Source organism: Rheinheimera pacifica, from assembly GCF_024809855.1.
In the GTDB taxonomy this organism is placed as follows: domain Bacteria; phylum Pseudomonadota; class Gammaproteobacteria; order Enterobacterales; family Alteromonadaceae; genus Alishewanella; species Alishewanella pacifica_A.
The window spans coordinates 115,344-170,371 of record NZ_JANUEM010000009.1; the positions used below are offsets into that span (position 1 = coordinate 115,344).

At 49.9% G+C, this 55,028-nt stretch carries 44 protein-coding genes and 1 pseudogene (1 of these 45 only partly in view); 27 read left to right on the forward strand and 18 right to left on the reverse strand.

Annotation, left to right across the window (positions count from 1 at the left end; all coding sequences use genetic code 11):
- Positions 1-806: the 3' portion of a DUF2955 domain-containing protein gene (locus M2404_RS12910; protein WP_259240161.1), read on the forward strand. The gene continues 247 nt to the left of window position 1, outside the view; 806 of the gene's 1,053 nt are visible here — the last part of the coding sequence; its start codon lies beyond the left edge, outside the window; the stop codon is at positions 804-806.
- Between the two features lie 66 nt (positions 807-872).
- Here the strand turns inward: M2404_RS12910 and M2404_RS12915 are convergent, their stop codons facing one another.
- Together M2404_RS12915 and M2404_RS12920 are read right to left on the reverse strand one after the other, a co-directional pair.
- Entirely contained in the window at positions 873-1,886 is a 1,014-nt protein-coding gene (locus tag M2404_RS12915) for an alpha/beta hydrolase (protein ID WP_259240162.1), read from the reverse strand.
- 79 nt (positions 1,887-1,965) lie between these two features.
- A complete protein-coding gene (locus M2404_RS12920; protein WP_259240164.1) occupies positions 1,966-2,757 on the reverse strand; it encodes an alpha/beta fold hydrolase in 792 nt (263 codons plus the stop codon).
- A 172-nt stretch (positions 2,758-2,929) separates the two neighbouring features.
- On the opposite strand from M2404_RS12920, the gene M2404_RS12925 reads away from it, so the two are divergent.
- Positions 2,930-3,745 carry an AraC family transcriptional regulator gene (locus M2404_RS12925; RefSeq protein WP_259240165.1) on the forward strand — a complete coding sequence of 272 codons (816 nt, stop codon included), beginning with the start codon at positions 2,930-2,932 and terminating at the stop codon, positions 3,743-3,745.
- Positions 3,746-3,758: 13 nt separating this feature from the next.
- Here the strand turns inward: M2404_RS12925 and M2404_RS12930 are convergent, their stop codons facing one another.
- Positions 3,759-4,217, reverse strand: coding sequence for an SRPBCC family protein (locus M2404_RS12930; RefSeq protein WP_259240166.1), 459 nt, complete (start codon positions 4,215-4,217; stop codon positions 3,759-3,761).
- A gap of 157 nt (positions 4,218-4,374) precedes the next feature.
- Between M2404_RS12930 and M2404_RS12935 the strand changes: the two genes are divergently transcribed.
- The 3 genes from M2404_RS12935 (at position 4,375) to M2404_RS12945 (ending at position 5,721) form a co-directional block, all read left to right on the forward strand.
- On the forward strand, positions 4,375-4,605 hold the full coding sequence (locus M2404_RS12935; RefSeq protein WP_259240167.1) for a ribbon-helix-helix domain-containing protein: 231 nt from the start codon (positions 4,375-4,377) through the stop codon (positions 4,603-4,605).
- Positions 4,602-5,000 (forward strand): type II toxin-antitoxin system VapC family toxin, encoded by a 399-nt coding sequence (locus tag M2404_RS12940; protein ID WP_259240168.1) that lies wholly within the window; start codon positions 4,602-4,604, stop codon positions 4,998-5,000. The genes M2404_RS12935 and M2404_RS12940 overlap by 4 nt, the downstream gene beginning before the upstream one ends.
- Before the next feature lie 97 nt (positions 5,001-5,097).
- On the forward strand, positions 5,098-5,721 hold the full coding sequence (locus tag M2404_RS12945; protein ID WP_259240169.1) for a LysE family translocator: 624 nt from the start codon (positions 5,098-5,100) through the stop codon (positions 5,719-5,721).
- A gap of 11 nt (positions 5,722-5,732) precedes the next feature.
- Here the strand turns inward: M2404_RS12945 and M2404_RS12950 are convergent, their stop codons facing one another.
- Together M2404_RS12950 and M2404_RS12955 are read right to left on the reverse strand one after the other, a co-directional pair.
- Positions 5,733-6,344: a DUF502 domain-containing protein gene (locus tag M2404_RS12950; protein ID WP_259240170.1), complete on the reverse strand. Its 612-nt coding sequence runs from the start codon at positions 6,342-6,344 to the stop codon at positions 5,733-5,735.
- An 85-nt stretch (positions 6,345-6,429) separates the two neighbouring features.
- Entirely contained in the window at positions 6,430-6,846 is a 417-nt protein-coding gene (locus M2404_RS12955) for an Rrf2 family transcriptional regulator (protein ID WP_259240171.1), read from the reverse strand.
- Between the two features lie 152 nt (positions 6,847-6,998).
- On the opposite strand from M2404_RS12955, the gene M2404_RS12960 reads away from it, so the two are divergent.
- Positions 6,999-7,898, forward strand: coding sequence for an NAD(P)/FAD-dependent oxidoreductase (locus M2404_RS12960; protein WP_259240172.1), 900 nt, complete (start codon positions 6,999-7,001; stop codon positions 7,896-7,898).
- A 25-nt stretch (positions 7,899-7,923) separates the two neighbouring features.
- Here M2404_RS12960 and M2404_RS12965 read toward each other — a convergent pair whose 3' ends face one another.
- Positions 7,924-10,521 (reverse strand): fatty acid cis/trans isomerase, encoded by a 2,598-nt coding sequence (locus M2404_RS12965; protein WP_259240173.1) that lies wholly within the window; start codon positions 10,519-10,521, stop codon positions 7,924-7,926.
- On the opposite strand from M2404_RS12965, the gene recC reads away from it, so the two are divergent.
- The 4 genes from recC (at position 10,492) to fic (ending at position 20,794) form a co-directional block, all read left to right on the forward strand.
- Complete coding sequence (gene recC, locus M2404_RS12970) at positions 10,492-13,884, forward strand: exodeoxyribonuclease V subunit gamma (protein ID WP_259240174.1); 3,393 nt, start codon at positions 10,492-10,494, stop codon at positions 13,882-13,884. The two genes, M2404_RS12965 and recC, sit on opposite strands and share 30 nt — an antisense overlap.
- A complete protein-coding gene (gene recB / locus M2404_RS12975; RefSeq protein WP_259240175.1) occupies positions 13,881-17,585 on the forward strand; it encodes an exodeoxyribonuclease V subunit beta in 3,705 nt (1,234 codons plus the stop codon). Before recC ends, recB begins: the two co-directional genes overlap by 4 nt.
- Positions 17,575-19,506 carry an exodeoxyribonuclease V subunit alpha gene (recD, locus tag M2404_RS12980; protein WP_259240176.1) on the forward strand — a complete coding sequence of 644 codons (1,932 nt, stop codon included), beginning with the start codon at positions 17,575-17,577 and terminating at the stop codon, positions 19,504-19,506. Before recB ends, recD begins: the two co-directional genes overlap by 11 nt.
- 157 nt (positions 19,507-19,663) lie before the next feature.
- Positions 19,664-20,794: a protein adenylyltransferase Fic gene (fic, locus tag M2404_RS12985; RefSeq protein ID WP_310503091.1), complete on the forward strand. Its 1,131-nt coding sequence runs from the start codon at positions 19,664-19,666 to the stop codon at positions 20,792-20,794.
- A 67-nt stretch (positions 20,795-20,861) separates the two neighbouring features.
- On the opposite strand, the gene M2404_RS12990 is transcribed toward fic, so the two are convergent.
- On the reverse strand, positions 20,862-21,809 hold the full coding sequence (locus tag M2404_RS12990; protein ID WP_259240177.1) for a PfkB family carbohydrate kinase: 948 nt from the start codon (positions 21,807-21,809) through the stop codon (positions 20,862-20,864).
- A 121-nt stretch (positions 21,810-21,930) separates the two neighbouring features.
- On the opposite strand from M2404_RS12990, the gene M2404_RS12995 reads away from it, so the two are divergent.
- Entirely contained in the window at positions 21,931-22,953 is a 1,023-nt protein-coding gene (locus tag M2404_RS12995; protein ID WP_259240178.1) for a LacI family DNA-binding transcriptional regulator, read from the forward strand.
- 14 nt (positions 22,954-22,967) lie between these two features.
- On the opposite strand, the gene gtfA is transcribed toward M2404_RS12995, so the two are convergent.
- On the reverse strand, positions 22,968-24,464 hold the full coding sequence (gene gtfA / locus M2404_RS13000) for a sucrose phosphorylase (RefSeq protein ID WP_259240179.1): 1,497 nt from the start codon (positions 24,462-24,464) through the stop codon (positions 22,968-22,970).
- Between the two features lie 189 nt (positions 24,465-24,653).
- Between gtfA and M2404_RS13005 the strand changes: the two genes are divergently transcribed.
- The 3 genes from M2404_RS13005 to M2404_RS13015 all read left to right on the forward strand — a co-directional run bounded on the left by M2404_RS13005 (position 24,654) and on the right by M2404_RS13015 (position 30,126).
- Positions 24,654-25,904, forward strand: coding sequence for an MFS transporter (locus tag M2404_RS13005; protein ID WP_259240180.1), 1,251 nt, complete (start codon positions 24,654-24,656; stop codon positions 25,902-25,904).
- Positions 25,905-26,123: 219 nt separating this feature from the next.
- Positions 26,124-28,556, forward strand: coding sequence for a TonB-dependent receptor domain-containing protein (locus tag M2404_RS13010; protein WP_259240181.1), 2,433 nt, complete (start codon positions 26,124-26,126; stop codon positions 28,554-28,556).
- A 109-nt stretch (positions 28,557-28,665) separates the two neighbouring features.
- Positions 28,666-30,126, forward strand: a complete 1,461-nt coding sequence (locus M2404_RS13015; RefSeq protein ID WP_259240182.1) for an NAD-dependent succinate-semialdehyde dehydrogenase — start codon at positions 28,666-28,668, stop codon at positions 30,124-30,126.
- 8 nt (positions 30,127-30,134) lie between these two features.
- Here M2404_RS13015 and M2404_RS13020 read toward each other — a convergent pair whose 3' ends face one another.
- The 3 genes from M2404_RS13020 to M2404_RS13030 all read right to left on the reverse strand — a co-directional run bounded on the left by M2404_RS13020 (position 30,135) and on the right by M2404_RS13030 (position 31,778).
- Complete coding sequence (locus M2404_RS13020) at positions 30,135-30,401, reverse strand: HipA N-terminal domain-containing protein (protein ID WP_259240183.1); 267 nt, start codon at positions 30,399-30,401, stop codon at positions 30,135-30,137.
- Positions 30,401-30,691: a helix-turn-helix domain-containing protein gene (locus tag M2404_RS13025; protein ID WP_259240184.1), complete on the reverse strand. Its 291-nt coding sequence runs from the start codon at positions 30,689-30,691 to the stop codon at positions 30,401-30,403. The genes M2404_RS13020 and M2404_RS13025 overlap by 1 nt, the downstream gene beginning before the upstream one ends.
- A gap of 226 nt (positions 30,692-30,917) precedes the next feature.
- Positions 30,918-31,778, reverse strand: coding sequence for a YicC/YloC family endoribonuclease (locus M2404_RS13030; protein ID WP_259240185.1), 861 nt, complete (start codon positions 31,776-31,778; stop codon positions 30,918-30,920).
- A 178-nt stretch (positions 31,779-31,956) separates the two neighbouring features.
- Here M2404_RS13030 and M2404_RS13035 point away from each other — a divergent pair, with 178 nt between their 5' ends.
- The 3 genes from M2404_RS13035 to pyrE all read left to right on the forward strand — a co-directional run bounded on the left by M2404_RS13035 (position 31,957) and on the right by pyrE (position 35,342).
- Complete coding sequence (locus tag M2404_RS13035) at positions 31,957-33,849, forward strand: GGDEF domain-containing protein (RefSeq protein ID WP_259240186.1); 1,893 nt, start codon at positions 31,957-31,959, stop codon at positions 33,847-33,849.
- Between the two features lie 81 nt (positions 33,850-33,930).
- Entirely contained in the window at positions 33,931-34,644 is a 714-nt protein-coding gene (gene rph, locus M2404_RS13040) for a ribonuclease PH (RefSeq protein ID WP_259240187.1), read from the forward strand.
- A 50-nt stretch (positions 34,645-34,694) separates the two neighbouring features.
- Positions 34,695-35,342: an orotate phosphoribosyltransferase gene (gene pyrE / locus M2404_RS13045; protein WP_259240188.1), complete on the forward strand. Its 648-nt coding sequence runs from the start codon at positions 34,695-34,697 to the stop codon at positions 35,340-35,342.
- Between the two features lie 71 nt (positions 35,343-35,413).
- Here the strand turns inward: pyrE and slmA are convergent, their stop codons facing one another.
- The 3 genes from slmA to coaBC form a co-directional block, all read right to left on the reverse strand.
- Positions 35,414-36,004 carry a nucleoid occlusion factor SlmA gene (gene slmA, locus M2404_RS13050; RefSeq protein WP_259240189.1) on the reverse strand — a complete coding sequence of 197 codons (591 nt, stop codon included), beginning with the start codon at positions 36,002-36,004 and terminating at the stop codon, positions 35,414-35,416.
- Positions 36,005-36,169: 165 nt separating this feature from the next.
- A complete protein-coding gene (dut, locus tag M2404_RS13055; protein WP_259240190.1) occupies positions 36,170-36,628 on the reverse strand; it encodes a dUTP diphosphatase in 459 nt (152 codons plus the stop codon).
- 47 nt (positions 36,629-36,675) lie between these two features.
- A complete protein-coding gene (coaBC, locus tag M2404_RS13060; protein WP_259240191.1) occupies positions 36,676-37,887 on the reverse strand; it encodes a bifunctional phosphopantothenoylcysteine decarboxylase/phosphopantothenate--cysteine ligase CoaBC in 1,212 nt (403 codons plus the stop codon).
- A gap of 82 nt (positions 37,888-37,969) precedes the next feature.
- On the opposite strand from coaBC, the gene radC reads away from it, so the two are divergent.
- The 5 genes from radC to mutM all read left to right on the forward strand — a co-directional run bounded on the left by radC (position 37,970) and on the right by mutM (position 40,598).
- Positions 37,970-38,644, forward strand: coding sequence for a RadC family protein (radC, locus tag M2404_RS13065; RefSeq protein WP_259240192.1), 675 nt, complete (start codon positions 37,970-37,972; stop codon positions 38,642-38,644).
- A 164-nt stretch (positions 38,645-38,808) separates the two neighbouring features.
- Complete coding sequence (gene rpmB, locus M2404_RS13070; protein ID WP_040551802.1) at positions 38,809-39,045, forward strand: 50S ribosomal protein L28; 237 nt, start codon at positions 38,809-38,811, stop codon at positions 39,043-39,045.
- A 10-nt stretch (positions 39,046-39,055) separates the two neighbouring features.
- Positions 39,056-39,211 carry a 50S ribosomal protein L33 gene (gene rpmG / locus M2404_RS13075; protein ID WP_008219722.1) on the forward strand — a complete coding sequence of 52 codons (156 nt, stop codon included), beginning with the start codon at positions 39,056-39,058 and terminating at the stop codon, positions 39,209-39,211.
- A gap of 92 nt (positions 39,212-39,303) precedes the next feature.
- Positions 39,304-39,786 carry a hypothetical protein gene (locus M2404_RS13080; protein WP_259240193.1) on the forward strand — a complete coding sequence of 161 codons (483 nt, stop codon included), beginning with the start codon at positions 39,304-39,306 and terminating at the stop codon, positions 39,784-39,786.
- A gap of 2 nt (positions 39,787-39,788) precedes the next feature.
- Positions 39,789-40,598, forward strand: coding sequence for a bifunctional DNA-formamidopyrimidine glycosylase/DNA-(apurinic or apyrimidinic site) lyase (gene mutM / locus M2404_RS13085; protein ID WP_259240194.1), 810 nt, complete (start codon positions 39,789-39,791; stop codon positions 40,596-40,598).
- Between the two features lie 215 nt (positions 40,599-40,813).
- Here the strand turns inward: mutM and M2404_RS13090 are convergent, their stop codons facing one another.
- The 3 genes from M2404_RS13090 to M2404_RS13100 form a co-directional block, all read right to left on the reverse strand.
- On the reverse strand, positions 40,814-42,433 hold the full coding sequence (locus M2404_RS13090; RefSeq protein WP_259240195.1) for a BamA/TamA family outer membrane protein: 1,620 nt from the start codon (positions 42,431-42,433) through the stop codon (positions 40,814-40,816).
- Between the two features lie 89 nt (positions 42,434-42,522).
- Positions 42,523-43,374: a mechanosensitive ion channel family protein gene (locus M2404_RS13095; protein WP_259240196.1), complete on the reverse strand. Its 852-nt coding sequence runs from the start codon at positions 43,372-43,374 to the stop codon at positions 42,523-42,525.
- Between the two features lie 12 nt (positions 43,375-43,386).
- Positions 43,387-44,190 carry a DUF432 domain-containing protein gene (locus M2404_RS13100; RefSeq protein ID WP_259240197.1) on the reverse strand — a complete coding sequence of 268 codons (804 nt, stop codon included), beginning with the start codon at positions 44,188-44,190 and terminating at the stop codon, positions 43,387-43,389.
- Positions 44,191-44,483: 293 nt separating this feature from the next.
- On the opposite strand from M2404_RS13100, the gene mgtE reads away from it, so the two are divergent.
- Positions 44,484-45,827 (forward strand): magnesium transporter, encoded by a 1,344-nt coding sequence (gene mgtE, locus M2404_RS13105; protein WP_259240198.1) that lies wholly within the window; start codon positions 44,484-44,486, stop codon positions 45,825-45,827.
- A 43-nt stretch (positions 45,828-45,870) separates the two neighbouring features.
- On the opposite strand, the gene M2404_RS13110 is transcribed toward mgtE, so the two are convergent.
- Complete coding sequence (locus M2404_RS13110; RefSeq protein ID WP_259240199.1) at positions 45,871-46,638, reverse strand: M15 family metallopeptidase; 768 nt, start codon at positions 46,636-46,638, stop codon at positions 45,871-45,873.
- A 234-nt stretch (positions 46,639-46,872) separates the two neighbouring features.
- Between M2404_RS13110 and M2404_RS13115 the strand changes: the two genes are divergently transcribed.
- The 4 genes and pseudogenes from M2404_RS13115 to M2404_RS13125 all read left to right on the forward strand — a co-directional run bounded on the left by M2404_RS13115 (position 46,873) and on the right by M2404_RS13125 (position 54,907).
- The gene (locus tag M2404_RS13115; RefSeq protein WP_259240200.1) at positions 46,873-47,229 is read left to right on the forward strand and encodes a hypothetical protein; all 357 of its coding nucleotides are present in this window, start codon (positions 46,873-46,875) and stop codon (positions 47,227-47,229) included.
- Between the two features lie 516 nt (positions 47,230-47,745).
- Positions 47,746-48,345 (forward strand): annotated as a pseudogene (locus M2404_RS20345) (SpvB/TcaC N-terminal domain-containing protein); the annotation flags it as partial.
- A 375-nt stretch (positions 48,346-48,720) separates the two neighbouring features.
- A complete protein-coding gene (locus tag M2404_RS13120; protein ID WP_259240201.1) occupies positions 48,721-54,243 on the forward strand; it encodes an RHS repeat-associated core domain-containing protein in 5,523 nt (1,840 codons plus the stop codon).
- Positions 54,233-54,907, forward strand: coding sequence for a hypothetical protein (locus tag M2404_RS13125; RefSeq protein ID WP_259240202.1), 675 nt, complete (start codon positions 54,233-54,235; stop codon positions 54,905-54,907). The genes M2404_RS13120 and M2404_RS13125 overlap by 11 nt, the downstream gene beginning before the upstream one ends.
- The last annotated feature ends 121 nt before the right edge of the window (positions 54,908-55,028 follow it).

Here is a 55,028-nt window from a genome sequence, read left to right on the forward strand (position 1 = left end):
TGCAAGGCCTGTTTGGTGATAAGCCACTGGCAATGACACTTTTGGTTATTTTGCAGTTTGGCTTTTTATTTCGCTGCATGGCACATGGCGTTAATTTTCTGTTTGGCGCCATGACCATTGTGGGCTTATCCATGCAACTGCACTTTGCCAGTTATCCGCCGCCGGTTACCCAGGTCAGCGATATTGTAATGTCTAATCTGGTGGCCGGTGCTGTTACGCTGTTTATTACTTTTTTAATGTATACCCTGTTTCCCGACACCACACCAAGGCAAGGGCGGCAACTGCCGGTTAAACCGCTAAGCAACCAGCGCCATGAGGTGATCCTGGCTACCACTGTGGCAACCTTATCGTTTTTGGTGTTTCAAAGCTTTGATCTGGTAGATTCGCTGTCAGCGCAGGTAGCATCGGTGCTGGTGTTGTTTCCGCTGAACTGGCACGGTGCCGGTAAAGCCGGCTGGAACCGGGCCATCGGTACTTTAGTGGGCTGTAACGCCGGTTTACTGATCCAACTGCTGTTGTATAACCATGCCGGTGTGCTGCTGTTTGTCGCGCTGGCGATGTGGCTTAGCATTATGCTGTTTGCCCGCCATCATATGTTTGAAGGCGGCCAGGCCGGTGCCGGTTTTGGTGCTATGACCACAATGGGTATTTTATTTGGCCAGTATCTTACGCCAGAAAAAGATCTGGTATACAGCGCGCTGTATCGCTTTAGCTCGGTGGCTATTTCGGTGATCTGTACCTTAATTGCCGTGTATCTTATGCACCAGCTACTAAACCGCTTTAGCGCTACGCGGCTGCAAACCTAGCGGTTTGTGGGTTGATGCTATAAAGCAAAAAGACCCCGGGTGGGGCCTTTTCTGCAAGCTGTTTACTTATTTCAGATGGTCTTTTAACTCGTGGCCGGCCTGGTCTAAGGCGTCCTGTACTGCCGGTACGTTACTTAATACATTCAGCAAGCCAAAGTCGTGGATCATACCGTTGTAGCGTACTGAGGTTACGCTAACACCGGCGGCATTCAGGTGGCGGCCATAAGCCTCGCCTTCATCACGCAGTACATCCATTTCTGCCGTTTGAATTAACGCCGGTGGCAAACCTTTTAACTGCGCAGTGGTAGCACGCAGTGGCGAGGCGTAAATCTCGTTGCGCTGCTCCTGGCTGGTAGTGTAGTTATCCCAAAACCATTGCATCATATTGCGGGTTAAAAAGTGCCCGTCGGCATAAGTTTGATACGACGCATTGTTAAAGCTGGCATCGGTTACCGGCCACAGCAACAACTGGAACTTCAGCGCCGGGGTGCCTTCAGCTTTGGCTTTTAACGCTACTACCGCGGCCATATTACCGCCAACGCTGTTACCTGCTACCGCTAAGCGGCTGCCATCCACACCAATCTCTTTACCATGTTGTGCTACCCATTTGGTTGCCGCATACGCCTGGTTAATTGCGGTGGGGTATTTCGCTTCGGGTGACGGCGTGTAATCTACATACACGGCTACGGCACCTGAACGCTGCACTAAATCACGTATTAAACGCTCATGCGTGGGAAAATCACCCAACACCCAGCCACCACCGTGGAAGAACATAAAAGCCGGTAACGTGCTTTTTACGCCCTTGGGTTTAACAATTACCAGTTTAATGCTCTGGCCATCAACGTTAATGGTTTTTTCGCTAACATCAGCCGCTGGTAAGGTAGCGCCTTGCTGTGCTCCCACCAGCACGGCGCGGGCATCGGCTACTGATAACTGCTCCAGCGGTTTCCCGCCGCCCTGGGCTAATGCATTTAAAAAGCCCTGGGTTTGGGTTTCTACACCCGGTGAACCCGCAGCAAAAACGTTGCCGATACTTAAGGCTAACAGGCTGGCGGCGACGATAGTGTTTAATGTTTTCATGGTAGTTTCCTTAATTTATTCAGTGAGTTTATGTTCGTTTAGTGGCCATATCGGTTCAGTGTGCCGTAGTTAGCGGCGGTTATTTCGTAGTAGCCGTAGCGGCTTCAACAATCAGCGCGGCGACTTTGTCCGGGTGAGATGTCATCACCACATGAGAAGCATCCGGTACTTCAACGATTTTTTTCGCCTTAGCCCGCTGTGCCATAAATTTCATTGCAGCCGCCGGGACATTCTTGTCAGCAGTACCATAAATGGCCCATGACGGTACTGTGTGCCAGGCTGGCTTGCCGGCGGGCTCTGTTAATGCCAATTCAGTAATAGGGCGCTGGGTAGCGGCCATCAGCACGGCGTCGGCCGCCGGTACATCGGCAGCAAACTGCTCGCCAAACTTATCTTGCTGAATGTATAAGTCTTTATTGCCGTCCTTTAGTATCACCGGCGCAGCCAGAGTCGGGCCTAAAGTGCTGCCTGGATAACGGCCAGACAATTCCAGTACCGTTTCGCCTTGCTCCGGCGCAAAGGCAGCAACATATACCAGGGCCGTAACATTAGTGTTGTCCTGCACTGCGTTGCTTATCACCGCACCACCGTAAGAGTGGCCAACCAGTACAACCGGGCCGCTGGTTTGTTTTACCAGGCTGGCAACATAATCGGCGTCGGCAGTTAAACTGCGCAGCGGGTTAGCAATGGCAACCACCGGGTAGCCTTGTTGCTGCAGGTTAGCAGCTACGCCGTTCCAACTGGACGATTCAGCAAAGGCGCCATGCACCAGCACCACAGTGGGTTTTTCTGCGGCAAAGGCGGCACTGCTTAATGCTAACGCTGTAGTAGCAACAGCAGCGGCGATGTGGCGAAATTTGAACTTAGTCATAATGTATTCCTGTTCGGTTAATAGTGTTTTCGTTGGTTAACGTCATGCCTAAAGTGGCGTACTGCTTAGCTTCAATTCAGTTGCAAGCGTTGGGAGTATATTAGGCGGTTAATCTTGCCTTTTGGCGCCATATTGTCTAAATTATGCTGCAGATAGTCTAATTGGAGGTGGTATGGACAGGCTTTCAACTTTACTGGCGCAATTTGGTATGCACGCCACAACCTTTTATGCCGGCCCTTTTAGTGGTGAGCTGGCCTATGGCGTACAGGAGCGCAGCGGCAAGTTGTATTTGTTTAATACCGGCAAGGCCCGCTTGCATATAGCAAAGCAGGATATTGTTATCAGCCAGCCGAGCCTGCTGTTTATTCCAAGGCCCTGCAAGCACCAGTTAAGTGCTGTGGCGACAGACAATACCCAGCTGGTTGGTGCGGCGGTAAGTTTCGATGGTGGCCTGGATAACCCGTTAACCACGGCTTTACCCGATTATATGTTGCTGCCGGTTAGTGAATTACCCATTCTGACCGACAGCGTATTATGGTTGTTTAGCGAAGCTGCAGAGCAAAACTGCGGTAAAAATGCGGTGCTAAACCGGCTGTTTGAGCTGGTGATGATCCAGTTGCTACGCCATGTTATGGCCAGTAGCAGCGTGTCATCCGGTATGATGGCAGGCCTGGCCGATTTACGCTTAGCCCGCGCGGTTACGCTAATGCATGACCAGCCAGCTAAGCCCTGGTCGGTAGGCGAGCTGGCCAGCGTGGCCAGTATGTCGCGCGCCAGCTTTGCGGCGCAGTTTCATAAAGTAGTAGGCAAAACCCCGGCCGATTACTTGCTAAGCTGGCGCGTTAGCCTGACCCAAAAGCGCCTGCGCGAAGGCCGGCCTATTGCTTTAATTGCTGATGAAGTGGGCTACGAAAGCCCGTCCGCACTGGCACGGGCATTCAGGCGTAAAACCGGTGCCAGCCCCAGAGAGTGGCTGCAACAGCAATAGTGCGGTGTGGTAGTTAGCCTGCGTTTTGATCCGGTATTTCCGGCTCGGTTAAAAACGCCAGCAATTGTAATGACTCCTGCCAGCCGGCATAGCAAAACTCCAGCGGTATTGCCCCGGGTATACCGCTTTGTTCAATATGCAGTTCAGTGCCGCACAGTACCGGCTTTAACCGGATAGTAACCAGCATCTGGCCCGGCAGGCTTGGGTCATCAAACTGGTCGTTATAGCGGATCAGCTCGTTTGCTTTTAACTCAAGATAAGTGCCACCAAAGCTGTGGCTCTGGCCGGTATTAAAATTGGTAAAACTCATTTTGTAGCCGCCGCCAACCCGCGCATCCATGCTATGCACCTTGCCGGTAAAACCATGCGGCGGTATCCATTTCGCCAGCGCATCGGCATCTAAAAAAGCGCGGTACAACCGATCCGGTGTGGCTTTTATAACCCGGTGTAGTGTTACGGTATTGCCTGACATAATAAATCCCCTGTGTTAAACGCATTAGTTTGACATATCACAGCTTAGTCGAAGCTGTGGGGAGGCTTTCGACAATGGGGGAATTTTTTCATGTCAATATTTTGCATTTATGCTAAGTAAAATTATACTTGTACTTATATGTGTAATTGGAGGGGCTATGGCGCAAATTACTATTTATCTGGATGACGAATTAATCCAGCAGGTGAAACAATCTGCAGCTGAGGCGAAGGTATCGCAAAGCCAATGGATTGCCGATCTTATCCGACAGCATTGCCATACTGATTGGCCCTTATCTGTGCGGGAGATGGCCGGCAGCTGGCAGGTGTTTCTGCAGCAGGAAGAGATCCGCGCAGAACAAGGCAAAGACATTCCGCGAGAGCCTCTATGAAATACGCGCTGGATACCAACACACTGATTTACTTTTTTCAAGGAATGGGTAATGTTCAGCAAAAACTGTTAGCAAAGGCCCCAAGCGATATTTTATTACCCGCGGTGGTATTGTTTGAACTTGAAACAGGTATTGCTAAATCGCAGGCCCCGTCTAAAAGACGTGATCAACTTAATGAGCTATTAAAAGTTATTCAAATTATCCCTTTTGATGCCAAAGCAGCCCGTATTGCTGCGGATGTGCGCGCCGATTTGGAACAGCAGGGCCGAATGATAGGCCCGCTGGATAACCTTATTGCTGCCAGCGCAAAAGCTTCAGGGGCAATACTGGTAACGCGCAACGTTAGTGAGTTTTCCCGTGTTGCTGGTCTTGTTGTAGAGAGCTGGTTTGAATAATAAAGGTTTCGATCAGGCGTATAAAAACCTTGCCTAACCCTATTGCTGGCGCTGATACAACCAGCCAGAATAGCGCTACTTTGCTGTTGAGGTGGTTATGGTTAATCTGGCGTTGCTGGGTGCGTTTATTCCGACGTTTTTATTTGTCTCGGTAACTCCGGGTATGTGTATGACACTGGCAATGACCTTGGGCATGAGCCAGGGCGTGCGGCGTACCTTTTGGATGATGTGGGGCGAAATGCTTGGTGTGGGCCTGGTGGCTGTGCTGGCTGTATGCGGTGTGGCGGCAATAATGCTGCAGTTTCCGGCTGTGTTTCAGTGGTTTAAAGTTATTGGTGCCTGCTACCTTGGCTATATTGGCCTGCAAATGTGGCGTGCTAAGGGCAAGCTGGCATTGCCTAAAGCGGGTGAGTTGCCGCCGCTGATGGCGCGGCGTACCTTATTTAGCCAGGGCTTTGTTACTGCGGTGTCGAACCCCAAAGGCTGGGCGTTTCACATGGCGCTGTTACCGCCGTTTATAGATACCCAACTGGCGTTTTGGCCGCAGTTGTTGGTACTGGTGGCTATTATTTTGCTGCTGGAGTTTTTATCTATGCTGTTATACGCCAGTGGCGGTAAAGCGCTGGCGCTGTTTTTTGGCAAAGCCAACCGGGTGCAGTATTTAAACCGCATTGGCGCCAGCCTGATGTTTGGCGTGGCGCTGTGGATGTTGCTGGGCTAAGCCCGGTTTTTTTAACGTATTGATGAGCCCGGCGCTTTAGCGCTGCCCAAACCGCCACTGAGTACCAGTTGCAAGGCTTCGGCGGGTTTCATGTCAATATTCCGCGTGCAGCTGCGGGGTATGATAATGGTATAACCGCCAACGTTGTATGCCATCGGAATAAATACCGCCAGTTGCTCTTCCTGCATCAGTGACGACATGCGGTCATGCGGCTGGCCGCCTTGCTTGGTAACAATGCCAATTAACTCAATTTCAGACGACGGCAGCTTAACCATCACCACCGAGCCATCGGTAAAGTTTTTGCCGGCCATTACGTCAATAATGTCCTGCAGCATGCCATACACCTGCCTGGTGCCGGGCAGCTTCATTAAAATTTTGCCGGGTACCTGCCACAGCCAGTTAAAACTTGGCCAGCGTGAACTGTAGCCAATGGCAATGCATACCAATACAAACCCCAGTATTGCCATGCCCGGCAGATACCATTCAACAGGCAATACCACTTTTAGCACTGGGGTTAATACCGTTTCAACTGTTAATAGCAGCCAACGCAGCAGTTCAATAGTGATAACCAGTGGCAGAACAATTGCCAGGCCTTTAAATAAACTTTTTACAATAATTTTCATCTGTCTCTTATCAGGTTGTAGTAGTGCAGCCAAACAACAGGCAGGCAGCATACCAGTTATGTAAAGTACTGTGCCAGCAAGGGTACTACCTGGGTATGTAGCCTGCGGCCAGTTTATCCAGCGTTACCTCGCCGAAGCGTTGCAGTACCAGCGCTTCTGCTTCCTGTAATACATCATCAATGGCCAGATTCACCGCTTTCTCTATCGGGCAGTTATTGTGTTCGTCGGTTAAGCCTATGGTAAATAACGAGCTTTCACTTAGCGAGCGGTGAATATCCAGTAATGTGATTTCGTGCAGTGGTTTGGCTAAGGTCCAGCCACCGCCATGGCCTTTTACCGCGCTAACGTAGCCTTGCTCGCGCAGCAACGACATAGTGCGGCGCACTACTACCGGATTGGTGTGCAGCATTAGCGCCAGTTGATCTGACGTAACGGCTTGTTGCAACTGATGCAAATGCACCAGTACGTGCAGCATGCGTGATAAACGGCTGTCTTTTCTCATTAGTGACTCTTTAAGCGCTGTATTGGCAGCTATTCTACCGCAGTTTTAAGATACTTATTATGTTACAAGAGTTGTTTTTGGTTTTTATGTAACTTATGATGTTTCTTAATGTGGCGGCTAAAGCTATTTATATTTAACAGAGAGGTACTCAAATGATATGGGACGCAATAGTAATAGGCGGCAGCTTTGCCGGGCTTTCGGCAGCAATGCAGTTAGCACGCGGTCAGCGCCGCGTACTGCTGGTAGATGCTGGTGAACCGCGTAACCGTTTTGCGGCGCAATCGCATGGTTTTTTTGCTGCCGATGGCGCAGAGCCCGGCGAGTTGCGCGGCCGCGCCTGGCAACAACTTATGGCCTACCCAACAGTGCAGTTCCGGCAAAGCCGGGTTAGCAGTGCGCAAAAGCTGGCTGACGGCAGCTTTTGTATTAAGGATGAAACTGAGCAGCAATATCAGAGCAAAGCGTTAATTCTGGCCACCGGTCTTACCGACACCTTACCGGATATCCCGGGTTTGGCACCGCGTTGGGGCAAGTCGGTTATTCATTGCCCGTACTGCCACGGTTATGAGTTTCGCCAGCAGCCTATTGCTGTTATCGCCACCGGCGAGGCATCGATACATCAGGCGGCTATTTTGCCTGACTGGGGCCCGGTAACCTATTTTAGCCAGGGTAAGTTTATGCCCGATACTGAGCAACTGGCTTTGCTTAAACGCCGTGGCGTAACGCTTGAACATACTGCGGTAACGGCAGTAGAAGGTGAAGGTATGGATATCAGTTATATGCTGCTGGCAGATGGCCGCCGTGTGCCGGCGCAGGTAGTGTATGTGGCACCGAAAACCGCTTTTGGCCATACGCTGGCGCAGCAGCTGGGCTGTGAGCTGGAGCAGGGGCCGGTTGGCGCTTACATTAAAACCGATGCCATGCAGCTAAGCTCGGTAGCCGGTTTATTTGCCGCCGGTGATATGGCAAGCCCGATGCACAATGGCATGCTGGCCGCCGCTGCCGGGGTTAAAGCCGGTGCGGCGGCGCATCGTTATCTGATGCTGGGTTAACTACCTTTTTTATTTGCTCAACCGGCTATCTGTTTTCCAGCCGGTTGTAGTCCAGCCAGCCGCTGTCTACCGGATGCTGGTGCATAAACAGTTGGTTCACCTTATCACTAAAGGCCCAAAAATCGGCAGCGGTGCGCCGCACGCCAAAGTTATCCATCAATTTGGCGTAATCCTGCTCGCTGTTTACCTGCTCTGCCTGTGCTACCAGTTTGGCTAAATCGGCTTCTTTTACCCGCCAGAACGCATTCGGGTAACTGCCCAGCAGGCCGTATACTAAGGTCATATTATCCTGCGCCGGGTTACGGTTTTGCTCTTCGGCAAACAGGCTGTTTACGTTGTAATGCGCGCTGTTACGGATCAAGGTAAACAGCTCAGGTGTAGAGCCATTTTCCGGTTCGAGCATGATCATGGTTAATTCGGGCAAAATGGCTGCGCCGTGGCCACTGATTTTACCCAGTTGTGCCAGCAAGGCCCGGCTGTTGGCTGCCAGCTTGCTGTTAAGTGGCTGATAACGTTGCGGTTGTACCTTGGCTAAATGCTGTTGCAATAATTGGTATAGCTCCGCTTTAGGGTTGTCGGTGCTGTAGCTGATGCCGCTTGGCTGGTGGAAAGGATTGATATCACCTTCAATAAATGTAGTCAGCTCAGTGCCGGATTTCTGATACCAGTCCTTAAATTCATGCCGCCGTGTATCGGGTGGCAGCAGGGCGAGAAAGTTAGACTCGCCCTCCATGCGCAAAAAGTCCATATACAGCCGTGTCATTAACTGATGGCCATAATTACCGTATACGTCAAAACCGGCCACCAGCAGATAGTGAATACGCTCCAGCAGGGCGTAATCTATTACCCAGGCGGTTTTCGGTGCCTGGCCCTGCAGGCCTTTTACTACGGTAGCGTTATCAAAGTGGCGGAATACAGTCAGGCTGGCATTATGGTTACTACCATCGCCATCCCAGATACCGCTGGTAGTCAGGTGCTTGCCATCTTTAAAAGCGCTGTTTAGAAAATCGCTGCGGGCGCGTAAGTAATTACCCTGACGCTTGGCAAATGCCACCCAGCTTAGCGCTGCGGCGGTGCTTTCTTTTTCGGCCGGTAAACGCAAATTATCCTGCTGTGACAGATAAAACGCTTCAACTTCAGCCGCACTGGCCATTTCAGGTGTTACAAAATATACCCAAAAGTGGTCGTTAATAACATTTAACGCTACCTGGCCACGGCATACCGGGCCTTTGATATAGCCCATAATGGTGTTTTCTGCCCGCTCCAGCATAAAACGGTAGCGTGCATTAACCGGCAACTGCACAAAAGCAGTAAGCGGGTTGGCGGCTACCTCTGGCTGGTAACCCGGTAATTCACTCACCTGATAGTCGGCGTCAACAAACCATTGCTGCCATTTGGCCAGTAAATCAGCGTTAATGTCATAAGGCTGATGGGTTTTGTTCACAATAGTAGCGTGAACCGGTTGCAGCCGGTAATACACCCGGCTTACGCCCGGATCATCAAAAGGCCGGCGGCTGGCGATAACATCAACCGGCTTGCCGGGCGGGGTTTTTGAGCGCACCAGGTTATAGAACTGTGGAGTATGCTCTGCTGCATGCAATGCACTGAAATACAACTGCGAGGTAAATAAATGCTCGTAAATATAACGGGCACTAAGTTGCATCTTCAGGTTGTCGGCGTTAAGCCATTGCTCCAGCCTGGCTACTTCGGCCAGTTCGGCGTCTGGCAGAGTGCTGGCCTGCGGCATAGCGGCGCCGTGTTTTAGCCAGTCAAGTAAAGCATTGTGTTCTGCCGTGCTTAAACCCGGCAAGCCGTAGGGCATACCGGCATAAGGCTGGTTTTGGGCGTAGTGATCAAATTCTTCAATAGTGGGGCAGCTTTGGTTGCGATCTAGGCTGAAATCAAAGGGTTTGGGTAATATGTCACCCGGCGGCAGCGGGTATTGTTGTTTTAATAACAACGTGCGTGCCAATACCGAGGCCTGTGTATTGGCCTGCTGGCTTTGTTGGCGCTCATTCAGCACCGGAAAAAAGCCACGCTCACGCCAGGCATCGCTGCCAAAAGCGTCGGTAAATAAACGGTTTGGCGTGGCAGCCAGCAGCCGTGCGCCATCATACACTTTTTCTTTGTGCGCGCCGCGCTCTATGCCATCAGCGGAAGCCATATTCAACTGGCAGGGTGAGTCATAACAGGCATGACACACTACACAGCGCGCCTCAATAACCGGCTTAACATGCTTGTTGTAATGATCACTGAGCAGATCGTCACCGGCAGGTGCTGCGCGGTTAGTGACTGCAGCCTTACCATATTGTGCATCTAATTCCCGGCTGGCCAGGGCGGCACAGCCAACACAAACGAGAACTAAAATAATAACTAGGGTTTTGCGTGATTTGGCTGTTAAATGCATGTTGTCTCCGCAGGGCCGCACTATTTGGCGGGTATCATCGGCCAATACTAATGCCAGATGCAGGCGGATGCAAAATTTGCAGGCTTCGGATAGCAGGCCATCGATAGATTGCCGCGATAACGCTACATTCTCAAAACCGGGCCGCTGTGCTAATCTGCCAGCATATTGTTTTAGCAGAGAAAGTGCATGCCAGAGCCTGGTTTTGTTGTGATCCACGCCAATCAGCTGGAAACACTGCGCGAGTTATTGGTGCAGTGGTTAAGCGCACATCCGGTGCCGGTGCTGGGCACAGAAGAAATTCTGGTACAAAGTAACGGTATAGCGCAGTGGCTGAAAATGGCGCTGGCTGAAACTGCCAACGGCCACCCCGGTATTGCCGCTGGTTTGCAGGTTGAACTGCCTAATCAATTTGTCTGGCAGCTATACCGCGCTGTACTGGGCGACACGATCCCGAAAAGCCTGCCGTATGACAAAATTAACTTAAGCTGGCGTTTACTTGGCTTGCTACCGCAGTTAACCGATGAGGTATATACACCACTAAAGCGGTATTTACAGGATGACAGTGACGGCCGTAAAAGCTACCAGTTGGCGCTGCGGCTGGCCGATTTATTTGACCAATATCAGGTGTACCGCGCCGACTGGCTGCAAAGCTGGCGCAGTGGCACTAACCTGTTACCCAACAGCAAAAAACAGCAGGTGCCGCCCGATCAGCTGTGGCAACCGGCATTGTGGCGTTTGCTGCAAAGCCAACTGGCAACAGTAGTGGGCGATCTGGCGTTTTCCAGCCGGGCCGATGTACACAGCATGGCGCTGGAAGCGCTGCAACAGGGTAAGCTGCAACGGCCCGATTTACTGCCCGATCGCATCGTGGTATTTGGTGTGTCTTCGCTGCCACAGCAAACGGTGGAGTTGCTGGCCGCGCTGGGTGCGCAGCGCCAGGTGCTGCTAACGGTGCTGAACCCGTGCCGGCATTTTTGGGGCGATATCAGCCAGGCTAAAGATGAAATGCGCGCAGCGCAAAAACGCCATGGCCGTAAACCGGGTTTACCGCCGGTGCTGGACATTGATGCCTTGTACCTGCACGCGCCTGTGTTGCTGGCCAGCCTGGGTAAACAGGGGCGTGATTACATCAGCCTGCTGGATGCGTTTGATCATAGCGAGCGTTATCAGCACTGGTTTAATGGCCGGATAGATTTATTCTCAGAACCAGTGGCCGATATCAGCGTACTGCCGGTTTTGGCGCAATTGCAACAGGATATGCTTGAGCTTAACCCCACACCGCAGCAGCCACGGCAACTGGCTGCTGGCGACACCAGCATCAGTTTTCATATTGCCCATAGCCGCCAGCGTGAAGTCGAAATTTTGCAGGACAATCTGATCGCTGCTTTTGCCGCCGACCCAACACTTAAGCCGCGCGATGTGATCATTATGACGCCGGATATCAGCCAGTACCAAAGCCATGTGCATGCGGTGTTTGGCCGCCTGATACATGACGATGTGCGTTTTTTACCCTATACCCTGGCCGATCAGAGCCTGCGCGGCAGCCAGCCGTTAATGCTGGCGCTGGAATACCTGCTCGACTTACCTAACCAGCGTTTTACCCTGACCGAAATATGCGATCTGCTGGACGTGCCGGCCATTCAGCGCCGCTTTGGCATCAACAGCGAGGCATTGCCGCAATTGCGGCTGTGGCTTAGCGAAGCCGGTGTGCGCTGGGGGCTGGATACGGAGCAGCGCGCCAGCCTCGATTTAGCCACACCCGGCCACAGTTACAGCTGGATGTTTGCCATAGAGCGTATGCTGCTGGGTTTTGCCATCGGCGATGTCCCATTGTGGCAGGGCCGCGCCCCCTATGCCGAAGTGGCCGGTTTGGCGGCAGCTGAGCTGGGGCCGCTGCTGCAGTTTATTCAGCAGCTAAAACGCTGGCATGTACTGCTTAGCCATAACAGCGGGCGCAACCTGAATGACTGGCAGCAACTGCTGCTCAGTGACGACGGCCTGCTAAACAGCCTGTTTGATTTTGCTGATGAGCAGGATCAGCTTATTTACGCCCGGCTTACCCAGGGCATAGCGCAACTGGTCAGTGCCGCGCAAAGTGGCGATTTTACCGGCGATATTCAGCTGGCCGTGCTGCGTGAAGCCTGGCTGGAGCAAGCTGGCAGCAGCGGCTTAAGCCAGCGTTTTTTAGCCGGCAGCCTGACCTTTTCTACCTTAATGCCGATGCGGGCTATTCCGTTTAAACGCATTTACTTGCTGGGGCTGAACGACGGCGATTATCCGCGCTCACGCATGCGCGACGATTTTGACTTAATGGCGGCAGATTACCGCCCCGGCGATCGTTCGCGCCGTGACGATGACCGTTACCTGTTTTTAGAAGCGCTGCTCAGCGCCCGCGAAAGCCTGTATCTAAGCTGGGTAGGGCGCGATATCCGTAATAACAGCGAACTACCGCCCAGCGTGTTATTAAGCCAACTGATGGATCTGCTCGATAGTGGCTGGCGGCATCCGTCGGCGCAGAAAGTGTCACAGGCGCTGCTGCGTAGCTATCCGCTGCAGCCTTTTTCGCAGCAGTATTTTAACGGTAACTATGCCACCTATGCATATGAGTGGCAAGCTGCGCACCAGGCGGCACCGGCTGTTATTACTGTGCCCAGCCACAGTGACGAGCTGCCATTATTAAGTTTGCGCCTGCTGGACGACTTTTTAGCTAACCCCTGCCGGCACTATTTGCAGCAGCGCTTTAAAACCCGTTTTTACCACAGCGAACTGGCAAGCGATGATGCAGAACCCTTTGTACTCAATGCGCTGGAGTTATATCAGCTAAAACAGCAGTTGCTGCAGCAGCTACTGAAAGAGCCGGAACTGGATGTCGATGCCGCTATTGCCCAACTGGCGTATGAGGCTAAGTTGCCGCTGGCACTGTTTGGCAAGCTTAGCGGTGCGGCGATTGGCCGCGAGGCCAAAGTGGTGTTTGCCCGTTACCGCGCCGCCGGTATCGACTGGCAGCGCCGTGGAACACCACTCAGGTTGGCACTAAACCCGGCTGGTATCGTGCTGCAAGACAGCTTAACGAATGTTTACCAAAGCCCGGCCGGGCAACAGGCATTGTTGTTGCTCAGGCCAACAGCTATCCGCAATAAGGGCGAGCTGCGCTGGCATACTCTGCGTAGCGCCTGGTTGCAGCAGCTGGCCGCCAATGCGCAGGGTGAGGCACTAAGCACCTGGCAGTTCGGCCTGGACGACGCTGTGCAGCTATTACCACATCAGCAGCAACAGGCTGGCACACAGCTAACTGCACTGGTGCAATACTGGCAGCAGGGCTTAAAGCAACCCTTGCCGGTCATGCCGAAAACTGCGTTGTGCTTTTTGCAAACGCAGGACGAAGCTAAATGCCGTGAGCTGTTTGAAGGCGGCTATAACTTTGCCGGTGAAGTAGAAAGCGCGCCTGAGCTGCAGCGTTATTACCCGGATTTTGCCAGCTTACTGCAGGCCGGTTTTGCCGACTGGGCGCAAAAGCTGTATGGCCCGTTGTTGCAAACCCCGCTGGCAGAACATGCTAGCAAGGAGGCCAACGCATGAGCGATGTACAAGCCTTAGATGCACTGAGCTTTCCGCTAAGCGGCAGCCGTTTAATTGAGGCCAGCGCCGGTACCGGTAAAACCTACACCCTGGCGGCACTGTACCTGCGTTTGGTGCTGGGGCATGACAAGGCAGAGCCACAGGGCGGTAACGCTACTGCTAATGCAAGGGCAGGCGCAGGCTTTAGCCGCCCGCTGCTACCGCCGGAAATATTAGTGGTTACCTTTACCCGTGCTGCCACGGCTGAACTGCGCGACAGGATCCGCAGCCGCCTGGTAGAAGCCGCAGCAGCATTTCGTAGCGGTGGTGCTGAAGATCAGTTTCTCACCGCTTTACTGGCAGAGTATCAGCCACAGCAGTTTGCCGCCTGCGCCTCGCGTTTAAGCAGCGCTGCCGAATGGATGGACGAAGCGGCTATTTTTACCATTCATGGCTGGTGCCAGCGTATGCTGGCCGAACATGCTTTTGATTCCGGCATGAGCTTTGGCGAAACACTGAGTGATGACAACCAACAACTGCTGCACACTCTGGCCTGTGACTACTGGCGCCGCTTTCTGTACCCGCTAACCGATGCTGCCATACTGCACGAACTGGGTAATGTTGCCAAAGCGCCACAAGGATTACTGGACGACGTAAGGCCCTGGTTGCAGGCCGATGCAGTTAACTTACGCTTCAATGCTGCCGGTGCACCGCTGCCAGCGCCATTAAGCCCGCAGCAGGCAGCTCAGCCGTTACTGCAGTGGCAGGAACAACTAGATAGCCACTGTACCCAACTGCAGCAGGCGCTAAGCCCGGATGCACTGCAACTGCTAGATGATGCCTACACTAATGGTTGGTTAAACGGCACTAAATACCGCGCCGCCAGCTGGAGCGCCGAGCGGCAATGGTGGCAGGCCATGCTGGCAGAGCAGGCACTGCTGAATAACCGTGACGCCGGTTTTGCTGCCATGGTACAAAAATTCAGCGGCGCTAAGCTGGCTGGCGCGCAAAAAAAAGGCCAGCCGCTGGTTAGCCATCCGTTATTTGACTTATTTGAGCGCACCGCAACCTTGCTGGATGCCAAACCCGAACTGGCATTAAGTGTGCGCCATCATGCCGCCCTGTGGCTGGCCGCTGAGTTTAACCGGCATAAACGCCAGCGTGGCGAGCTGGATTTTAACGACTTACTGCTGCAGTTGTATCACGCTTTGCAAGGCGGGGCTGGTGAGGTATTAGCTGCCCGTATCCGGGCCCAGTATCCGTTTGCCATGGTAGATGAGTTTCAGGACACTGATCCGCTGCAATTTGCTATTTTCCGCGCCATTTACCCCGATGTGCAAAGCACTGATACCGGGCTTATTATGGTTGGCGATCCCAAGCAGGCGATTTACAGCTTTCGCGGTGCCGATTTACACACTTACCTGAATGCCCGCAGCTTAACGGCCGGGCGCCATTACAGCCTGAGCACTAACTTTCGTTCTACCGGTGCCCTGGTAGACAGTGTTAACCAACTGTTCGCCCGTGCAGAGCAGCAACGTGGTGCCTTTGGCTTTGGTGCCGCTGACATCACAGCGCTACCATTTTTACCGGTTAAGGCCAAAGGCAAAACTGAGCAGCCAGAGCGTGACGGTAATACTGTTGCGGCGCTAAATTACTGGTTAAGCGACATCGATCCGGCGCAGCTGAAAAAAGGCGGTTACCAAAGCTTAATGGCTAACGCCTGTGCCGATGAAGTGGCCGCATTGTTGTTGCAGGCGCAGCGTGGCAAGGCAGGTTTTGCCACTGGCGGCACACTTAAGCCGCTGCAACCTGCTGATATTGCCATTTTAGTGCGCGATCGCAACGAAGCGGCTCTGGTACGACGCGAGCTAAGCGCACGCAATGTGCGCTCGGTGTATTTATCTGATAACGAATCAATTTTCCAAAGCCAGGAAGCAACAGCCGTGCTTAGCTGGCTGCAGGCTTGCCAGCAACCCGAAGATGAAAGTCTGCTACGTGCCGCACTGGCGTTGCCGCTGGCCAATAACAGCGATGCGCAGTTGCACTATTGGCTGAATGATGAACAGGCCTGGGAACAGCTTACTGAGCAGGTGCGTGAGTTTCGCCAGATCTGGCGTGTTAAAGGCGTGCTGGCCATGTTAACAGCCTGGCTGCATTATTTTGCTTTACCGGCGAAATGGCTGGCGCTGGAACAGGGCGAACGGCGCTTAACCAATGTATTGCATTTGGCAGAGTTGTTACAAAATGAAAGCCAGCAGCGTGATGGTGAAAGCGGCTTGCTACGCTGGCTGGCAGAACAGCTGGACAACCCGAAAAGTGCTGATGAGCAGCAACTGCGGCTGGAAAGTGATCAACAACTGGTGCAGGTAGTCACTATTCATAAAAGTAAGGGCCTGCAATACAGCCTGGTATTTCTGCCTTTTATCTGTGGCTTTAAAAATGTGAAAAAAGGCCAGCCACAGCGCTATTTCAACGGCAGCCAGATGGTGCTGGACTTAACCCCGGACGATACCGCGCTGGCTTGCGCCGAACATGAGCGCTTACTCGAAGACATTCGCCTGTTATATGTCGCATTAACACGGCCGGTTTATGCCTGTTGGTTGGGGTTGGCCCTGTTTAGTGAGGGCGCAGCGAAAAAAAGCAAATTGTCGCAAAGTGCCATAGGCTATTTGCTTGGTGTGCCCGAAGACCCAGCCCTTAGCGATCTGCAAACTGCTTTGGCAGCATTGCCGTGGCAGCAACAGCCATTGCCGCATTTTTGTAAATTTATGCCTGATGCTCAGCTAACGCAGCCAACAGCCGCGCTTAAACTTAGCGCGCCGTTAAAGCGTGAACACTGGTGGATAGCCAGCTATTCGGCACTACGTACCGGTAATAAGCCGGTAAATGGAACAAATGGCGCTGCACTGGCCGCCGATACCGCGCTGGATGCACTGTTGCAGGAAGAAGCCAGTGAGCCGCTTGCCCACAGCGAGCAACAGTTATCAATACACGATTTTCCGCGTGGTGCTGTGCCGGGTACTTTTTTGCACCAGTTGCTGGAGGATGCCCAGCAGCAGGGCTTTGCCGCCTGCGATAGTGTGTTTACCGGCCAGTTATTGCAGCACAGGCTAACGCAGCACAATTGGCTGCAGTGGCAAAGTGTGTTGCAACACTGGTTAACGCAAATGCTGCACGCCCCGCTGCAGGGTGTTGGGCTTAACCTGGCGCAGTTGCATAAGGTGCGCGCCGAGCTGGAGTTCTGGCTGCAAAGCTGTGCGGTTAATGTGCTGGCACTGGATGTGCTTATCACCCGCGCCATCTTGCCGGGTATGGCCCGCCCGCCGCTGTTGCCCGATATGCTAAACGGAATGCTCAAAGGCTTTATCGACTTAACCTTACAAGGCGCAGATGGCCGCTATTGGGTGCTGGACTATAAATCGAACTGGTTAGGCCCGGCTGATGTTGATTACAGCCCGGAAGCCATGCAGCAGGTGGTGCTGGATAAACGTTATGATGTGCAGGCCGCGCTGTATTTACTGGCGTTGCACCGGTTGTTAAAGCTGCGCCAGCCCGGCTACCTGCAGGCACCGGAGCAATATATTGGTGGTGCGTTGTACTGGTTTATCCGCGCACCAGAGAGGGGACAACTGCTGCTAAATGCCGACATCAGGCTGCTGCTGCAGTTAGACGCCTTATTTGCCGGTGAGCCGGTAGCGGCGGAGGCTGACAATGCAGTTTGATTTATTCTCCGCGCCAAGTACCACGACTAACAGCGTTCTGACGGATTTATGCCAGATGCAGGCACTGCTGCAACGCTGGACAGAGCGGCGCTGGCTGCGCGCCTTAGATGCGCAGTTGCCGCAAACCCTGCACCAGTTGGCGGCCGAGCCTAACCCGCTGGTGTGGCTGCTTAGCGCCTTGTTGTGCCATCAGTATGGCCGTGGCCACAGCTGCATTTTGCTACAGGATCTCCTGAACGATCCGGACGGCTTGCTCAGTTTGCCGCCACAAAATCAGTTTTTACAACGCTTTATCGACAGGCCTTCGGCCATTTTGCAGGGCTTAACATTGCAGGATTACCGCAGTGCACTGAGCCAAAGTGCCTGGCTGCAAGGTGAGGGCGGCGCGCCTTTGGTATTGGCCGATGAGCGTTTATATTTAAACCGGCTATATCAGGCCGAGCAACTGGTAAAACAGCAAATAAGCCAGCGCGTGGACGCTGTGCTGCCACTGGAAGCGGCTATTGGTGCTCAACTTAATGGGTTATTCCCGCCAACCTCTCACACTGAGCCAGACTGGCAAAAGCTGGCCTGCGCTATGGCATTGCAACGCCGCTTTGCCATTATTACCGGCGGCCCCGGCACGGGTAAAACCACCACCGTAGTAAAACTGCTGGTGCTGTTGCAGCAAGGGGCTGATCTTAACCAACAGCGTGAGCTAACGATAAAACTGGCCGCGCCAACCGGTAAGGCCGCTGTGCGCTTAACCGAGTCTATCAGTGGCGCACTGGCTAAGCTTTCTGAGCAACTATCACCTGAGCTGCTACAGCGTATCCCGACCGAAGTCACCACCTTGCACCGCTTACTGGGTGCACTACCCAACCGGCGTAGTTTTAAACACGACAGCGACAACCCGCTGCAACTGGACGTGCTGGTGGTAGATGAAGCCTCAATGGTCGATTTAGAAATGATGGCAGCGCTGCTGGCTGCTTTGCCAGAGCAAGCGCAACTGGTGTTGCTGGGCGACAAAGATCAGTTATCGTCGGTGGAGGCAGGTTCAGTATTGGGTGATTTATGCCGGGGTGCCGATCTTGGCGGTTACAGCAACGATACCTTAGCTTTACTTACGCCTTTTAGTCGTGTTCCCCTGAAAAGCTGGCAGGGCGACGGCAGTGTGCTGAATCAGGCGACGGTTATGCTGCGCCATAGCCACCGTTTTGCTGCTGATTCCGGTATCGGTCAATTGGCTGCTGCGGTTAATCGTGGCGACAGCAGTGCCACGGCATTATTTACGCAGTTTACGGATATTGAACTGTTAGCCGCAGATTCGCCCGTGGCAATAAAAACCACCGTGGTGGCCGGTTACCGCCACTACCTGCAACTGATGCAGCAACCACAAGCTGATCGTGAGCAGTGGGCTGCTGCGGTACTTGGCGGCTACAGCCGTTTTCAGCTGCTGTGTGCCCTGCGCAGCGGTGATTGGGGCGTAGAAGGGCTAAACCAGCAGATTGCTGCCTGGCTCAGCAGTGCAGGCCTAATTGATGCACGCCAGCACTGGTACGCCGGCCGGCCGGTAATGATGCAGCGCAATAACTACAGCTTAGGCTTAATGAACGGCGATATTGGCATTACGCTGCAAGACCCACAAAGCAACCAGTTACGGGTAGTGTTTCAACTGGCCGATGGCAGCTTAAAGTGGGTACTGCCAAGCCGTTTAACTGAAGTAGATACCGCCTTTGCTATTACGGTGCATAAATCGCAGGGCTCGGAGTTTAACCACTGCTGTTTAGTGCTGCCACCTGATAACAGCCCCTTGCTTAGCCGTGAGTTGCTGTACACCGGCATTACCCGTGCCAAACAGCAATTTACACTGCTGTGTGCCAATCCGGCATTATTGCAACAAGCCATAGCAAGGCGCGTCGCACGTAGCAGTGGTTTGTAGTATGCAAATCAGTGGCAGTAATCCAGGTTGGAAGCTTTAAGTTTGCGCTGGCGCAGTCAAATAGTCCAACTGCTGATGTGTCGAAAAATAAAGAAAGTATCGACATAAAATCTTGTTATGTCGATAGCCTCGACATAAACTGCAAGATATACAGTATATGTCGAAAGTTGCCGGGTATTTGAACATGACTTGGAAAGCCGATCAGCCACATAATCACTTGCCTCTTTTACCTCCCGCAGTTGGGCTTATAGAAACCAAGGTGGTATTAAAGGCGTGTATTCCTGCCCGTGCTGCGCTTGCTGAATTAAAACAGGCAGGAGCGTTGTTACCAAACCAAGGTATGTTAGTCAACTTACTCCCTCTGCTGGAAGCAAAAGACAGTTCTGAAATTGAAAATATCGTTACCACCACTGACCGATTGTTTCAGTATGCACAAGAGGACGCAGGGGCTGATATGGCAACAAAAGAAGCTCTGCGCTACAGAACTGCGCTGTATCAGGGTTATATTCAGCTTAAAAACAAACCTTTATGTAGCGCCACCGCTATTGAAGTATGCAGTACTCTAAAGCACAGCCAGATGGATATTCGCAAAATGCCGGGCACTGTTATTGCTAACCAAGCCACAGGTGAGATTATCTATACGCCGCCAGCCGGAGAGAATACCATTCGTGATCTACTCAAGAATTGGGAGCAGTTTTTACATGCAGAGGACGATATTGATCCTCTGATCAAAATGGCTGTTGGTCATTATCAGTTTGAAGCCATTCACCCGTTTTATGACGGCAATGGTCGAACCGGGCGCATTTTAAACGTCTTATATTTGTTACAACAGAACTTGCTGACATTACCAATTTTATATTTAAGCCGTTACATTGTGCAGAATAAGCAGGATTACTACCGGCTGCTGAACCAGGTAACAAGTGAGCAAAACTGGGAAGAATGGCTGCTTTTTATGTTGCGGGGTGTAGAGCAAACGGCGATTTGGACTTGCGGTAAAATTGCTGCTGTTAAGATTCTGCTTGAACTGACTACAAGCTATATTCGGCAGCAGTTGCCTAAAATATATAGTTATGAGCTCGTACAACTGATTTTTGAGCAACCTTACTGTCGTATCAGTACTTTGGTCGACAGCGGGATTGCACGGCGACAAACAGCGTCAGTTTATTTAAAGCAGTTGGTCGAAGTGGGTGTGCTGAAAGAGCTTTCCGCAGGTAAGGAAAAATTGTTTGTACACCCAAAGCTAATGCAGCTGATGACTCAGGACAATAATGACATTAATCCGTATTAGCTGTGGGTATACAGTCGTCATAACAGCAGAATGTATCGGTGTTGCCCATACATGGGTTCTGACTTTGCTATTGCATAGCGGTGTGTAACTGCAATAATGCCGCAGCAAGTTCAGCGCTATCTGGTGGGTTACAGCCCTGACGGGTGATATTTAAACTGGCAGCAAGCATGGCCTGTTGCAGGCACTGGGTTAACTGAGCGGTGCTGATTTGCTCTGCTGTTGGCAGGCCCAGTTGTAGCAACGATGCCAGCAAATTAGCCCAGAAGGTGTCACCGGCGCCTACGGTATCAACAAAAGGCGTGGCCGGAATAACCGGCAGGCTGATCCGGTGCTGTTGCCAGTACAGCGTAGCGCCTTTGTCGCCTTCAGTTAGTGCTACTAAAGCAGTGGGGGCAGTGGCACGCAAGGCGGCAAGGGCATCGCTGGTGCTAAGTGTGGGATACAACAGTTGCAAATCTTCATCACTGGCTTTAATAAACTGGCTTTGTGCAGTAACTTCAGACAAAAAAGCCCGGTAGGCGGTAATATCTGATACGGCATTAAGCCGCACATTAATATCAACGCTGATTAAAATATGCTGCGCCGCAGCCGCTTGTAACACCATGCGGATACGCGGTGCGTCTTGTGGCTCCAGCGCCAGCGATCCCAGGTGTAACAGTTTGCAGTTGCCTGGTAAAGCAGCAATTTGTTGTTCTGCACTGACAGCCCGGTCAGCAATGCCGTTGCGATACAGGCTATACTGAGGCTGTTGCTGAGCATCGACACTGACCATGGCCAGTGAAGACGGTGCACTGCTGAAAAACGGCAGACCATAGCGGGCGCCGTTGTCGGTTAGGTAACGGGCAAACTGCTGGCCAAAATGGTCTTGCGATAACGGAGATATATAACAGACGTTGATAGCCCGGCGGGCAGCGCCTATTACCACGTTAAATGGGGAGCCACCAAGATATGGCCGGTACATACCGTGTTCTGCTGGCATTATATCGACTACATTCTCTCCAATTACTGCAAGCATAGGGTAATCCTGTTATGTTAAGTGGTCGGGTTTGTGGTGGGCAAAGGATAGCCGTAAAACATCGCAATTAACGCAAAATCATATAACTTAATCAATTAAGATGATAGCAAAAATAACAACAATGACAACGAAACTAACCCTGAAAAGGGTCGCCAAAACCTTAGGTGTTTCTACTGCGACGATCTCTAATGCTTTTAACCGGCCGGATCAGCTTTCCGTGGCGCTACGGGAGAAAATACTCGCCGCCTGTAATGAGCTGGGCTATTTAGGCCCGAATAAGGCGGCACAGTCGTTACGTACCGGCAGTTCCGGCATAGTGGCAGTGATTTTGTCTGACTCGTTGGAATACATGGTGAGCGATCCGGTAGCCAGCCAGTTTTTGCAGGGAGTGAGCCGCGAGCTGGAGCGCCATCAGCTGCATTTGCTGCTGTTTTCCGGCCAGGCCACTAATCTGGAGGCGATCAGCGATTTTGTCGATGGTTTTATTTGTTATGGTGCACCACGTAATACCGCTTTAATTGAGCAGTTACGTCGATCACATAAGCGGGTACTGACTGTCGATTTTGACTTACCCGGCCGCCCGTCGGTAAATATTGACAACGAGCAAGCTGCTTTTGACAGCGCCATGGCTGTGCTGCGGGGCAATGATATAGTTGCCGTACTGGGCTTACGTTTAATTGATGCTATTACCAGCCGGCCCGTGGGGGATACGCCAATGTGGGATAACCAAAGCTCTATAGCGCACCGCCGCTTAGACGGTTACCAAAGGGCAATGCAGCAGCACGGCTTAACATTGGCTACAGGTTATTTGTGGCATATTCCGGAAAGCAATCAGGATTATGCCAGCGAGGCCGCCAAAGCCGTGTTGGCGATGAACCCGAGGCCGACAGTTTTGCTGTGTATGAGTGACCTGATCGGCTTAAGTGCAATGCGCGAAGCGCTGCAATTGGGGCTGAGCATTCCAAAGGATATCCGGGTAGTAGGTTTTGATGGCATTGAAGAAACACAGCGCTACCACCCGACGCTTACGTCGGTGTGGCAGTTTAGTGATGCTAAAGGCGAGGCTGCAGTTCGGGCATTTTTAAGTGCGGACGACAGCTCACAATTGTTACCCTACCAGCTGCGCCTGAGTGAGAGCAGCTAGTTAACCCTCCTCAGCTATAAAACGCTTTGGTACAAAGCATTCAGGCTCTGGCTTTGCGCGGCTTCACCGGCCGCTTGCCAGTGTACAGTGGCGTCTAAGCTGGCTAACTGAATATGCAAACTGGCGCAGTGGCCCTGATAGTGCCACTGCAACTGGTAAGTTTGCTCTGTCAGTTGCTGGCTAAATGTACCGTTAAATGCCTGCATACTGCGGCGCAATTTAATCAGTTGGCACAGAGCCTGTACCACCGGCTTTTGCAACGCTTGCTCTACTTTGGCGGCTGTTAAATAAGGCCGGCCAATATCGCGGCCTACCCGGCTTTGTTGTAACAGTTCAACATCGTTTGGCATGGCCAGCAAACCAGCGTAGTAAATTTGGCTAATGCCGGGGCAAAACAGCTGAATGGCGCGGGCCAGCAAGTATTGTTGGTCATTCTGGCCCAGCGCATCGTAAAAGCTGCAGTTCACCTGATATAAGTCAACATTGTTAGCGGCATTGCCGGTAGCCAGTTTTGAGCTGCCTTTGCTGTTGGCATGAATGGTTTCTACCAGGCTGTCTAATTCTGGATCGGTGAGCAGGCCCGGTTGGCCCTGATAATCGGCGGCGTCAACAATACCAATGCCATCGTGAGTATCCAGTACCGTTATGCAGTTGCGTGGTGCGATATCCAGCCAGTGCTTCAGTGCATCGGCATTGCGGTTGAATAAGGTATGCAGTACCAGCGGCGGCAGGGCGAAGTCGTATACCAGATCACAGCGGCGGGCGATCTCAATCTGGGTTTGGTGGTAGCCATGTATTTCTACCAGACACACCATGCCGCGGGCTTTGGCTTGTTCAGATAACGCCGCAATAAACTCGAAGGTTTCCGGCAGCATAAAGCAGCGGGTACCGGCTTTTTTAATGGCGTAACCGGCGGCATCCAGGCGGATATATTTCACACCGTTTTCAGTAAAGCGATCTAAAATGGCCTGCAGATAGGCTTTACCGGCAGTTGAATTAACATCAATATCAATCTGGTTGGCGGTAAAGGTGGTCCAAAACGGAATTTTCCGGCCATCGTTTAAAGCGATATCGGTAAAAAACGGTGTTGGCCTTGGCCGGTATACGGCAGCAAGCTGCTCTGCCGGGGCATCAGCAGCAAACACTTTGTCACGGGTTAAAAACAGCGGCCAGTAAGGCGATGCTTCGCCCTTTTCCAGTACATCGGTAAATTGCGGTGACTGCGCCGACATATGGTTAACAATCATATCGGCCATTAGCGGGTAGTCTTGGGCTAAAGTGCGGATGTCGTTCCAGTCGCCCAGCCTGCTGTCTACTGCGGTATGATCGGTAGGGTCAAAACCGGCGTCTTCGCCGTCTATCGGCGGATAAAACGGCAGTAAGTGTACGCCATCAAACAAGCCAGCCAGCGGGCCTTGCAGCATAGTATGTAAATCTTTGATTTTTCCGCCGCTTAGCCGGTCTATGTAGGTGATCAGCTGGATTTGGTTAGCGTTGTACTGACGATTCATGGCAGATATCCTGAAAAAAAATTTGCTTCTTAAACGATTAAGATATAGCTTTAAGCCAACGGACAACTTTGTCAACCCCCCGGTTAATAATAAAAGCGGGTGCCGGTGCCAAAGTGTATCGTGCCAATAAGCCTTTGCAGAGCGGTGCGCTTACACCCACTGTGAAAGGTGATATAAACGGGGAACACTATGCTTACTACGCAAGCGAAGCGTCAGGCTGTCGGGGCAGCTGTGACGTTAGATCGCGCCGTGGGTTTGCAGCGCCAGGTGCGCTGGATGACCTACCTGATGTTTTTTGTCTTTGCCATGACCACCGATGCGGTGGGCGTGATCATTCCGGAGGCGATGGCGGAATATCAGTTAACGATGTTTCAGGCCAGTGCCTTTCACTACGTACCCATGTTGGCCATTGGTCTGGCCGGTTTATTCCTTGGCCGCCTGGCCGACAAACTGGGCCGCAAAAAGCTGATTATCGTTGGCCTAAGCCTGTATGCGGTATCTTGCTATGTCTTTATGGCTGGTAACAGTGCACTGTTTTTTATCTTATTAATGGGCCTGTGCGGCCTGGCAATTGGTATTTTTAAAACCGCTGCACTGGCGTTAATTGGCGATATCAGCCCTGACAACCAAAGCCATACCCGAACGATGAACACGGTAGAAGGCTTCTTTGCTATTGGTGCTATTGTTGGCCCCGCCTTGGTTGGCCTGATGATAGCCGCCTCTATTCACTGGACATCGTTGTATTTACTGGCCGGTTTGTTATGCACCCTGTTAGTGGTAATGTCGGCACGGCTGCCTTATCCGCCGTATCAGGCAGTGGCAGAGCAGGTATCACTGCGCCGTTCTATGTTGTTATTAAAAGATCGCTATGCACTGGGTTTTTCGCTGGCAATAGCGCTGTATGTTAGCTGTGAAGTAGCAATATTTGTTTGGTTACCCACCTTACTGGCCGGTTACGATGGCCGCTGGAGCTTATTGGCCGCGCAAGCTATTACAGTATTTTTTATTCTGCGTGCGCTGGGGCGTTTTCTCGCCACCGCTATTTTAAACCGCTTTTGCTGGAGCAGCGTGATGGCAGTGTTTACGTTGTGCATTTTTGTCTGTTTTGCTGCCAGTATGCTGGGCGGTAAAGACGTTGCAGTATGGCTGATGCCACTGTCTGGTTTGTTTATGTCGATGATTTACCCCACGCTGAATTCTAAAGGTATCAGTTGTTTTACCCGACAACAGCATGGTGCTGTAGCAGGGTTAATTCTGGCTTTTACTGCGTTGGCTGCGGCGGTAGCCCCGGCGTTAATGGCTGTGCTGGGTGATTGGGCTAACGATGTTACTGCCGGATTTTATCTGGCCACGCTGTTTTCTGCCATGTTAGCGGCTGTCATGCTGTACAACTGGTTGAAACAACCAGCGAAAGCCCGGTTAGAGCAAATGGCCAGCTAACAGGCTTTTTCAGTTAACTAAGCTTAAACGATTAAGATTATATAAAAGACTATCGGAATATATACCCAATGGATTTCGACATGCACGTAGGCGGCAAGGCCGGGCATCCCCATGAGCTTAGCTATTCTAAGTGATTGGGGTGAACGGGCGTAGCCAACAACCGTGCATTTTGAAAGACGACGGGTATACAGATAGCCATTTCAACACGGGAGATAGACAATGCAAAAAAATAAACTAAAACCAGCTTTAGTGGCTGCAGCGGTAAGTGTGGCGCTGGCAAGTACATCGCTGCTGGCGCAACAGGTTGATAATGCAAGTGCAGGCGAAGCACCTGCACAGGCAAATAGCGAAGCCGCCGGTTTGGGCTTTGAGCGTATCGTCATTACCGGTGCAGTGTCGCGTAACCAAACAGTAATGCAGTCCAGTGTGTCGGTTAGCAGCCTGACGCTGGATGATATTGCCGTGGCTACGCCGCGTAGCACCGCCGAGATATTCCGCATGCTGCCGGGCGTGCGCAGTGAAGCCAGCGGCGGCGAAGGTAATGCCAATATTGCCGTGCGCGGTTTACCGGTAGCGGCGGGTGGTGCTAAGTTTCTTACCCTTCAGGAAGACGGTTTGCCGGTAATGCAGTTTGGCGATATTGCCTTTGGGAATGCTGATATTTTTCTGCGTGCTGATGCCAGCCTGGCACGACTGGATGTGATCCGCGGCGGCTCGGCCAGTACCACTGCCAGTAATTCTCCGGGCGGTATCATCAATTTTGTCAGTAAAACCGGCGAAGAAAACGGCGGCAGCATCGGCTTTACTACCGGGCTGGATTACGACAGTTTCCGCACCGACTTTGACTACGGCGGCGATATCAGCAGCGACATGCGCTTTCATCTGGGCGGTTTTGTCCGCCAGGGCGAAGGCGTACGTGACCCAGGTTATCAGGGCGAAAAAGGCTTTCAGTTAAAGGGTAACCTGACCAAAGAATTCGATACCGGCTATGTGCGGTTGTACGTTAAGCATTTAAACGACAAAGCTACCAGCTATATGCCGATGCCAATGTATGCCGATGGCAGTTCGATACCCGGTTACAACGCAGGTTCTGACACACTGCAATCGGTATATTTAACCCAGACGGTGCGTTTAAACGGTGCTAACCAAATCTCCCGCGGTGATCTGCGTGATGGTATGAACCCTAAAGTTAGCAGTGTAGGCGCAGAAGCGGTGTTTGATCTGGCCGAAGGCTGGACACTGGAAAACCGCTTCCGTATTAACGATGTCAGCGGTAACTTTAATACGCTGTTTCCGGCAGAAGTAGGCAACGCACAAGGCATTGCCGATAGTATCGCCGGTGCTGGTGCCAACTTAACTTATGCTGTAGGGCCTAATGCCGGTGAAGCCTACACGGCAGAAAACGCCATGCGCATTCACACCTTCGATATTGAAATAGACGATTTTGGCTCTATCGTTAACGACTTAAAGTTGTCGCGCCGCTTTGGCGAGGTTGATGTGAACCTGGGTTACTACATTGCTGATCAAAGCATCAGCATGTCGTGGTTATGGAACTCGTATTTAATGGCATTAAAGGGCAGTAATGCTGAGCTGCTAAATGTTACTGCTGCAGATGGTACGGCATTTTCCGAACAGGGCCTTACCGCCTATGGCGTACCGTTTTTTGATAACTGCTGCCAGCGCAACTACGACACCGACTACAGCATTAAAGCGCCTTATGCCGGTGTAAGCTGGGCTTTTGGTGATTTGTCGCTGGATGCCAGTATCCGCCGCGATATCGGCAGTGCCTCTGGCACTTATGCCGGTGCGGTGCAAAGCAGCCGCGATATGAACGGTGATGGCGTCATCAGCCAGGTAAAGCAAAGCGTATCGGGTATCGACTTAGCCAATGCCAGCATCGTTAACTACAGCTGGGGCTATAATTCTTACTCGGCCGGTGCCAATTATCAGTTTAATAAAGACTGGGCTATGTTTGGCCGCATCAGCAAAGGTGGGCGTGCCAATGCCGACCGCTTATTATTTGGTAAAGTGAATGCCGATGGCAGCGTTGCCAGAGAAGATGCCGTAGATGAGGTTACCCAGTATGAGCTGGGCAGTAAAAGCCGGCACGGTAATTTAAACCTGTTTGCTACCTTGTTTTTTGCCGAAACCGAAGAGCAAAACTTTGAAGCTACCAGCCAGCGCTTTTTCGACCGCACTTACAAAGCGCACGGTATAGAGCTGGAAAGCAGCTACCGCATCGGCGATTTTGATATGCGTGGCTCTGTTACCTGGACCGATGCCGAGATCAGCAAAGATGCACTGAACCCGGAAGTGGTAGGCAATACACCACGGCGCCAGGCCGACTTCGTTTATAACCTGCTGGCGCGTTACTTCTTTGAGCAAGCTCAGTTTGGTGTCAGCATTATTGGCACTACTGCCGCCTATGCCCAGGACAATAACGATTTGAAATTCAGCGGTTATACTCAGGTAAATGCCTTTGCCAGCTACAATCTGGCTGAAAACCTGACAGTGTCGCTGAATATCAACAACCTGTTTGATGAAATTGGCCTGACAGAAGCCGAAGAAGGCTCTGTGCCTGGCAACGGCATTATCCGTGCCCGCACCATCAATGGCCGCAATGCATCTCTGGGCTTAGCGTATCGGTTCTGATCCACCAGCCTGATACTAAACGGCGGGCCTTTGCCCGCCGTTTGTTTAATTTGCGGTTCACTTCAATATGCTAACATTCACTGATATTCTCAGCTTAGCGGAGTGAACTATGCAGCCGAACATGCAACAGCTCAATAAAACCCTGATTAAACAAAGCTCTTATATCAACGGTAGTTGGTTACAGCATACTGATACTTTTGAAGTGGTTAACCCGGCCAACCAGCAGTTACTTGCTAAGGTTGCTATTGCTGGTGCCAACGAGGCTGAACAAGCCGTGCTGGCAGCCAACAGTGCTTTTACCGGCTGGGCAGCAAAACCGGCTGCAGAGCGCGCGCAGCTGCTGCAAAGCTGGTATCAGCTGGTAATGCAGCATCAGGACGATTTAGCCCGCCTACTCACGCTTGAACAAGGCAAACCGCTTAGCGAGGCCAAAGGCGAAATAGCCTATGGCGCTTCTTATTTACAATGGTTTGCCGAAGAAGCCAAACGCTTATACGGCGATACCATACCGGCACCCTCCAACGATAAACGCATTATTGTGCAGCGCCAGCCAGTTGGGGTAGTGGCCGCGATAACACCCTGGAACTTCCCCAACGCTATGCTGGCACGTAAGGCCGCCGCTGCATTGGCAGCAGGTTGTACCTTTGTCGTTAAACCTGCACACCAGACACCGTTATCCGCGCTGGCGCTGGCTGAATTAGCCCACCAGGCCGGTATTCCGGCCGGAGTATTTAATGTGGTAGTGGGCACAGATGCCAAAGCCATTGGCGAGGTATTTACCGGGCACACTAAGGTAGCTAAATTCAGCTTTACCGGTTCTACCGCAGTGGGTAAACAGTTGGCAAAGCAATGTGCCGACAGCGTAAAACGGGTAACCATGGAACTGGGCGGCAATGCGCCCTTTATCGTATTCGACGATGCCGACTTAGACGCCGCTGTGCAGGGGCTGATGGCGGCCAAGTTTCGCAATGCCGGCCAAACTTGTGTTTGTGCTAATCGTATTTTGGTGCAGCGCGGCGTATATCAGGCCTTTGCCGATAAGCTTGCCATTGCTGTTACCCAGCTGAAGGTAGGCGATGGTTTAAACAGCGATAGCCAAATTGGGCCATTAATTGATGGCAAAGCGGTAGAAAAAGTAGAAAAACTGCTGCAAAGCGCGCTGGACGATGGCGCTAAAGTGCTACTGGGCGGTCAAACCCACAGCGCCGGTAAGCAGTTTTTTCAGCCGACTTTACTAAGTGATGTCAGTGCGGATATGGCCATCAGCCGTGAAGAAATCTTCGGCCCGGTAGCGCCGTTAATGGCGTTTGATACCGAAGCTGAAGCAATAGCGCTGGCCAATAATACCGAATATGGCTTAGCGGCCTATTTTTACAGCCGTGATATCGGCCGGGTGTTTCGTGTAGCGCAAGCGTTGCAGTTTGGTATGGTGGGTATTAACGAGGGTATAGTGTCCAACGCCGCAGCGCCCTTTGGCGGCATTAAACAATCGGGCTACGGCCGCGAAGGCTCTAAATACGGCCTGGATGATTACACCGATATAAAGTATTTGTGTTTGGGTGGCCTGTAGCAGATCCATCATGCGTCTATACCTTGATAAAGGGAATATCGGCTGCCTGTGCTTTTAAGTGGGTCCGGTAGGGAGTTATCAAGATAGTTGTAGGCAACTTCCGGTGTATGCTGATTATTTAGTGGCAAATGCGGTGAAATGGCAAAACCCTGTTGTTGCCACTGCGGCGCATAGCTAAGTTTTAATAAATTGGTGGCGTTATCCAGTGCCAAGGTGGCTATGACATCATCACCATAAGTTACCTTGAGTTGGTATGCGTCGATTTTTGCCATCATCAAATCCACTTCCTTTCACCTGAGATGGAAGTCGCTGCCGACGCCAGCTCTTTTGAAGTCAGTTTAATGCCCAAGCCGTTTAACACGGAGAATACCGCAGCTAAAGTGCAATTCGCGTTGCCGTTTTCAATACGTGACAAGGTGTTAATGCCAATCCCACACAGCGCCGCACAGTCGGCCAATTTAATGCCAAATTCTGTTCGCTTCGCTTTAATCAGCTGCCCTAATACCTCGGCGTTTTCGATAAATACTGAATCAGGCATGTCTGAAGCCGTTACTTTTTTAGCCATGATAGGAGGGGGCTTCCTGCTTTAATAATCACCATAGCTGGTGATTATAGTCAGGCTTTGAGATATTTCAAATATAATCACTGATAACGGTGAATATAAAGATGCGGTGCAACGGCTATTTAAAAAATAACCGATAATGGTGATTAATTGTTATGTTGTATTAGAAAGAGCCCTGTATCTGCAGGTAGTTAACAGGGCTCTTAGCTGGTCGTTAAAGAAAGGAAATCTATTCCACGTTTTGGATCTGCTCGCGCATCTGCTCAATTAACACTTTAAGCTCCACTGCCGCATTGGTAATGTCGGTGCTGATGGCTTTGGATGACAGGGTGTTTGCTTCGCGGTTAAATTCCTGCATCATAAAATCGAGGCGCCTGCCACAGGCGCCGCCTTTTTTCAGCGTGTGGCGGGTTTCTTTAATATGGGCATCAAGGCGGTCGAGCTCTTCAGCCACGTCTGATTTTGACGCTAAAAACGCCATTTCCTGCTCGAGGCGGCCTTGGTCTAAATCGGCTTTAATTTCATTTAAACGGTTGGTGATACGGTCGCGTTGCCATTGCATGGCCTGTGGCAGGTGGCTGCGTACAAAGGCCACTTGCTCGCCAATGGCAGTTAAACGCTGCTGAATCATCTGCTCGATAGCATCGCCTTCGCGGCCCCGGCCGGCGAGAAAGTCTTGCAGGGCGGCGTCAAAGCCAGCCAGCAGTTCGCCTTGCAGGGCGTCTAAGTCTTCGGTTGGCGTTTCCATTACACCGGGCCAGCGCAGAATGTCGGCAATGTTTAATTGTGCTTGCGGAGCTTTTTGCAGCAACTGCTGGGCTTTTTGCAGCAATTGTTCGGCAAACACGTCGTTTAAGGTTAACTCACCGGCGGCCTGGTTGGCATGGTAGCGCAGGTTTACTTCTATTTTACCGCGCTGCAGGCTGTTACGGAGTTTGTCGCGCAGCAGGCTTTCTAAGCCGCGAAACTGCTCCGGCAAGCGGAAGTACGACTCCAGATAACGCTGGTTTACCGAGCGGATCTCCCACTGGGCGGTGCCCCAGCTGGCTTTGGTTTCGTGGCGGGCGAAGGCAGTCATACTGTGAATCATAAGGGTTCCATTGGCTTCTGACGAACATCTTTAGGGGCTAGTTTAGCATTGATGTTAACGGCATACACGCTTGCTAATGACAATTAATGTTTGAGTCTATTACAAGTTTTCGGCACACTCAAAATGTGTCGGTATGCCGCTTTAGCCAGAAACACCAATTTAAGGATTGGATTATAGTATGAGCTTATTAACCCGGTTTAGCCTGTTTCTGTCGTTAACTACCTTTAGCTATCCGCTGTGGGCTGAAGCTTCCGGGCTGGAGTTTTCCAGCTTTGAGCAACAGCTTATGAGCACCATACTTAATGCTGAGCAACCCCGTGAACAGGTATTCCGGCAGCTTAATAATATGCAGGCACAACTGGCAGAGCAGCCTCTGGCTAATCAGGCATTGTTGTATTTTCATTTGTGCCGGATGGCTCCGCGGTTAAAAGAGCCGGTTGAACCCTATTTTCAGTCATTAACACAGCTGGAGGCGCAGTTACCTGCGTCGCAAGGGCTTGCTGCGCGTTATCTTTGTGAGACTAAACGCGAGCAAAATATTGAAAATGCTGAGCGTATTACTGAGCTTACACAGCTTGCCTACCAGCACCTGGCACCAAACGATGCACCTGCCTTTGTGATGTGGATGACGTATGATCATGCCGAGCGTTTACTGGAGCAAGGCGACTATGAAACCGCTTTAAACGTGATTTACCGGTCGTTAGAAATTGCTGAGGTTAATCATCTGCAAGAATGGCAGGGAGAGAGTTTAGGACGTTTATCGGTGATACAGAGCGCGTTGGGCTTGCAAGCTGAAGCATTGCAGAACAATCAACGGGCTCTGGATCTGGTGTCGCGCCCTTATAATGTCAGTAATTTGATGCTTCATCGCGGCTATATCTTAATGAAAGCGGGCGACCGTGAAACGGCAAGTATGCATTACCATCAATTACTGGAAAGTACTAAGGATTCTGATCCGGAAACCTATATTATTGCCGGTACAAATCTGGTGAACCTATACCAGCAGTTGGATAAGTATGAACAAGCTACCACACTTGGTAACGAATTGCTGAACAGGGCTGCTGACTATGGTGACGAGTATTATCTCACCTATGTCAAAATTGCGCATGCGCCAAACTTGTTGCATGCAGACGATTTGGCCGCAGGTACAGCGCTTTTTGACGAAGCGGTGCAGTGGCTTGAGCAGGGCAGTATACGGGAGCCGCTACCCGACTTGTTGCAGCGTTGGGGGCAGGCACTATTTGATGAAGATCATCCGCAACAAGCTTATAGTGCCCTGAAGCAAAGCATGGAAATTCAGCGTGAACTTGACAAATTGCAGCGCCAAAATGATGCGCTACTTGCTGCCGCACGTTTAGCGACAGAGCAAAGCCAGCGGGCGCTATCGCAAAGTCAGCGTGATAAAGAACGTGTTGATGCCGAGTTAGAGCGTAACCAATTGCACAATAGATTTATTCTTACTGTTTTGCTTGCCATCATAGTATTAAGTGGTGTTATCGCATTTTTTTACTGGCAAATGCGTAAGGCGAACCGCTTGCTAACTTATGCCAGTACTCATGACCCTTTGACCAAGGTCCACAACCGGCGTTTTTTCGATACTGTGGTGGCACCACAAGTATTAGATGGTAAACCCTTTTTGCTGGTTTCTTTTGATATTGATCATTTTAAAAAAATTAATGATACCTACGGCCATTTTGTTGGTGATGAAGTATTAATTGCTACCAGCAGCCGGTTACGCAATTCAATACGCCAGAATGACTACATTATCCGCTGGGGCGGTGAGGAGTTTTTAATGTGCCTGCGCCACCCGTCAAACTGCGGGCATGCAGTAGGTTTTGTCGAGCGGATGCTGAATGATTTCTCCCAATCGACAATTACAACCTCTAAAGGGCCGTTGCAGGTTACTGCTTCTATTGGCTTCAAAGTAGCGCAGTGCCATAGCTTAAGTGAGCTGGAGGGGTTACTCAGTGACATTGACCAGTACCTGTACCGCGCCAAAGAACATGGGCGAAACCGAGCCTTTGGCCAAACTGATATGCAAGAGGCTGTCATCGAAGTGCAATTGTCGTAGCAAACAATGGCCGCAACATTTCAGTGCCAGCTCTGGTATAATTGCCAACTATTCACTCATTCAGTAAAAAAGGATCTCCTTATGCGTCCAAGTGGCCGTACAGCTCAGCAAGTTCGCCCTATCACTTTTACCCGTCAATTTACCGCTCATGCTGAAGGTTCAGTATTGGTTGAATTTGGCAATACCAAGGTGATTTGTACCGCCAGCGTTATTGAAGGAGTGCCACGCTTTATGAAAGGCCAGGGTAAAGGCTGGGTAACGGCTGAATACGGTATGTTGCCGCGCGCCACGCACACCCGTAATGACCGCGAAGCGGCACGGGGCAAACAGGGCGGCCGCACCATGGAAATTCAGCGCCTTATTGGCCGCGCACTGCGCACCGCAGTGGATTTAAAACTATTGGGTGAAAATACCATTACTATCGATTGTGATGTGATTCAGGCCGATGGTGGTACCCGCACGGCTTCTATTACCGGTGCTTGTGTGGCGTTGGTAGATGCACTAAACCATATGCGTGCCAAAGGCATGATTAAAACCAACCCGCTGAATTTTATGGTTGCTGCGGTATCGGTCGGTATTTATAAAGGCACAGCGGTAGCCGATTTAGACTACGCCGAAGACTCAAACGCCGAAACGGATATGAATATCGTGATGACTGAAACCGGCAAAATTATTGAAATTCAGGGAACTGCCGAAGAAGCGCCGTTTAGCTTTGAAGAAATGCAGCAGATGATGGATTTGGGCAAGCATGCCATCCGTGAAATTATCGACGAGCAAAAGCGCGTACTGGCTTAAGGCTGATTTAAGGTTTACAGGTAAAAATCTTTGAAGGTAAAGATCAGGCTATGAAACAATTTCAAATTGATTTTATTGAATTTGCGCTGTCGCGCCAGGTGCTTAAGTTTGGCAGTTTTACGCTGAAATCCGGCCGTACCAGCCCGTACTTCTTTAATGCCGGTTTGTTTAAAACCGGCAGTGATCTGGCCAAACTCGGCCGTTTTTATGCGGCTGCGCTGCAGGATAGTGGCCTGGAGTTTGATGTACTGTTTGGCCCGGCTTATAAAGGTATTCCTATTGCCACAACTACAGCGGTAGCATTGGCTGATCATTATAACCGTGATGTGCCGTATTGCTTTAACCGCAAAGAAGCCAAAACCCATGGTGAAGGCGGTAACTTAGTCGGCTCGCCGCTAAAAGGCCGCATTATGCTGGTGGACGATGTCATTACCGCTGGCACGGCTATTCGGGAATCGATGCAGTTAATTCAGGCGCAGGGCGCTGAGCTTACCGGAGTGCTAATTGCGTTGGATAGGCAAGAGCGCGGCCAGGGCGAGTTGTCGGCGATCCAGGAAGTGGAGCGCGATTTTAATACTAAGGTGATCTCGATTATCAGCCTGCCGGATTTAATCAACTACCTGGCCGATAAACCGGAACTGGCAACGCATTTAGATGCCGTGAAGGCGTACCGTGCGCAGTATGGTGTGAATGCTTAAGGATAGCCGGGCTTAACAGGTGGCTGCTATGAAAGCGCACCAGCCACTCTGTTAACAGTCCGGCGTGTTATTCAGGAAAATAGAACCTGTTGTAGTTGTGTCCACTGATTAGCCCAGTGCTGAGTGGGCAAGCGGCTAAAGCCGGAGCGGACAAACTGGCTAAGTTTACCCTCTACCGTGGCTAGCAACAGGTTAGCCAGTTCGCCTTCGTCGATACTAAAGCCCTTACCTTCACGCAGCTTACGCTCGCGCAGGCATTGCTTTAACTGGGTTTCCAGTTTTTCAAATAACTGGACAACGCGTTCTTGCAGGCGTTCCTGCTCACCTTGCAAGGCATCGCCGGTTAAAATACGGCAAATACCGGGATTACGTTCGGCGAACACTAATATCAGCTGCAGAATAAGCTCGGTGCGGCTGGCGGTGTCTTTATGTTCGTCCAAAATGCCATTAATGCGTGATAGCAGCGTATCTTCAATAAACTCAATTAAGCCTTCAAACATCCGCGCTTTACTGGGAAAGTGCCGGTATAGCGCTGCTTCAGATACGCCGACTTTTTCTGCCAGTGCCGCTGTGGTAATACGCTGGCCGTTATTGCTTTGCAGCATGGCCGCCAGGGCCTGCAAAATATCTTCTTTACGATTACTGCGACGAGGTGCCGGCATTGCGTGTCCTGTAAAAAGTAACTTATAGTCTGGTGCAGGCGCCTGCAGCCGGAAATACTTATTTCGCCGCCTTTAGGAGACATCCCTGTGCCCTCTCAGGCTGCGCGGCATCCATGCCGCTGCTGCATAAGTACACCGGCCTTCGGCGCAAAGTGTGTTAGCTAGTTAAGCTTTGCCGGAATGGCCAAAACCACCTTCGCCGCGCGCTGTTTGCTCAAAGCTGTCGACAATATTAAATTCTGCCTGCACTACCGGCATAAACACCAGTTGGGCAATGCGATCACCCGGCTCAATATTGAAGCTGTCAGTGCCACGGTTCCACATAGATACCATCAGCGGCCCCTGATAATCAGAATCAATTAACCCCACCAGGTTACCTAACACAATACCGTGTTTATGGCCCAGGCCAGAACGGGGCAGGATAGTGGCGCATAAATTGGCATCACCGATAAAAATAGATAAACCGGTAGGAATTAATGTCGTTTCACCCGGTGCCAGTGTCAGCGTGCTGTCTAAACAGGCGCGTAAATCTAACCCGGCAGAGCCCGGTGTGGCATAGGCCGGTAACGGAAATTCTGCACCAATACGCGGGTCAAGTATTTTTAAATCAATGGCTTTTTTCATTTACGGCTTAACTCTTATTTTATTAATCATTAGTTTTTTATGGGTAATTAGCTGGCAGAAAACCGGGCATAAATATGCTGTAGTATGGCTTTAGCTAACTCAACTTTGGGCCGGGCCTCTAGTGCCTGCTCGCCATGCTGCCATACCAGGGTGACAGCATTATGATCGCTGTTAAAACCCAGTTCTGTGCCTGATACATCGTTGGCGCAAATCATGTCCAGTTTTTTGCGTGCCAGCTTATCTTTGGCGTATTGCACTACGTTTTGTGTTTCTGCAGCAAAACCTACGGTAAAGGGGCGCTGTGTAGTTAAGGCGGCAACGGCGGCAATGATATCGGGGTTTTTTACCAGCTTAAGCTCAATGCTGTCGCTGGCGGTTTTCTTCATCTTTTCAGTGGCAACTTCTGCTACACGATAATCTGCCACTGCGGCGCAGCCGATAAAAATATCGCTTTGTACTGCCTGCGCCAGCACGGCGTTATGCATCTGCTCTGCGGTGATAACGTCAATGCGGGTTACGCCTGCCGGGGTAGCTAACTGCACCGGGCCGCTAATCAAAGTTACCTGTGCACCCATTGCTGCGGCAGCTTGCGCTAAGGCAAAGCCCATTTTGCCGGAGCTGTGGTTGGAGATATAGCGCACCGGATCAATAGCTTCGCGCGTTGGTCCTGCGGTAATTGTGATTTTAATGTTATTAAGTTGCTGTTCAGCTAAAAAATGTTTTTCTAGGGCACTGACCAGCTCTAATGGCTCCAGCATACGGCCTGAGCCGACATCACCACAGGCTTGTTCACCCACACCAGGGCCATAAATGTAAAAATTATGTGCTTTTAAAGTGGCTAAATTATTTTGGGTAGCTATGTTTTTATACATCTGTTGGTTCATTGCAGGCGCTACAGCAACAGGTGCAGCAGTGGCTAACACGCAGGTTGTCAGCAAATCGTTGGCTAAGCCATGCGCTATGCGGGCGATGATATCGGCACTGGCCGGGGCAATTAACACAATGTCAGCCCATTTTGCCAGCTCGATATGGCCCATGGCAGCTTCAGCTGCCGGGTCCAGCAAGCTGGTACTTACCGGGTTGCCGGATACAGCTTGCAGCGTAAGTGGCGTAATAAAGTGCTGGGCGGCGTCGGTTAAAATAACCCGTACATCCGCGCCGCGTTCTTTTAAGCGGCGTACTAAGTCTGCACTTTTATAGGCGGCAATACCGCCACTGATACCTAACAAAATGTGTTTTTGGGCAAGGGTTTGCAACATAACAGAGACACCGGAACCGGAAAAAACTGGCGATAAGATAGCATGGAAACACAAATTCAGCATCAATTCAGGGAGGGATAGCATGAGTATTCGTCACTGGCCGGCCACAGAGCGGCCACGGGAAAAATTGCTCGACAGAGGCGCGACAGCACTGTCAGACGCCGAGTTACTGGCTATTTTTTTACGTACCGGCATAGCTGGTACCGATGCTGTAACGCTGGCGCGGCAGTTGTTAAGTCAGTTTGGTTCGTTAAGGCGTTTACTTGGTGCCAGCCAGGCTGATTTTTGCTCGGCCAAAGGCCTGGGAGAGGCCAAGTTTGTGCAGCTGCAGGCTGTGCTGGAGCTGAGTAAACGCTATTTGCATCAGCAAATGCAACGCGATACCGTGTTTACCGAGCCTGCTACTGTGAAACGTTATTTGCAGCATGCTATCAGTGGCGAGCAGCGCGAAGTTTTTCTTTTACTGTATTTAGACAGCCAACACCGGCTGATTAAAGCCGAGCCATTATTTGCCGGTACTATAGATGCCTCGCCGGTGTATCCGCGTATTGTAGTTCAGCAGGCTTTAGCGCATAATGCCGCCGCTGTTATTCTGGCGCACAATCATCCCTCTGGCGTGGCTGAACCAAGCCGGGCGGACAGAGCGATTACTGAACGATTAATTCAGGCGTTAATGTTGGTAGATATCAAGGTATTGGATCACTTTATTGTGGGCGACGCCGATGTAATCTCCTTTGCAGAGCGCGGCTGGCTGTGAAGATCCGCTGGGATCCTTGCCGGATCTCTGCGCGCGGGCGAAAGATTTCGCTTGAATAAGGCGGCTTATTCGTGTATAAATTGCGCCCTCTTGTTTTGGGGCAACCTTCTTGGCCAGAAGGGTGATGACAGCTCGAGCTGATGTAATTTTGGAGAACTATTGACATGTCTAGAGTGTGCCAAGTAACTGGCAAAGGTCCGATGGTGGGTAACCGTCGTTCGCACGCCAACAATGCTACTAAGCGCCGTTTCCTGCCTAACCTGCAAACTCACCGTTTCTGGGTTGAAAGTGAAAACCGTTTTGTTACATTACGTACTTCTACCCGTGGTATGCGCATCATCGATAAGAAAGGTATCGATGCGGTATTAGCCGAAGTGCGTGCTAACGGTCACAAGGTGTAAGGAATAAAAAATGCGCGATAAAATCCGTTTAGTTTCTTCTGCTGGTACCGGTTTCTTCTATACAACAACGAAGAACAAGCGCACCATGCCAGAAAAAATGGAAATCAAAAAGTTTGATCCTAAAGTGCGTAAGCATGTGATTTTCAAAGAAGCGAAAATCAAGTAATCGAACACAGAAACCCGGCCAGCGCCGGGTTTTTGCTTTTTAAAGCCTACCTAAGTTACTATGCCGCAAAGCTTTTGCCCACAGGTATGGTTATGTTAAAACTATCCCGCCGTAACTGGAACAATGTACTGATTTTTGCAGTGCTTATACTGATGTTTGTGCTGTACGGTATACCGCAGCGTTTAGCGCAGTTTAATACGCCTGAACACAGGTTGATCCCCGCTGATAGTGAATTACTGATGGTAGCTTTTGCCAATACGCGCCTTGTTAAAGCCGGGCCGGTATGGCAGCTACAACCCCCTCTTGGTAAGCCACTGGATGCAGCACAATTGGCCGTTGCCTGGCAGCATAGTTTGCTTACACCGGTTGAGGTGAGTGCAGATAAAAGCCGTGTACCGGTAGCACAGGCCAGCGTGCAACTGGTAGGGCAAACGGCACCGCTGATTTGGTTATTGTATCCGGCGCCTGATACCGGTAACGGCCGGTATTTGCTGCAACAGGCCGGACAGCGGCAGTTTTACCAGTTAAGTGCTGCCCAGGCTGCGCAATTGTTTTTAATCGATACAGTGGAGTAACCGTGCCTGAATTACCGGAAGTTGAAGTATCACGTCAGGGCATCAGCCCGTATCTGGAAAACCAGCAATTAGTTAACGTGGTGGCACGCCAGCGCCAGCTGCGCTGGTGGGTGCCGGATGAGGTGCTGGCCCAATTAAACCAGCCGATTTTATCGGTAACACGGCGCGCCAAGTATTTGCTTATTCAGTTGCCTGAGGGCGATATTATTTTGCACCTGGGTATGTCGGGCCATTTAAAGGTTATACCTGCTGATACGCCTGCAACTAAACACGATCATATTGATCTGGTATTAGCCAGCGGTATGGCACTAAGGTTAAATGATACCCGCCGTTTTGGCGCGGTGCTGTGGCAACACAAGGGAGAAACCCACCCGTTACTGGCCAGCCTGGGGCCGGAGCCACTGAGCGATAATTTTAATCTGGCGCATTTAACCGCCGCTTTTGCCAGGCGGGGCAGTGCAGTAAAACTGGTACTGATGGATAACCATGTAGTGGTAGGCGTGGGTAATATTTACGCCAACGAGGCTTTATTCAAAGCCGGTATTTTACCCTCTAAACCAGCTAAATTGGTAACAGCACAACAACTGAAAAAACTGTTGCCGGTGATCAAAGACACATTGGCAGCAGCCATTAAGCAGGGCGGTACTACGTTAAAAGATTTTAGCCAGGCTGACGGTAAGCCAGGCTATTTTGCCCAGCAATTGCTGGTGTATGGCCGCAGCGGCCAGCCTTGTTTAACCTGTGGTACGGTATTAAGTGAAATTCGTCTTGGCCAGCGCAGTACCGTGTTTTGTCCGAAATGCCAGAATTAACAATTCAAACGGCTAGTTGAGTTTAGGCGAAAACCGGTTTGCCCACGTCAACACGCCGTGAACCCATCCGTGGGGGCTCGATTATAAACTTCATCCATGAAGTTTATCCTGCGAATCAGCAGAGCTGTTCAAATTCGCTCCCTGCGAATTTGTCGGCCATCCTGGCCTGCAACGGTTGACTTAGGACAAGCCGGTTTTCGTCAGACAACTGAGAACTAAAACCGTTTTTTCGCAGTAACCCGCCACTGCCAGGCATCCAGCTCGGGGTTGTCGCTAAAAGGATGGGTTAAATCAATATGGATCATCGTGCCACGGCTGGAGTGCGAAGACAGCAAACGGATACCACCACCGACGCCAAACAACACACCATCATCGATATTGCTGTCAAAATCCTGCTCTGCGCCCCAGCTGCGGCCGGCATCAACAAAGCTGGCAAAGCCTACGTCCAGCAATTGTAATATTGTCCAATCGGTAAAGTAGCGGTATTCGGCAGTAGCAACAATACGGCTGTCACCACGTTGGTAGTACAGCGGAAAGGCGCGCAGGCCGGTGTCACCGCCTAAGTACAAAGCGTTATCCTGAAACAGCTGACGGCCAAATTCAGCGTTAATAATGCCAACAGCACTACTGCTGTTGTTTAACTGATGTACTAACTGCAGCTGATTACTAAACAAATGCTGGTTCATTTCTTTTAACCATAGCGCCTGATAGCGGCTGTTACCCAGCAAGAAGGTGTCACTGTTTAGCTGCCATACCTTGGCCAGCTCAGAATCCAGTTGCCAGCCGGGGTTGTCTGCACTAAGCCATGACTGCAAGCGGCCAATACGTAAGCGCGCCTGCCAGCCCAGGTTAATATCTTCTACCCGGTTAAACTGGTTAATGTTAAACAGCTTTTTGTAGTCAGTTTGCAGCATCTGATATTCCAGCCAGACAGAAGACAAATTGCGATCTTCCGGTACGGCATACTGGGTTTCATCGATATACTGAAATTTGGTATCGTCCAGCGTTATACCCACGTTAAGCCGGTGAATGCGGTTACCTTGTTCTGCAATTTTAAAACCGGCGTAGGTTTCAAACCATTTTTGTTTGCGGTCATACAGGTTAACTTCATCGCCTAACAGATAGTCTTTAATTTCTTCTTTTTTCTGTTCTATATCTAAACTGAAGGCCCAGTTGGACGATAGCCGGTAAAAAGGCCGTGTCAGCGTAAAGTGATAGCTTTCGCCGTCTGAGTTATCGGCGTAGCGGGTGAGGGTATTCCAGTGTGTGCCGAAGATATTCGGCGAGGCGAAACTTAGCAGATAGCCGCTGCGTTCACTGTCTTTAGCGTAATCCAGCTGTAACTGATTACCGGTACCCAGCAGGTTATCGTCGGCAATACCTAAGGAGTAGTCGGTCTCACCGCCTTCACTGCTAAAATCTACTTTGGGCAACAAAGACCAGTTGTCCCAGGTTTCTACCAGTACATCAACGCTTTGTGTATCTTCGCAGTAGCGGATCACATTGACGGAGGCTTCACGGATATAGGCGCGGCTGCGTAATAAGCGCTCGGTTTCTTCCAGATCATTTAAGCTAAGGGGCTCACCGGGCAGAAACAGCAGGTCGTCCTGTACGGTGGGCTCTTTAGTTATAATGTGGCTGTAGTTAGCAAAGCGGTGCAACCAGAATGTGCCTTTCTCGTTCAGATCGAATACGTTATTACGTTGGTACTCGATATTACCCACGATAACGCCTTTGGGCAGTGCGGTATTACTTTGCGGGCTGATGTCAGTGCAATCAGCCCAGCTGGTACAGCAAAAAACAGCGGTTAATAAGCAGCTTAGACTGCGAAACATAAGCCTGCTCCCCTGGCTGACGATAAGATAGTATCTGTAGCAATAGTGTTACCAGTTAACGTTATTTCGGCGCACTTAGCAAGTAAAGCCTATGCCGGCTTGTGCTGTTTTACTGAGTCAGCCGCCTCTGTTTGCAATGGTGTAGCCTGTTGCGCCAGATAAACGGTGCGCTGTGGAAACGGAATTTCAATACCCGCTTTATCAAACGCCAGTTTAATTTCTTCCTGCAGACTGTTGCGCAAATCGCGGAAGTTTTCCCGCTTGGCCCACACTGAAAATTGAATATTCAGCGATGAGTCGCCAAAGCCGAGAAATAAAAATGCCGGGCCGGGGTCGTCCAGACATAAGGGATTATTGTCAGCAACGTTCTGCATGATCTGGCGTACCTGTGAGATATTTTCTTTGTAAGCAACGCCTATTAAGAGATCAAAACGCCGGATTGGAAAGCGTGTCAGGTTGGTCATTTCGCTTTTAATCAGGCTTTCATTTGGAATGCGTACATAAAGATTATCAAAGGTACGCAGTTTTACCGACAGTAAATCTATTGATAATACTTCACCTGTGGTGTTACCCACTTTAATGGTATCGCCCAGTTGAAACGGTTGTTCGCCAATTAAAAATAAGCCGCTAATCAGGTTAGATGCCGAGGTTTGTGAAGCAAACCCCAGCGCAACCGACAGCACGCCTGCGGCGCCAAGTAATACACTAAGCGAAAAGCCCAACTGTTTTAGCGCCGAGGCTATAAACAGCGCCAGCAATAGCCAGTACACCAGGCGTTTAAACAGCACGACATGATGCTGCGAAAAGTTCGTACTCAGAATACGGCCAATAGCACGCGACGCCATGCTTGCGATAACAAAACCGGCGAGGAGTAAAATTGTGGCTCTTAACAGATGGCTGGCTTGTTCTGATTCCAGCCAATGCAGTAGTTGTTCAGTCATATTGCCTCTGGGTTATTCAGCAAAAATATGGGTAAAGGCGCGGATCAGGTTATGTTTTTCCGGAACGGCCCGCGCCGGGCTGAGCAAGGTTGTTCCGCTGGCATCAGCGGCCGACAAGGTGCCGGTTTTAAAGCGGGCCAGGCTGTTGGCACCTTCGTGTTGCAACGTTATCGGGTCGGTCCACAAATTGCCATCAGCTGAGCTATATACAGCCAGGTAAGGTACTGGAATGCTGATCTTACTCAATGACAGCATTTGCTTTGACGAGTTTTGAATAACCACCGGTGTAATGGCACGATGTGGCCGCCGTGGCAGTTCGTTTTTATTGTAGCGGGCATGGGTTTTGTCGGCATAGCATAATTCGCCCACCTGAGTAGAAGGGCCAAACCAGGTATCGGATAAACGCGTTATGGCAATTTCTTGCAACAGGTATTCCGGTTGTTGCAAAGACACCCGTACGCTTACCGGAGAGCTGATATACAAGGTAGTTTGTTCAGTTGGTGCGATATGCACAGGCTGCATTGTTTTCACCACGACGGGCCTGTCCATTAGCACGGGTTTCAGGCACAATGCTGCCGGGCTTTGACGAAACATATAACGTTCAGCTTTTAGCTGCGGTGGCATACAAATAGCTGCGGAGCTACTAAACAGTTTGCGTTCGCCAATGCTGCCGGTGCGTTCATATGCCAGCAACCACTGTTGCTCCTGGCGTTTAAAATAAATACTTAACGGGCCTATGTCAAAGCTCCAGCAGCTGTCAGCGGCCAGTTCAACCGGTAGCCACCAGGCATTATCAGCTGAGTTTTTTGTTGTCATATAGTTTGCTCAATCATGGTACTGCAGCAATCTTAGCAAGAAGACTGTATAAGTCCTATCGGCGTTTTGGCAATATTCAGTTGAGATTCACTGCTATGCTTTATAAAATAGCGCAATATTTTGCTTATTCAGCAACAGGTTAATTAACTTAGCCGGAGATTTATCACCCTTATGGACGTGCCCAGTAGCAGGCCTTGCCTGCCAACACCCATTTTTTGCAATTGTTTCGCCAATTGTGCTGCTTAGTGAGGTAATCTTCAGCCCTTACTAAGCTTGTTTAGTAAGAGGTTGCTATGGAATTACCTGCGCTGATCAACACGCTGCGCACCGCGCTGGAATCAGATACTGTACATTTGCTGCGTGAGCGGCTGGACGATGTGCACCCCGCCGACCTTGCCAGTGCACTGGTTGAGTTTGCGCCTCAGGATCTATGGACGCTGTTAACAGTGCTGCCAAGGGCTGAGCAAGCAGAAGTATTTGGCTATTTACCGGCAGAAGAACAGGTTAAATTATCGATTAGTATCAGCCGCCGTAAACTGGCCCCTATCATCCGCCAGATGTCATCTGATGAGCGCGCCGATTTATTCAACCGCTTAAGTGACGAACAACGTGAAACCCTGCTGCCGGCACTGGCGCAAGCCGAACGTGAAGACTTATTGCGTCTGACGTCGCATGAAGAAGGCACCGCTGGCGCCATTATGACGTCTGACTACGCCATTCTTGCCGCTGAACTGACAGTGGCACAGGCGCTGGATTCACTGCGCCGTGAAGCGCCGGACAAAGAAACCATTTATTCTGCTTATGTGGTAGATGCTGCCCGTAAATTAATCGGTGTGGTGTCATTGCGCGATCTTATTCTGGCACCGCTGCATATGCCGATAGAAGAGCTGATTAACCACGATCCTATTTATGCCAGTGTTGATATGCCACAGGAAGAAGTAGCCTCGTTAATCGCTAAATATGACTTACTGGCCCTGCCTATTGTTAACAGCGAGCACCAGATGGTGGGTATTGTAACCTACGATGATGCGATGGACGTTGCCGCAGAAGAAGCCACAGAGGATTTTCACAAAACTGCCACCATCGGCAAGCTGGAAACCAGTGTAAAAGACGCCGGTATCGGCCTGTTATACCGCAAGCGGGTGCTTTGGCTGGTGATCCTGGTATTTGGCAATATTTTCTCCGGTGCCGGTATTGCTTATTTTGAAGGCACAATATCTGACAACATCGCCCTGTTATTCTTTTTACCCTTGCTGATAGGCAGCAGTGGTAATGCCGGTGCACAGTCAGGCACCCTGATGGTAAGGGCACTGGCCACCGGCGAAATTAAACTGCGTGACTGGGGCTATTTGCTTGGTAAAGAATGTCTGGTTGCCGGTTTGCTCGGCCTGACGATGGCAGCTGCGGTTGTAGGGCTTGGCTGGTGGCGAGGTGGTTACGATATTGCTGTGGTGGTATCGCTTACGATGATGCTGGTAGTATTGGCGGGGAGTTTAACGGGCCTATCACTACCGTTTCTGCTCAGCCGTTTTAACCTTGACCCGGCTACTGCCAGCGGGCCGTTAATTACCTCTCTTGCTGACGTTGCCGGTGTAGTACTGTATTTCTCTATTGCGACCTGGTACCTGGGGCTTTAACCAGGCAGCACTGCGTATATAACGCAGTGCTGGTAAGGCATAATTACGCAAATGCCAGATAACCGCTGTGGCAGTAGCCATCGGCTAAACCGTCACCCTGAATATCTATCTGGCTCCAGTCGCCACTGGTATGTATTACCGTAATCAGCTGGCCACTGCGTAATGTGGTTTTAACATCAAAACTTGTACCCGGGCCTGCCCGCAGGCGTAAACCATCACGGGCTATTACTGTAGCGCGTTTTAAACCAGCTTGCGCCAGCGTACTGTTTGTTTCAGGTTCTGGCGCATTAGCTGGCAACGGTGGGCGATCAAATTGCGCAGCCGGTAACGGTGGAGCCAGTGGGGTGCCGTGCCAGCTAACAATAGCTTGTTGCAGGTTTTCTGCCCAATCGCTATCGCCATTTGGCGGGTAGCTGCCACTGCGCAGTTGTGCCAGCTGCATACCCTGCATTTGTAAATGCGGCAACTCCCAGCTTAATGGCTCCAGCTGCTGCAATTGCGCCAGTTTATGCAGCGTTTTCCACCAGGCTTTGCGCTCGCCGCTGTCATCCCAGCTCCATTTACCGTCAATATAAAGTACAAAATCGGCAGCAACGCCATACTGGTGCAATGAGCTCCAGGCATCGGCATTGGTAACTTTGGCGCCGGGGCGTGTGCGGCCCTGGCTATACAACTCGCGCTGGCGCTGTGGCGAGCGAAAGCCCTCAAATAATCTGAAAGGTAAGTTTGCACGGGCAAGTTCCTGCAACAGCAACTCGACTTTTTGCCGGAAAGTCGGATGCAGGTGTTCCATCACCATATCTCTGGCCATAGTAAAAGCTCCTCCGTTACCCCGGTGTTAGCGGGTTAGCCGCAGCTTGCGGCTGGTATGAAGTATAGCTGCTACATAGAGACTGCATGTTTGTCAGTGCTTTCAGATAACACCGTTTATGTTGATATTGTTTACCATATAAAAGTCTTTTCATTTTTAAACTAATTTCATATTTATATATTTACATGTGTTTTTTTATGTGTAAGATTTCATTTTTTTTGCTGGGAGGTAAGCATGTTTTTCAATAAAGTTAATTTTATAGTTTTTTTTACGGCGTTACTGGGAAGCACTTCTGCTTTTGCAAATTGTGAGGCATTGAAATGCGAGGGTGTAACTAATACTTTTGTGCACTCTCTTAAAACAACTGGGCAAGATATATTCTTAACTTTTCCTGCCGGCGTTAATGCGGCTTTAAGCTGTGAGCTTCGTAAGGGGGTTTACGCCAGCCTTGATACGACATCACCAAACTTTAATAGCACGCATTCCTTACTCTTAACCGCTATTGCCTCGAATGCGCCATTAATTGTTGAGTTTGATGCATCAGACGCATTTTGCGCGGTGTCTTCTGTAGAAATTCTGGTTAGTGAATAACGCTTTAAATTAACAAGGTGGTTTTACGTGAAAGGGATCTTTAAGTTAATCTTTGCTATTACGTTTTTCGTCTATACAGTTTACGCTAACGCTGCAACAGATATCGCTGATGTTTGGGTTGATGATAGTGGCAACTATTATTATGCAGTGCCTGTAAAGCATGTTTTACTGACTGATGACATGGCGCCAGTAGTAAGGCTATTTAACGATTTTCCTTTTGTTAAAGTCATACCTGATAAAGACGGATTTCTTGTTGAATCACTATCAAAAGCTGATTTTGATAAGATTAAGCACTTGCTACAGCTCCATGGGAAGCGTTTCAAAGGCGACTTTGATGGAGATGGGCAGCCTGACATCCTGCTTCAAACCAACTCAGGCCTGGATATTCTGATAACAAAAAGAAAAGGCGGAATTTATACAGCTCGCTCTTTTCCGGTAGGTCAGACTTTATCTTCTGAATCAGTATTGAAAGATTTTAATGCAGATGGTCGCACAGATATTCTTAATAGTGCCGGTATGGTCTCTTATGCTTTGGATACAGGGTTTACGCCACAGTATGAAAGGGGGGATTATGTTGGTAGCTTAGCGGGTGAACACAGCGTAACGCCTAGTGGCGAGTTTACTTACTCTTTACCTATTACCACAGCTCCTGCAACAGGTAACCTTATACCTGGTGTTGCTTTAACATATAGTTCTGCTGCCCCTAATGGCCATTTGGGCAGAGGCTGGTCTATTGGCGGGCTAAGAATTATAACCCGGTGCGAACAGAATCTGGAGCTAAATGGCAATATCAGCAAAGTTGATTTTTCTGCGACAGATCGTTTTTGTCTGGATGGTCAACAACTGATAGTTAAGACTGGTCAAACATATGGTGCAAATAATGCGGAATACCGAACGGTACAGGACTCATTTGAAAAAGTAGTATCTAAAACTAGCTCTGGCGTGAGCGGGCCGGTAAGCTTTGAAGTGAAAGATACTCAGGGAAACACTTATTATTTTGGCCGTCACGGCAGTGAAAATGATGCGTTAGTTTTAACAAATACCAATGCAGCTTTTATCTGGGCGTTAAAACGAGTCCAGGATGCGTCAGGTAATTTTTATACTTTTCACTATGCCAAAAACAGCCAGAGTCTTGAGTTTTACTTAACTGCAATAAAATACAGTGGTAACAGCAGTATTGCTCCGACAAATGAAATTATTTTTAGCTATGATGATTCAAGAACAGATAAGGAAACTACTTATCTTGCTGGGCAGGCTATAACGCTTACTAAGCGGCTGAATACAATTACTTCAAAAGTGAACGGAGTGGTATTACGCAATTACACCCTGAACTATGGCGGTTTTTTATCCAATGACGTTTTAGTTAGTGTAAAAGCGTGCGATAGCTCCAATAAATGCCTTACTCCAACGATATTTGCGTGGAACTTGCCTTCTGGATTTGGGGAATACGGTGGACAGTTCTCCAGAAACAGCAGGTACAAAGGCCATCAGATGTGGGATTATAACGGTGATGGTTTGTTGGATATCGCTTATGTCCGCAATGATCGGGGAAGTTCGACAGATCATTTATTTCTTATTCAGAATACAGGTTCTAATCTTGTTCAAACTCATACCTATAATGACATCGCCAGTAAGTCGTTTCGTAATACATGGAAAATTGTTGATCTTGATAAAGATGGTAAAGATGAAATTATCTACCGTGGAGCTGGTGGTTTCTGGTACCAGATAAAACAAAATGGCAGTGGGTTTACGAATACTAAATTAAATATTACTGCGGCAACCAGTGATGCTTATTCACATTATGTGGATATGGATGGCGATGGCTTGCCGGAGTTATTGCATACCGTGAATAACAAGCTTTCAGTCCAAAAAGGTACTAAAACAGGAGTGGAGAGTACTTTCAGAGAAGTAACAGTTAATCTTATTAACCCTGGAGCAAATTACACTGTAGCACTGGTACCATTTGATAAAGAAGATAACACTTTGTCTGCCACCGATTTTAATGGTGATGGTAAAGCCGATTTTATCGTACAGGTACGACAAACTTATACCGATCCGAACCCTGATCCTTGCGCAATACGGGGTAATTGCTGTGATCCAAATCAGCCCTGGTTATGCCAGAATCCTCTGTCTGTGGGCACCATGTCCAAACATGCAACAATATCTGACAGCAGGCACAGCTTACCTATTACGGCGGCAGTAGAAGAAACACAAACAGCAGTTGCGCATTATGTTGAAGAGCCTGTAGTAACAGAATTTATGCAGCAATCGGACACACAGGAACAGGCTGTTAGTGTCATGAACAGTTCCTATAGTACAGTGCAGTGGAAAATACTGGTTTCTAACAGTGCCACCTCGTTATCGGAATATGCCACTATCGGGACAGTCGCTCTGATAGATAAAGTAATACCAGTCGATATTAATGCCGATGGATTAGCAGATATCGCTTACCGGCAAGCCAGTAACAAAGAATGGTTTATTCGCATTAATAACGGTACAGGTTTTAATGCGGCGGTATCTACCGGAGTGTTTAACGAAGACACACTGAAGTTCTATGGCACTGAAAAATTGAGTATAGTGTATAAGAATGGCATTCAGTTTTGTCATAAATCCTTGCAGGGAAATACTTTTGTCCACGGTGGCTGTTTTGGTTATGACGGTATTGACCGTGAGTACTGGAGCACCAACTTTCTTGATATGAATGGTGACGGAGCGCCAGATATGCTGGACTTCCATGGCCGTTATCATTTGAAGTTCTTACCCGACAACGGGTTTCGACGTATCACTAAAGTTACCAATGGCTTTGGTGAGGAAACCATCGTTGGTTATTCAAATTTAAATGATCCTTCTGTGCATATCCGTAAAAATGACGGTCCGTCCAAGAACTGGGGCAACGGTCATTTGGTCAGGGATATCAAAGGAGCAATTCCGGTTGTCCGTACTATTAAAACCGGTGCTGATGCCCTTACTTATCATTATACCGGCGGAAAAATGCAGGTGGGTCGTGGCCTGCTAGGCTATGAAAAGGTACAAATAGAAAGTTTTGCCAGCGGCACCCGCACCACAACAACCTATAGACAGGACGGAGATTATCGCGGCAGTGTGGCGGAAACACTGGTTGAAGTGCAGGTTGGTGAATATTCACCCCCTACAAACCCCTGTGATGAAAGGCCCTGGTTATGCCAGCCTCCACCGTGTTACGACGGGAGGATTTGTGAGCAGCCAAGAATGCTGCAAAGCTATAGTACTACGTCGTCAACTCCGATATGGCGTTTACAGAGCAAAAGTACGGCTAGCTATCTGTTAAAAGCCAATACCAGTTTCAGTACCAATAGCAATAAAACCCAGGCGCGTTTTGTCTATCCTGCCACTATTACTACCTGGCGTTATGATACAGATAAAAGCACTGCTGAAGTACTGACAACGCAAACACAAAGTATTACCAGTATTGACAGCTTTGCTCAGCCATTAACACAAGTAGAAACTGTGTCTGATGCTTACACCATTGCAAAAACAACTACAACCAATACCTATAGCTACAATGACACCGGCCTATATGGTGGGCGTTTAACTAAAGCAGTGGTTAGAAAAGAGCGAACCAATAATGTAGCAGGGAGCAACTACACGCAGCCTGTGATTACGTTAACTAACAGTTTTGCTTACGATGGTACCGGGCGTCTAACCAGCCAAACATCAGATAGCGGCATTGTAACTACTTATATACTCAACTCGTTTGGATTGATTGCGGAAGAAACAGTATCCGTTACTGGTATGACAAGCCGAAAAGTTACGCGAAGCTATGACGCCAATGGCCGGTATTTGATGTCTGAAAGCAATGCTTTGGGTCAGACCACCAGCTATGACTATACAAGTAAAGGGCTACTTAATTACACCCAATATGCCAATGGCCAAAGGGTATATCTGGACTACAACAGCCTGGGCCGTTTAATTACTGAAACTACCACACCAGGTAATAACACCAGTAAAACGGGTACTACAGTATTAAGGAAAACCAAAACCCAGTATTGGTGCGGTACCTTGCTATCAGGGGTATGCCCGCAGACAGCTTCTTACTATGAAAATGAAACTGCCACCGGGCAACCATCCAGAATTACGTCTTATGACAGCCTTGGCCGGGTTGTACGAACTGCATCCAGAGGGTTTGCAAATAATTGGATCTGGGTTGACACAGAGTACGATGGCAAAGGCCGTAAAATCAGTGAAACCGTACCCTATTTCTCTGATGCTTCCGGTAGCCCGGCTAAAAGCCAGATATTTTACGATATGCAAGGCCGCGTAAATCGTATGGTCAAGCCAGATAATTCTGCGTGGCTGACTGCCTATAATGGCCTTGCCGTAATTAGTACTGCACCAAATGGCAAAGCCCAGACAGAAGTAAAAAACAGCCTGGGTGATTTAGTATCAGTTACTGATGCGGATAATAAAACTGCCTGGTACCAGTACGATGCCAATGGTAAAAGTGCTGAGCTTATCGATCCCAGCAATAACAAGATTGTTGTCACTTATGACAAATGGGGTAATAAAATACGCATTACCGATCCGGATGCAGGGGTAACTCACTACAGCTACAACAAATTTCATGAGCTGATAACTCAGTCTGACGCCAATGGCAATGTCATTACTTACACCTATGACATACTGGGCCGCCAGAAAACCATGTTGCGTAAAAAGCCGGGTGGCGTGATAGAGCATAACGTTGAAACTATCTATGACAGCGGCGCCTATGCTATTGGGCAGGTAAGCTCGGTAGAAGACAAGAAAACCGGTTATAAAACCAATTATTACTACGACACCTTTGCCCGGGTGCGCCAGCAGGCTACCCGCTTTGACGATGGCACTGTATATAACCAGCACTGGGCTTATGACACCCTGGGGCGATTACAGACTGAAACCGATGCCACCAGCGGCGGCGTGGTTTATAACTACAATACCAATAACTGGTTAAGTAGCATTGATGATAAAGATATTAAAGACGCTGCAGGTAATGTGCGCCGTCACTGGCAGGCTAATGCCATTGACGCCTTTGGTAATGTAACCCAGGACAAGCTGGGCACTTATATTAGCCGTAGCCATACGTTTGACCAGAATACCGGTTTAATTAAAACCATTAGTAGCTCGGCTTCCGGCCAAAGTTCCCTGCAAAATTGGCTATATAACTGGGATAATCTGGGTAACCTGAATTATCGGCATGACTATATAACAGGCAACCGCGAAACCTTCACCTATGATGTGTTAAACCGGGTAAAAACCAGCCGTATTACCAGCGCGAAAGGTAATACCAATACTGATATTAATTATGATGCTTTGGGTAATATCACCAGCAAAACCGGGGTAGGTAATTATACTTACGGCAGCAGCCGGCCACATGCAGTAACCCGTGTTACGGGAGCCCGTGCTAATACTTACCAATACGATGCCAACGGCAATATGGTGCAGGATAACCAGCGCCGGTTAAGCTATAACAGCTTTAATAAGCCTACATTAATTACCAAAGGCAGCTATCAGGTTGAGTTTTACTACAACCCGGCCGGAGACAGATACAAACGGCTGGAGTTTGGCGGTCGCCAGGGTAAGTTAATCCCCATTATGATGGGTGATATCACGACCTTTATTCCACTGCATACCGAAACCCGCTATGTGGGTAACGTAGAGTTTGTGCGCTATGGTGGCAGTGAGTGGGTACAAAAGCGCTATATAGGTGATAAAGCGGTGGTTAGCCGTGTGGCGTCTCAGAGTGTCAACCAATCTACAGTACGTTATTTGCTGGCCGACCATCTGGGCTCTACCCATGTAATAACCAATGCCAATGGTGTAAAAGAAGACAGCATGAGCTTTGATGCCTTCGGTGCACGTCGCGACGCTGAAAGCTGGGCTATGAAGCATGAAGAAGCCAGTAGTGGTTTGTTGACCAGCAATATTACGCTACGCGGTTTTACCGGCCACGAACAAATAGACGAAGTAGGCTTGGTGCATATGGGCGGCCGGGTATACGACCCGATATTGGGGCGTTTTTTACAGGCCGACCCGTTTGTGCAGCAGCCGAACAATATTCAGAACTTTAACCGCTATAGTTATGTACTGAATAACCCGTTGAATAAAACCGACCCGTCGGGCTACTTCTTTCAGATGTTAGTAGTATGGGCAGTGCAGTATGTTGCCGCCGCTAGCGCGACAGCAGCAATAGGCACTGCGTTAAGTGTCGCGCTAACGGCTTATCAATACTATGGCTATGCGCAAATGGCGATAGGCGCCATTAAAGCGATAGAAGGCGGGGGCACCGCGATGGCCAACTTCGCCGGCGGTATGGCGAAGGGGCTAGCTAAGAGTTTTATATTCCAGGCTGTTATGGGCGATGCTGCGGCACTTGGTAGCAAGCATGCTGCAAGTGGTAAAATTAGTGATGCACAGGGAGGTACAGCAACAGATCTTGCAGCGGTAGAGTCCTCTACTTCTGCTGAAACCTATGCTGCTTCTAAAGGTGAAGGCTGGACTGAATACGGCTCTAGTGGCTCAGTCACGGATGTTAGTGGTTTGGGGCGTATCACTGTTATTCAGGATGCGTCGTGGTTTTACGAGCCAGCAGGTGATGCGTATGCGTTTAGCTTGGATTCACTGGCGTCAGGCGCAATAGATCCGGTAGAGATAGAGGGGATTTTTAATCCTGCGGGTTGGGCTAGGTTTGCTCTGAAAAAGGCAGTTACAAAGAGTGTGACGCCAAAAAATGTCCAGCAATTCGAGTCGAAGAGGGCCGCCTTTCGAGCTGCAAAACGAGATGCAGGGATTCCCACAAGTCAAACGCACACAACACATACTAAAAACCTGAAAGCAGATGGATTAGATACGCGTAGAACAGCTACAGAATATGATTTTGGAGGAGGTAGGAAAATCCAAAATCATCCAGCAGGTCATAAGTTTCCTGATGGCGGCGTTTACAACAAATCCCATTTCAACAATCACGGAACAGGTGGTACAAAGGGGCATTATGAGTACTAGTGCGATGAGCAAATTTTATAGCGAATATGTGCCTGATGTAAAAGGCAGTGACTACGAGTTTAATCGATTTGATAAGGCTGATCTAAAAAACGTTGTGAGCGTTTTGAAATTGTTTGTAACTACCGTAAGCTATTCCAATTGGAGTGAGGCAGCAGCTGTTATTCACGATGCTATTGCTAAAAGGTTTTCATCAAGTGCAATTGATGTTTATTGCTTCATCGCTAGCCCATACTGGAAAAAGGGTACCCATATCGTAAGGCATTATGGATTAGGTGGAGCGTTAGAAAAGGACTTCGAGGTTGGACCACTAGGCTTTTTGTTTGAGAAAGAAATCGTTAATGATAATGATGTGATTTTTTATGGTGTAGTGAAGCTGACCTCAGAAAATGCGAGGAGTATATTTAATTTACTATCAATAAGTGAGAACGGGGTGTTGTTTTCTAGCCAAGGTCCAAATGATCCCAGTTTTAGTTTATTAGTTGAGGAGCTGGCTTCGATTGTAGCGGTAAAACCTAAAAGCCTAACCTTTAATTTGAATATCGTTGAGGCGATTAATTTCATATTGGGGAAAGGTTTGGAGGCTCTCTTTCCTTATGCATGGGAGGAAACTGGTGAATATCACTTGGATATATTCGAAGGTAACTGTGTGGACAGGTTGGCTTAAACGGGATAAGTCATTGCACAATCAATGGGTCAGAGTCTGAGGGATCCCCACGAATTTAGCCTTCGCATTCAATGTTGTAACTCGCCGTATCCAACAAGTGTTTACAGTGGCGCAAGGTATT

Bases quoted from the DNA above. Each gene is read 5' to 3' on its own strand.
- dut (WP_259240190.1), bottom strand. From the start codon at position 36,628: ATGAAAAAAGCCATTGATTTAAAAATACTTGACCCGCGTATTGGTGCA.
- recB (WP_259240175.1), top strand. From the start codon at position 13,881: ATGAGCGATGTACAAGCCTTAGATGCACTGAGCTTTCCGCTAAGCGGC.
- M2404_RS12920 (WP_259240164.1), bottom strand. From the start codon at position 2,757: ATGACTAAGTTCAAATTTCGCCACATCGCCGCTGCTGTTGCTACTACA.
- rph (WP_259240187.1), top strand. From the start codon at position 33,931: ATGCGTCCAAGTGGCCGTACAGCTCAGCAAGTTCGCCCTATCACTTTT.
- coaBC (WP_259240191.1), bottom strand. From the start codon at position 37,887: ATGTTGCAAACCCTTGCCCAAAAACACATTTTGTTAGGTATCAGTGGC.
- M2404_RS13110 (WP_259240199.1), bottom strand. From the start codon at position 46,638: ATGGCCAGAGATATGGTGATGGAACACCTGCATCCGACTTTCCGGCAA.
- M2404_RS13120 (WP_259240201.1), top strand. From the start codon at position 48,721: ATGTGGGATTATAACGGTGATGGTTTGTTGGATATCGCTTATGTCCGC.
- slmA (WP_259240189.1), bottom strand. From the start codon at position 36,004: ATGCCGGCACCTCGTCGCAGTAATCGTAAAGAAGATATTTTGCAGGCC.
- recC (WP_259240174.1), top strand. From the start codon at position 10,492: ATGCCAGAGCCTGGTTTTGTTGTGATCCACGCCAATCAGCTGGAAACA.
- M2404_RS12990 (WP_259240177.1), bottom strand. From the start codon at position 21,809: ATGCTTGCAGTAATTGGAGAGAATGTAGTCGATATAATGCCAGCAGAA.
- M2404_RS12930 (WP_259240166.1), bottom strand. From the start codon at position 4,217: ATGTCAGGCAATACCGTAACACTACACCGGGTTATAAAAGCCACACCG.
- M2404_RS13005 (WP_259240180.1), top strand. From the start codon at position 24,654: ATGCTTACTACGCAAGCGAAGCGTCAGGCTGTCGGGGCAGCTGTGACG.
- M2404_RS13095 (WP_259240196.1), bottom strand. From the start codon at position 43,374: ATGACTGAACAACTACTGCATTGGCTGGAATCAGAACAAGCCAGCCAT.
- M2404_RS13020 (WP_259240183.1), bottom strand. From the start codon at position 30,401: ATGATGGCAAAAATCGACGCATACCAACTCAAGGTAACTTATGGTGAT.
- recD (WP_259240176.1), top strand. From the start codon at position 17,575: ATGCAGTTTGATTTATTCTCCGCGCCAAGTACCACGACTAACAGCGTT.
- M2404_RS13080 (WP_259240193.1), top strand. From the start codon at position 39,304: ATGTTAAAACTATCCCGCCGTAACTGGAACAATGTACTGATTTTTGCA.
- M2404_RS13125 (WP_259240202.1), top strand. From the start codon at position 54,233: ATGAGTACTAGTGCGATGAGCAAATTTTATAGCGAATATGTGCCTGAT.
- M2404_RS13035 (WP_259240186.1), top strand. From the start codon at position 31,957: ATGAGCTTATTAACCCGGTTTAGCCTGTTTCTGTCGTTAACTACCTTT.
- gtfA (WP_259240179.1), bottom strand. From the start codon at position 24,464: ATGAATCGTCAGTACAACGCTAACCAAATCCAGCTGATCACCTACATA.
- rpmG (WP_008219722.1), top strand. From the start codon at position 39,056: ATGCGCGATAAAATCCGTTTAGTTTCTTCTGCTGGTACCGGTTTCTTC.
- M2404_RS13030 (WP_259240185.1), bottom strand. From the start codon at position 31,778: ATGATTCACAGTATGACTGCCTTCGCCCGCCACGAAACCAAAGCCAGC.
- radC (WP_259240192.1), top strand. From the start codon at position 37,970: ATGAGTATTCGTCACTGGCCGGCCACAGAGCGGCCACGGGAAAAATTG.
- M2404_RS13115 (WP_259240200.1), top strand. From the start codon at position 46,873: ATGTTTTTCAATAAAGTTAATTTTATAGTTTTTTTTACGGCGTTACTG.
- M2404_RS12995 (WP_259240178.1), top strand. From the start codon at position 21,931: ATGACAACGAAACTAACCCTGAAAAGGGTCGCCAAAACCTTAGGTGTT.
- M2404_RS13100 (WP_259240197.1), bottom strand. From the start codon at position 44,190: ATGACAACAAAAAACTCAGCTGATAATGCCTGGTGGCTACCGGTTGAA.
- M2404_RS12955 (WP_259240171.1), bottom strand. From the start codon at position 6,846: ATGAGAAAAGACAGCCGTTTATCACGCATGCTGCACGTACTGGTGCAT.
- M2404_RS12915 (WP_259240162.1), bottom strand. From the start codon at position 1,886: ATGAAAACATTAAACACTATCGTCGCCGCCAGCCTGTTAGCCTTAAGT.
- M2404_RS13090 (WP_259240195.1), bottom strand. From the start codon at position 42,433: ATGTTTCGCAGTCTAAGCTGCTTATTAACCGCTGTTTTTTGCTGTACC.
- M2404_RS12960 (WP_259240172.1), top strand. From the start codon at position 6,999: ATGATATGGGACGCAATAGTAATAGGCGGCAGCTTTGCCGGGCTTTCG.
- pyrE (WP_259240188.1), top strand. From the start codon at position 34,695: ATGAAACAATTTCAAATTGATTTTATTGAATTTGCGCTGTCGCGCCAG.
- M2404_RS12945 (WP_259240169.1), top strand. From the start codon at position 5,098: ATGGTTAATCTGGCGTTGCTGGGTGCGTTTATTCCGACGTTTTTATTT.
- M2404_RS13015 (WP_259240182.1), top strand. From the start codon at position 28,666: ATGCAGCCGAACATGCAACAGCTCAATAAAACCCTGATTAAACAAAGC.
- M2404_RS13025 (WP_259240184.1), bottom strand. From the start codon at position 30,691: ATGGCTAAAAAAGTAACGGCTTCAGACATGCCTGATTCAGTATTTATC.
- M2404_RS12950 (WP_259240170.1), bottom strand. From the start codon at position 6,344: ATGAAAATTATTGTAAAAAGTTTATTTAAAGGCCTGGCAATTGTTCTG.
- fic (WP_310503091.1), top strand. From the start codon at position 19,664: ATGTCGAAAGTTGCCGGGTATTTGAACATGACTTGGAAAGCCGATCAG.
- M2404_RS12935 (WP_259240167.1), top strand. From the start codon at position 4,375: ATGGCGCAAATTACTATTTATCTGGATGACGAATTAATCCAGCAGGTG.
- M2404_RS12925 (WP_259240165.1), top strand. From the start codon at position 2,930: ATGGACAGGCTTTCAACTTTACTGGCGCAATTTGGTATGCACGCCACA.
- M2404_RS12940 (WP_259240168.1), top strand. From the start codon at position 4,602: ATGAAATACGCGCTGGATACCAACACACTGATTTACTTTTTTCAAGGA.
- mgtE (WP_259240198.1), top strand. From the start codon at position 44,484: ATGGAATTACCTGCGCTGATCAACACGCTGCGCACCGCGCTGGAATCA.
- rpmB (WP_040551802.1), top strand. From the start codon at position 38,809: ATGTCTAGAGTGTGCCAAGTAACTGGCAAAGGTCCGATGGTGGGTAAC.
- M2404_RS13010 (WP_259240181.1), top strand. From the start codon at position 26,124: ATGCAAAAAAATAAACTAAAACCAGCTTTAGTGGCTGCAGCGGTAAGT.